Below are 56426 nucleotides of genomic sequence, written 5' to 3' on the forward strand. Positions count from 1 at the left end.
ACAGAAACTGTCCTCCTGGTGTTGACGCCGGATTCAGCCTCCAGTTTAGTCAGTCCCACGGCATAGGATTGTAGGCGTGGGGTCGGAACAGGATAAACAGAAGCTCGAAGCGACCCTCAGGGAGCTCCGTCGAAGCAGCATCCTGCATGTGGACATGGACGCTTTTTTCGTCTCGGTGGAACTCCGCAGCCGTCCGGGCCTGCGCGGAAAGCCGGTGATCGTCGGTTACCCGGCGGAGCGTTCGGTTGTCCTGTCCGCCTCCTATGAAGCCCGGGCCTTCGGGGTGAAGTCCGCGATGCCCATGGCGGTCGCGGCGCGCATGTGCCCCTCGGCAATCATCATCGAACCCCGGCACAAGCTCTACTATGAGGTTTCTGCACAGCTGATGGCGATCTTCGGGTCCATCACGGACCTGGTGGAGCCCCTGAGTGTCGACGAAGCCTTCCTCGACGTCGGCGGAGCCATCCGGCGGCTGGGAAGTCCGCGCGAGATCGGTGAGATTATCCGCCGGCGCGTGCTGGGCGAGCTCGGCATCACCGCATCCGTCGGCATAGCTGCCAGCAAATTTGTGGCCAAAATAGCCTCCACCCGGTGCAAGCCGGACGGACTCCTGCTCATCGCGCCCGATGAGACAGTTGCCTACCTGCACAGTCTTCCGGTCAACGCGCTCTGGGGTGTCGGAGCCAAGACGGTCGAGGTATTGGCGCGCATGGGAATCCGGACTGTGGCGGATGTGGCCGCGACGCCGCCGGCCTCGCTGAAGAAATCGCTGGGGGCCTCCGGCGAGCACGTCTACAGGCTTTCGTGGGGGATAGACCCCCGGCCGGTGACTCCGGTCCGCCTGGAGAAGAGCATCGGTGCCGAGGAAACGTTCGCTGTGGATACGGCCGATGACGTGCTCCTGCACCGGGAGCTGCTGCGTTTGTCGCACCGGACGGCCGAGCGGCTCCGAAGCACAGGAATGGTTGCCAGGACCATCTCCCTCAAACTCCGCTACGCCGATTTCTCCACCATCACACGCAGCAGGACCGTGCACGCCCCGGTTGACAGTGCTCAGCTGATCTATGCCGTCACCGTTCAGCTCCTCGAATCGCTGGGCACGCGGCCCATGACGGTCCGCCTTGTCGGAGTGAGGGCGGAGCAGCTCGATGATGCCGCCCACACTTCACTGCAGCTCAGCCTGGACCGCCGCGATGACAATTGGCGAGCGGCAGAACAGGTCCTGGACAGGGTGGCTGAGAAGTTCGGCGCGAAATCGGTGCTTCCGGCGCGGCTGCTTGACCCGTACAACACCGCCGACTGAGTGCGGTACCCGCCCCCGGAAGGCATTCCGGGCTCCCCGGCGGACAAGGCGCCTGTGCCCCGCCCGGCCCCGCCCGCAGCGTCTTTCAGAACAGGGCACAACAAACTATCCTTAGATATACGTAGATTTCGAACGTCTGGAATTACTGAACGGCCAGCTGCATCAGTCCGTCGTCCGAATGCGTGGAACCCGGGTCCTCCGGTATACGGTGGCCGGGAACCTCCTGCGCATGCCGGACGTTATCGGATTGAGAACCAGAGGCCACGGCACGTCCGGACGTTGGCCGACTTAAGGAGGTCGTGATGCCGCTCTCGGAGCACGAACAGAAGTTGCTCGAGCAGCTGGAGAAGCAGCTGCACGAGGACGATCCGAAGTTTGCCAACTCAATGGGATCGGATCCGGGCCGCAACTGGTCCACGCGCCATATTGTGATGGGCGTATTGGCCACCCTGGCCGGTGTTCTCCTCCTGCTGGTGGGCGTATCACTTCAGAACATTTTTGTTGGTGTCCTCGGTTTCATTGTGATGGGAGCCGGAGTCTATTTCGCAACGATGCGCAGTTCCGCCGCCGGGAAAGCAAAATCGTCCGGCGCCAAGAAAACCGGCAAAGGGCGCAGCTCATTCATGAGCGGCCTTGAGGAACGCTGGGACGAACGCCGCCGCGGCGAACCGTGACAGCCGTTCGCTAACGCTCCACTTCGCACCACCCTGCCTCCGGCAGACCCGCATGAAGACCCGCCCCGGCGGGTCTTTTGCTTTTAAACGCCGACAATCCGGGGCGGCGATCCCGGAGGCCCATCGCGGTGGGTGCGGCCTCCCGCCGTCGTCCTCCCAGGGGACGTCCGCGTGCGCCACTCAACGCCGTAACCCCTCCACTTTCCACCACGCCCCCGGGACCCTGTATTTCCGGGGGATTATTCGTCCAATCCCGGGATGAATCTTTTCGTGTCGCGTTGACTGTGGAGCGATGTGGAGTAAAGTGGAGCGAGTAAGAGGGTAGTGGCAGCACAGGGGACGTGCAGCTCCTGACGACAGACAGGCGGGTGGCCATGTTTCTTGGCACTCACTCGCCGCGTTTGGACGAAAAGGGGCGGATCATCCTCCCAGCGAAGTTCCGTGAGGAACTTGCCAGCGGACTGGTACTCACAAGGGGCCAGGAACGTTGCATATACGTCTTCAGTGAGCGGGAATTCGGACGGATTCACGAGCAAATGCGGGAGGCGCCCATCTCCTCCAAGCAGACTCGTGACTACATCCGGGTTTTCCTCTCTGGAGCCTCGGACGAGGTACCTGACAAGCAGGGGCGCGTGACTATTCCTCCCGCACTCCGGGCATATGCAGGTCTTGGCAGGGAGCTCGCCGTCATTGGCGCCGGCTCCCGGGCGGAGATCTGGGATGCCCAGGCCTGGAATGAGTACCTGGCGGAGAAGGAAACCTCCTTCTCCGAAACCGACGACGCCATCCCGGGAATCTTCTGACGCCCGGAGGCGACGACGGAAGCGTTTCTTGAACGAGATCTCCAGCCGCCCATCCGAACGTTTTCCTGGCTCACTTCCCCGGAGCCAGGCGGGCGCTGGGATAGGCGCGGATGGGGATCTGGCTTAAGAAACACCCCCGAGGCACAACGGCAAGAAAGGACAACGGTATGAGCGATCCCAACCAGCCAAAACCCACGTCCGAACGCCATGTACCGGTCCTCAAGGACCGGTGCATCAATTTGTTGGCCCCGGGTATCGAGGCAGCCCGCCAACGCGGCGACAGCCCCGTGGTCATCGATGCAACCCTCGGGATGGGCGGCCACTCCGAAGCCCTGCTCCAGCGGTTCCCGGACCTCCACCTGATCGGAATCGACCGCGACGAGGAAGCGCTGGCCCTCGCCGGCGAGCGTTTGAAAGCCTTCGCCGGCCGGACTGACCTGGTGCACGCTGTCTACGACGAAATCCCCGATGTTCTCCGGGAGCTTGGCGTCACCGAGGTCCACGGCGTGCTCATGGACCTGGGGGTTTCCTCCCTGCAGCTCGACGAGCGTGAGCGCGGGTTTGCCTACTCTTTTGATGCGCCCCTGGACATGCGCATGGACACGAGCCGGGGACAGACGGCCGCGGACGTGGTGAACAACTACAGCGAAGAGGATCTGGTCCGCATCATCCGCAAATGGGGTGAGGAGAAGTTTGCCGGGAGAATCGCGAACCGCATAGTGGCGGCGCGCGAGGCGAAGCCTTTCGCCACCACGGGCGAACTCGTTGACACCATTCGCGCCGTTGTCCCGTCAGGGGCGGCAAAGACCGGCGGACACCCTGCCAAGCGGACCTTCCAGGCACTGCGGATCGAAGTCAACGAAGAACTCGATGTGCTGGAGCGCGCGGTGCCTGCTGCCGTGGACGCCCTGGCCATGGGAGGCCGCGTGGTGGTCATGTCGTACCACTCGCTGGAAGACAAGATCGTCAAGAAGGTCTTCCAAGCCGGCTCAAAGTCGTCGGCGCCGCTGGGGTTCCCGGTGGAGCTGGAAGAGCACAAGGCCGAACTCAAGACCCTGACCAAGGGCACCGAGGTGCCCACTGCCGACGAAATCGCCGAAAACCCACGCGCAGCGTCCGCCAGGTTGCGCGCAGTTGAACGAATCAGAGCCAGGAGGGCCGCATGAGCACCGCCGCTGCCAAGAACTTCCCAGCCGTGTCCGGCACGGCGGCCCGTGCCCTCACGGGGCTCAAGCCTGGCGGAGGTTCCGAACGGAAGCTGCGGACGCCGCTGTCGGTAGTCCGCTCCACGCCGCGCAAGCGCCGGGCGCCCTTCGTTGTGCTCTGCTTCGCCCTGCTGGCTGTTGCTCTGATGGCTGTCCTGGTCCTGAACATCTCCGTCTCCACTGCCCAGTACCAGTTGGTGCAGTTGCGGAGCGACCAGTCCACGCTGACGAAACAGAACCAGGACCTGACACAGCAGGTCCAGAACTTCGATGCTCCGCAGAACCTGGCTGCCAAGGCCGCAGAATTGGGCATGGTTGCTTCCACCGGCAAGGGCCAGATCGACCTGTCCACGTTGACTGTCAGCGGCACCCCCAAACCGGCGGCCAAGGGTGACAAGCCGGGCGCCGTCATTGCAGCGCCGGCTGTCGCCGGACAGCTCACTGTCGTTCCGCGCGCCACCACCAAGGATCCGCTGGCTGCCCGCAAACCGGCGGAAGCTGAGGCCGCTAAACAGCCCGCACCTGCGGCACCGGCGGCAGCAGCCCCGGCCGCCGCTGCGCCAAAGCCCGCGGTTGATCTCCACGGAGGTTCCGTTCCGGCGCCGAAGCAAAAGACGCCGGGACAGTAACTGACAGGACTCACCACCAGTACGCAACCAGCAAGGACTCATCGTGGCGCAGAGCACGGGCAAGAAGACAACCGCAAAAGTGCCCAACGCCACCAGGAGGCTCCGCCTCGGACTGGGCATGATGCTGGCACTGTTGCTTGTGGTTGGCGGCAAGCTGTTCATGGTCCAGGGGCTGGACATCGGCGGGATGGCTGAGGCCGCACTGAACAACCGCCTGACCCCGATCGAGCTCCCTGCCGAACGTGGCAGCATCCTGGACACGAACGGGACGGTCCTGGCCGACAGCGTGATCCGTTACAACGTGGTGGTGGATCAGCGGGTCAACACCAAGACCGAGTCGTTCAGGCGACTGGACACCGTCGGTGAGAAGGAAGAGCTCGTTACTGTCTCCAGGGACAAGGGCATCGAGGAGCTGGCCGCTGTCCTGGGACAGAATCCCGAGGACATCAAGGACGCCCTGACGGGGGAGAAGCCCTATTACATCGTGGCGAAGGACCTCAAGCCCGACATGGAGGACCGGATCTCCAAGCTGCAGATCCCGGGAATAGTCACCGTCGGCACCAGCAAGCGCGTTTACCCGAACGGCTCAGTGGCCGGCGGGATCGTCGGATTCCTGCAGGACGGAGCCAGCGGCCAGGCGGGACTGGAACAGACCCAGGACGAAGTCCTCAAGGGAACTCCCGGCAAGCGGCTTTTCGAAATTGGCGCCGACGGCCTGCGCATCCCGGTGGGCGTGGACGAGTTGACTCCGGCCGTCAACGGCAAGGACATCAGGCTTACCCTCAATTCGGACCTCCAATACTTCGCGCAGCAGGCCATCCAGAGCCAGTCGGACAAGCTGAGCGCCGAATGGGGCGTCATCATCGTCCAGGACATCAAGACCGGCAACATCATCGCCATGGCGGACACCAACGCCCCGGACCCCAACGACCCGGGCAAGGTGGCTGCCAAGGACCGTGGCGTCCGCTCGGTGACTGCCGCCTACGAGCCCGGCTCGGTGGAGAAGATGATCACGGCGGCCGCCGTGATCGAAGAGGGCAAGTCCAGCCCGCTCGACCATTTCACTATCCCGTCATCCCTTGTAGTGGACGGCCAGGTCTTCACGGACTCCTTCGACCATGGCACCGAGGAACGGACGCTGGCCGGAATCCTTGGCTGGTCCATGAACACCGGAACTGTCATGGCGGGTTCGCGCCTCACCAAGGAACAGCGCCACGACTGGCTGCAGAAGTTCGGCATCGGCGAGGCACCCGACATCGGGCTGCCCGCTGAAGCCGGCGGCATCCTCACCCCGGCCGATCAGTGGGACGGCCGGCAGGAGTACACCGTCCTGTTCGGACAGGGTGTCTCGCAATCCACGCTGCAGACCGTCCGCGCCTACCAGTCCATTGCCAACGGCGGCGTGATGCTCCAGCCGCGCCTCATTGACAGCTACATCAACCCCGATGGAACCGAGGAAAAGGTCCCCGCGAAGGAAAGCCGTCAGGTCGTGTCTCCGGAGACCGCGAAGCAGGTGCGGGACATCCTGGAGAGCGCCGTGACCGAGGGCCAGATCAAGGACGCGGCCATTGACGGGTACCGCGTCGGGGCCAAGACCGGAACGTCCGAATCACCGTGCGACGACGGCAAATCCGGGTACTGCGGGTACACGGCGTCCATGGTGGGGATGGCGCCGATGGACGATCCTCGGTTTATTGTTGAAGTTGTCCTGCAGCGCCCCAAAGGCAGCATCTACGGAATCACCAACGGTCCGGTGTTCCGCTCGGTGATGAGCCAGGTTCTGCGGACTTACAACGTTCCGCCATCAACGGGCGAGCCGGTCAGGCTGCCCCAGTACGTCAAGTAGCACGTCCACAACATCGTACGCATCAGGGGAACTTCCCCTACGCCCGGTGTGATCCACTAGCACCAACGGAGATCCACTTGTCAGAGCACCATGCCCCAGGCAGCACCGACGCGACGAACGGCACGGAGTCCGGATCCGGCTTCCGGCCGACGGCCGTTGCCGCGGTGCCCCTGGGCACCATCGGCGAGTCTGTCGGCGTCGTAGTTCCCGGGGCCTCCAGTTCCATACCCGTCACCGGCATTTCGCTGAACTCGCGAACGGTGCAGCCGGGCGACCTGTACGTCGCGCTGCCCGGCGCAGCCCGGCACGGGGCGGACTTCGTATCCCAGGCCGTCACGGCGGGGGCGGTTGCGGTCGTGACGGACGACGACGGCGCGCGGCTCCTCGCGCTGTCTGCAGACACTCCCGTGCCGGTCCTGGTGGTTGACCAGCCCCGCAGCGCCGTCGGGGGCCTCGCGGCGCTGATCTACCAGAGCCGCCCGGAAACGGGCGCCGCTCCGTCACTGTTCGGCGTCACTGGCACCAACGGCAAGACCACCACCACTTACTTCATCAACGCGCTGCTTCAGGCGCTGGGCCGCAAGACCGGACTGATCGGCACCATCGAGATCGTGGCCGGCGGCCAGCCGATTCCCAGCCTGCTCACAACGCCTGAATCCACGGACATCCACGCCCTGCTGGCGCTCATGCGCGAACGCGGCCTGGACGCTGCCTCCATGGAGGTTTCCTCGCACGCAGTGTCGTTCCACCGGGTGGACGGGGTGCAGTTCGACGTCGCCGGCTTCACCAACCTGACCCAGGACCACCTGGACCTCCACGGCACCATGGACGATTATTTCCAGACCAAGGCGGAGCTGTTCACACCACTCCGCGCCAGGTCAGCGGTCATCACCATCGACGACGAATGGGGCAGGCGCCTCGCGGCCGGCGCAGCCATTCCGGTCACCACCCTGGCAACGGCCGAAGGCACCGACCCGTCAGCATCCGCCGCCGACTGGACCGTCAGTGACACCGCACCGCGGGGGCTTGGCACTGAATTCCGGCTGAGCCACCGTGACGGCACGGAACTGCGTGTCCATACGGGCCTGCCCGGGGGCTTCAACGTCTCCAACGCGGCCCTCGCGACCCTTATGGTGCTGGCCAGCGGAGTCGACGCTGAAACGCTGCAGTCAGTGCTCGACTCGGCCGATCCGTTCACCGTAGCCGTACCCGGACGCATGCAGCTCGTTTCCACGGCGCCGGCCGCCGTCGTCGACTTTGCCCACAACCCGGACGCCCTCCGGCGTGCGCTGGAAGCCGTGCGCTCACCGGAGCCCGGCTCGAGGGTGATCGTGGTCTTCGGGGCCACGGGGCAGCGGGACCAGGGCAAACGGCCGGCCATGGGGGCCATCGCCGCGCGCCTTGCGGACGTAGTCATCGTCAGCGACGACGACCCCCACGACGAGGACGCCGCTGCCATCCGTGCCGACGTCCTGGCCGGCGCCCGGCACGCCCAGGAAACCGAAGGCCTCGGATGCACGATCCTTGAGTCGTACCCGCGCGACGCAGCCATCCGGCAAGCCGTTGACATGGCCGATCAGCGGGACACGATCCTCGTGGCCGGCCGCGGCCACGAGGTCTGGCAGGAAGTCAACGGCGTCAATCTGGCGCTCGACGACAGGGTGGAGCTCCGCGAGGCCTTGACAGCCCGCGGATTCACGGTTCTGAACGACGAGCGGATAGAGTCCTAGACCGAGATGATTGCATTTACTGCGGCGGAAATTGCCGAAATTACAGACGGCCGCCTTGCCGCCCTCCCGACCATCACGCCCGTCGCGGTGGTCACGGATTCCCGGGAGGCCACGGAGGGATCCCTCTATGTGGCCAAGTCCGGCGAGACCGCTGACGGCCACGACTTCATCGGTGCGGCCTTTGAACGCGGCGCCGTCCTTGCCCTGGTGGAACGTGACGTTCACGACGATTCCGGAAACCCGTATCCCGCCATCGTGGTGAAGGACGCTGTCCTCGCCATGGGCGCACTGGCCGCCGAATCCGTCCGCCGGATCCGGGCCCGCCGTGAGGCCGAGGGCTCCGGCTTCACCGTTATCGGCATCACCGGATCCGCCGGCAAGACCACCACCAAGGACCTGCTCGCCGGAATCCTCGCCGCGGAAGGCAACACCGTTTCGCCCCAGGGCTCCTACAACGGCGAGGTGGGTGTACCGCTGACCGTTTTCAAGGCCGGATTCGACACCCGCTACCTGGTGATCGAGATGGGTGCCACCGGGATCGGCCACATCCGCTATCTCGCGGACATGGTCCGGCCCCGGATCGGCGTGGTCCTGGGCATCGGAACCGCCCATGCCGGTGAATTCGGCGGAGTGGACAACATCGCCGTTGCCAAGGGGGAACTGATCGAGGCCCTCCCGGAAAGCGGAACGGCGGTCATCAACCTCGATGACGGCCGCGTTGCCGGAATGACGGGCAGGACCAGCGCCAACGTGCTGGGCTTCTCCGCGCAGGGCGCCGAAGACATCCCGGACGCCGGGCTTCGCGCCACGCACGTGGAAACGAACGCAACCGGAAACCCGGAGTTTGAACTCTTCTTCCCGGTTGAGGCAGCGGGGTATCAGGTCCGCAGCCGCCTCATCGGCGCGCACCACGTGACCAACCTCCTGGCAGCGGCCGGAGCGGCCTATGCGGCGGGGGTCCCAGGGCAGCGGATCGCGGCTTCCCTCAGCGCCCAGTCGGCCGCCAGCCGCTGGCGGATGGAACGCACGGAGCGCGCGGACGGCGTCACCATCATCAATGACGCCTACAACGCCAACCCCGAATCAATGCGGGCCGCCCTGCGGACGCTGGCCGACCTCGGCCGCGGCCGCCGCACCTGGGCGGTGCTCGGGGCCATGCTGGAACTGGGCTCCGATTCCATCCGGGAGCACATGGCCGTCGGCACCCAGGTGGTCAGGCTCAACATCTCCCGCCTCGTCGTGGTCGGCCGCGAGGCGCGTTCACTCTACGTCTCGGCCGTCAACGAAGGCTCCTGGGGAGACGAATGCGTCTTCACCGAGACCGCGGACGAGGCCTTTGACCTCCTCCAAAACGAGCTTGAACCCGGCGACCTGGTCCTCTTCAAGTCCTCCAACAGTGTTGGGCTGAGGCATCTAGGGGATCGGATAGCATTACCTCCACAAACCCAAGCAACCGCCACTGAAGGGAGCGAGTCGCTGTGATTGCACTGCTCATCGGCGCTGGCCTGGCCCTGCTGTTTGCCTTGGTGGGAACCCCGCTGTTTATCCGTCTCCTCGTCCGCAAGAGCTACGGCCAGTTCATCCGCGACGACGGCCCCACGTCGCACCACACCAAGCGCGGCACGCCGACCATGGGCGGCACAGTCGTCGTGTTTGCGGTGCTGCTGAGCTACGCGCTGACGCACCTCATCATGTGGATGATGAACCCGCGGTCACCCGGGCCGTCCGCCTCCGCCCTGCTGCTCCTGTTCCTGATGGTGGGCATGGGGCTGGTGGGGTTCCTGGACGACTTCATCAAGATCTCCAAGCAGCGCAGCCTCGGCCTGGACGCCAAGGCCAAGCTGATACTCCAGGCAGCCGTCGGCATCATTTTCGCGGTGATGGCCCTGAACTTTCCGGATGAGAATGGCCTGACGCCGGCATCCACGCAGATCTCCCTGGTACGGGACATCCCGTGGCTGAACCTCGCCTTCGGCGGGACCGTCCTCGGTGCCATCCTGTTCGTCCTGTGGTCCAACCTGATCGTCACGGCGGCCACCAACGGCGTGAACCTGACAGACGGCCTGGACGGGCTCGCGGCCGGAGCTTCGGTCATGGTGTTCGGCGCGTACACGCTGATGGGAATCTGGCAGAGCAACCAGGCCTGCGGCTCTCCGCGGCAGGCCGGCGGCGGCTGCTACACCGTCCGCGACCCGCTGGACCTCGCACTCCTTGCAGCCATCCTCAGCGCAGCGCTGGTGGGCTTCCTGTGGTGGAACACCTCGCCGGCCAAGATCTTCATGGGCGACACCGGTTCGCTGGCCATCGGCGGCGCGGTCGCCGGTTTCGCGATCCTGTCCCGGACCGAACTGCTGCTCGCCTTCATCGGCGGCCTCTTCGTCCTCATCACGCTGTCGGTGATCATCCAGGTGGGCTACTTCAAGATCACCAAGGGCAAGCGTTTCTTCAAAATGGCTCCGCTACAGCACCACTTTGAACTCAAGGGCTGGGCGGAAGTCACCGTTGTGGTCCGGTTCTGGATCCTCGGCGGCCTCTTCGTCGCCGCGGGCCTCGGTATCTTCTACGCAGAATGGGTGGTCCTGCTGTGAGCAGTCCTATACCTTCGCCGCTGGCAACGTCGCCCCGGCTCGATAACCTGGTGAGCTGGGACTCGGACTGGGCCGGACTCCGGGTCGTCGTGACGGGAATAGGCGTCTCCGGGTTCGCCGCCGCAGACACCCTGATCGAACTCGGTGCCCGGGTTGTGGTGGTTGACGCCGCCACCAGTCCGATCGCCAAGGCCCAGGCGGACACCCTGAAAATCGTCGGTGCCGTGGATGTCCTGCTCGGCGAGGACGCGGTGCACTCCATGCCGAAGATCGACGGCCAGAAACCGGAACTCATTGTGACCTCCCCTGGTTGGCGCCCGGACCAGGCCCTGCTCGCGCTGGCTGCACGGACCCATATCCCCGTCTGGGGCGACGTGGAACTCGCCTGGCGGGTGCGCGAGCGGGAGGGCCGCAAGACCGCGGACTGGCTGACCATCACCGGAACGAACGGGAAGACCACAACCGTTGGCCTGACCGAATCCATGCTGCAGGCCGCCGGGCTCAAAGCCATCGCCGTCGGCAACGTGGGAACGCCCATCCTGGACGCCCTGCGTGACCCGGTGGAGTACGACGTCCTCGCCGTGGAGCTTTCGAGCTTCCAGCTGCACTGGAGCCACTCCGTCTCACCGGTCGCCAGCGTCTGCCTCAACGTCGCTGAGGACCACGTGGACTGGCACGGCTCCTACACTTCGTACCTCGCCGACAAGGCGAAGGTCTACGAACGGACCCAAAAGGCCTGCATCTACAACGCCGAGCAGATCGAAACCGAACGCATGGTGGAAAACGCGGATGTCGTGGAAGGCTGCCGGGCCGTGGGCTTCACCACCGTGACGCCCGCCATCAGCATGCTCGGGGTGGTTGAAGGCCTCCTGGTGGACCGTGCCTTCATCCCCGGGCGCAAGGACAGTGCTGCCGAACTTGCCGCCATGGCGGACCTCGGCCCGGTGGCACCGCGCCACATGGTGGCCAACGCCCTGGCCGCGGCGGCCCTGGTCCGGGCCTACGACGTGGAGCCGCAGGCCGTCCGGCAGGGCCTGAAGAACTACATCCCGGGAGCCCATCGCATCCAGCTGGTCGCCCGCCACAACGATGTGCTGTGGATCAACGACTCCAAAGCCACGAATCCGCACGCCGCGGCGGCGTCGCTGTCCGCTTTCAGCAATGTCATCTGGATCGCGGGCGGGCTCTCCAAGGGTGTGAGCTATGACGAACTTGTCAAGGACCAGGCCCCGCGGCTCAAGGCCGTAGTCCTGATCGGAGCGGACACGACTGCGCTCACGGATGCCCTCAAGCGACACGCACCGGATGTCCCCGTTATCGGACGCGCCAAGGGCGACACTGAAAATGTGCAGTCTGCCGACGCGGCCGGTGCCGGCGCAGTGCCCTCGCCGATCTACGGGGAAACTGTGATGGCCCAGGCCGTTGCCGCAGCCGCACAGCTGGCCTCTCCGGGGGACACTGTGCTCATGGCCCCGGCGGCTGCTTCCATGGATCAGTTCTCTTCCTACGCTCACCGTGGGGACGCCTTCATTGAAGCTGTCCGCGGGCTCGTGGAAGGGCAGGCTCAGACCGGCGAGGAGTAACAATGGTCAGCACGCCCACCCGTGCCCCGGCTGCCAAACAGCGGGGCGCAACGCGGCCCCCGGCGTCGTCGCGGACAGCCAGGACGGCCGGGTCCAAGCCAAAGGTTCAGGCGTCCGGGAGTGCCGGGAAGGGCCATGTGCCCCCGCTGGCGAAACTGCGCAGCGGGTACCGGAGCTTCTGGGCAAAGCTGGAAGGAACCGGAAAGTCACGCAACGGTTCCACTTACTACCTCATCCTTGGCTCCACCCTCGCGCTCACAGCCATCGGCATCATGATGGTGCTTTCCGCGTCCAGCGTTGAAGCCATTGCCGCCGGCGAGTCGCCGTACACGGCCGCGCTCAAGCAGGGCATGTTCGCCGCCATCGGGGTCTTCCTGATGTTCGTTCTTTCGCGCGTCAATGTTGTCTGGCTCAAACGGCTCGCCTGGCCGGGGATCGCCGGGGCTTACGTCCTCCTGGTCCTCGTGCTCCTGATCGGTACGAGCACGAACGGCAACCAGAACTGGATTGAGTTCGGCGGCATCACCTTCCAGCCCTCAGAGGCGGCCAAACTGGCGCTGGCGCTCTGGATGGCCACGGTCCTTGCAGTGAAGGCCAAGCTGCTCCACCGCTGGCAGCACGTGGTGGTCCCGGTCCTTCCCATCGCCGCCGGCATCATCGGCCTGGTCCTGGCAGGAAACGACCTCGGCACAGGCATGATCATCATGATGATCATGGCCGCTGCACTGTTCTTTGCCGGGGTTCCGCTGTACATGTTCGGCATTGCGGCTTTGGTTGCCGTGGCCGGGGCCGGGTTCATGGCCGTCACCAGTTCAAACCGGATGTGCCGCATCACGTCCTGGTGGACCGGAAACTCCTGTGGCGAAGGCATTGATGCCAACTACCAGTCAACCAACGGGCTGTACGGCCTGGCCTCCGGCGGCTGGCTGGGCGTCGGCCTTGGCCAGAGCCGGCAGAAGTACAGCTGGATCCCCGAAGCCCACAACGACTTCATCTTCGCGATCATCGGCGAGGAACTCGGCCTCGTGGGCACCGTCGTCGTGCTCATTCTCTTCGCCATCCTGGGTGCTGCGATCTACCGCGTGGTGGTGGCGCAGGAGGATCTGTTCCACCGGGTCCTTGCCGGGACCATCATGGTGTGGCTCCTGGGCCAGGCCACCGTCAACATGTCCGTGGTCACGGGCCTCGTGCCCGTCATCGGAGTGCCGCTCCCATTCATTTCCTATGGCGGATCGGCCCTGCTGATGTCACTGTGTGCCGTCGGCGTAGTGTTGTCGTTGGCACGGGCACAGATGGCGCCAAGCGTCCAGCCCAAACGGATGCTCAAGTTCCGCACCAAGGGCGGACGCCCACACTCCACACGAAAGCGTAAATAGCACTTAATGAATGCCGAGCCTTTGTCAGTAGTCCTCGCCGGCGGCGGAACGGCGGGGCACATCAGTCCCCTCCTGGCCATAGCGGCCGCGTTGCGGGAAGTGCGCCCGGAGGTCCGCCTCCTGGCCGTGGGAACCCCGAGCGGGATGGAGACCAGGCTGGTTCCTGCGGCCGGCCTGGAACTGGCCACCATCAGCCGCGTGCCGTTTCCGCGCAAGCCATCCCTTGATCTGCTGCGGCTCCCGGGACGGCTGGCCGGTGCTGTCAGGCAGGCCGGAAAAATCCTCGACGACGCTGAAGCCGACGTCCTGGTGGGCGTCGGCGGCTACGTGTGCACACCGCTCTATCTCGCCGCCTGGCGGCGCAACATCCCCATCGTTATCCATGAAGCCAACACCCGGGCCGGCCTGGCCAACAAGGTAGGCGCCCGCTTCAGCCGCCACGTTGCCGTTGCCTTCGCCGGCACGAAACTCCGCGGGGCGAGGCACGTCGGCATGCCGATGCGCAGGGAAGTCGCCGCGCTGGACCGCGCCGCCGCGCGGCAGGCGGCACGTGAGCTGCTGGGGCTGGACCAGGACAGGCCAACGCTCATTGTCACCGGCGGCTCATCCGGTGCGCAGAGCATCAACCGGACGATCTCGGCGTCCGTGGAAGCCCTGGCCGCGGCAGGTGTCCAGACCCTCCATATCACCGGCAAAGGCAAGACAGTCCCCGACGCCGATGGCAAGCCCCTCGCCGCGGACGGCTACCGCCAAGTGGAGTATGTCGACGGCATGGAGAACATTTACGCGGCGGCCGACCTCCTGCTGGGCCGTGCGGGCGCAGCCACGGTCTGCGAGACCGCTGCCGTGGGGGTTCCGGCGGTCTTCGTTCCGCTCCCGATCGGCAACGGCGAGCAGGCCCTGAACGCTGCCGGCCCCGTAGCGGCGGGCGGGGCGCTGGTCGTGGACGACGCAGCGTTCACGCCCGAATGGGTCAGCAAAGTGATCGTCCCCTTGCTGTCCGATCCGGCCCGGCTGGCCACGATGGCGTCGAAGTCCGAAGCCCTGGGTATCCGAAATGCCGATCGCCAAATGGCTGATCTTGTCCTGGAAGCAGTAAGCAAATGACCACATCCACCGCAGGCTCCGGTATGAGGAGCCAGGAATCCCTGGGCCGCGTGCACTTCATCGGCATTGGCGGCGTGGGCATGTCCGCCGTTGCCCGGATCATGGTGGCCCGCGGTATCCCGGTCACCGGCTCCGATGCCAAGGACCTGCCCGTCATGGCCGACCTCGCCGCTGCCGGTGCGGGCATCTTTGTGGGCTATGAGGCCGGAAACCTGGGAACCGCCCAGACGGTAGTGGCCGGCTCTGCCATCCGCGCCGACAACCCTGAGCTCCAGGCCGCGCATGCCGCCGGGCTGCCGGTGCTCCACCGCTCGGAGGCCCTGGCTGCAACCATGGCGGACGACCGCGTGGTCACGGTGGCCGGAACGCACGGCAAATCGACCACGACGTCGATGATCACGGTCCTGCTGCAGGGTGCCGGCCAGGATCCCACTTTTGCCATCGGCGCCAATGTTCCGGCGCTGGGCGTCAACGCCGCCAGCGGCACGTCGGACATCTTTGTTGCCGAGGCTGACGAATCCGACGGATCGTTCCTCAACTACCGTCCGCGGATTGCCGTGGTCACCAATGTGGAACCCGACCACCTGGACTACTACGGCACCGCCGAAGCCGTGTATGCCTCGTTTGACCGCTTTACCGAACTCCTGCCGGCCGACGGCGTCCTGGTGGCCTGCGCCGATGATTCCGGCGCCCGTGCCCTCGCTGAGCGAACCATTGCCCGGGGCAACACCAGGGTGGTGCTCTACGGCACCGCAGAGGATTCGCGGCTGCGGCTGCACGACGGCGGACCCGGTGATGTTTGGGTGTCCACTCCTGCGGGGAAGTTTGCGCTGGAGCTCCAGGTCCCCGGCCGGCACAATGCGCTCAACGCCGCAGCGGCATTCGCCGTGGCGCTGGAGCTCGGCGTCGCGCCAGAAGCGGCATCGGCTGCACTGGCGGGGTTCTCCGGTGCGTCACGCCGTTTTGAGTTCAAGGGTGAGGGGCGGGGCGTGCGGGTCTATGACGATTACGCGCACCACCCTACGGAGGTCCGGGCGGCGCTGGCCGGGGCACGGTCCGTGGCAGGGAACCACAAGGTGCACGTGCTGTTCCAGCCGCACCTGTTTTCCCGCACCCGCGAGTTCGCGGCCGACTTTGCCGAAGCTCTCAACACCGCAGACACCGCCCTGGTCTTGGACATCTATCCGGCCCGGGAAGACCCGATTCCGGGCGTCAGCAGCCAACTGATCGGGGACCGGCTGTCTGGCGGCGGGCGGCTCGTGTCCGCCGAAGACGCAGTCCGTGCCATCGTGGCGGACGCGGCCCCCGGCGACATTGTGCTCACGGCCGGCGCCGGCGACGTCACGGCCTACGGCCCGCTGATTGTGGAGGCCCTGCAGGCAGAGGCGCCCGGTGGCTAGCACCCGCCGGCCGAGCTACAAGACCAGCGGCCCGGCGTCGAAAGGCAAAGCCGATCCGGGCAGCGGACGCGCGGACGTGATCTCCGCGTCCAGGGCCGCGCCCGCCGCCGAAGGCAGCGTCACCAGTGCTCCTCCGGCGCCGGATAACGTCCTGTCCTTTCCGGAGCTCAAAGGCAAACGGATCCGCCGCAACATCATCCTTGCTGCGTGCATCGCAGCGGCGCTGGTCGCGGGCCTGCTCGCAGCGGCCGTCTACTCGCCCGTGTTCGCCGTGCAGACCGTCTCGGTGGACGGCACCAAAATGCTGACGCCCGAGCAGGTGCAGGGGGCGCTGGAACCTCTGCACGGCAAGCCGCTGCCCCAGGTGCACGACGACGAAGTCAGGCAGCTGCTGGAGCCCCTTGTCCAGGTCAAGGAAGTGACCACGGAGGCGCGGCCGCCGTCGGTGCTGGTGGTCCACATCCGCGAACGCACCCCGGTCGCCCTGGTGAAGCAAGGGGAAGTCTTCCAGCTGGTCGACGTCGACGGCGTGCAGCTTGGCACCACCGCGGATCCCGCCAGCATCCAGCTGCCGGTGATCGACGGCGGGGCAGGAGTGATCGGCAAGGACCTCTTCAAGGCCATCACGGGAGTGCTGGCCGCACTGCCTGCCGACGTGCTCGCGAAGCTGTCCGATGCCTCCGCAAAGTCCGTTGACGCCGTCGAACTCAAACTGGTGGACGGACAGACAATTGTCTGGGGAAATGCGGGGGAGAAGGAGCTCAAGGCGAAGGTGCTCGAAGCCCTGCTTAAGGCGCCCGCGGACCCGAAAAACCCCGTGCAGGTCTACGATGTCAGCGTGCCGCGGCATCCCGTGACACGATAGTGGACGAAATCCCGGGATTAGCACCGGGACGAGCATTCACGCGCGCTGTGCAACCAGCCGGCCGGCAGCAGTGGTCCAAGGCGATTTCCGCTCTATTTAGCGGGTATTCCCACGACACGCGGTGCCGGTCATTGAATGTCTCAGGCATAGGAAATAGCGTCACAGCATGAGTTACTTGACATAACTATAACCCTCAAGTCGAAGGTTAAGGTTAGAACTTTCAAGCAGGACTCCATCAGTTTTCGCAATAGGACACGAACAAGGGACACGTAACGTGGCAGCTCCGCAGAATTACTTGGCCGTCATCAAGGTCGTCGGCATCGGCGGCGGTGGCGTGAACGCAGTCAACCGCATGATCGAGGTCGGTCTTCGCGGTGTCGAATTCATCGCAATCAACACCGATGCCCAGGCCCTTCTGATGAGTGACGCAGACGTCAAACTTGACGTCGGACGCGAGCTGACCCGGGGTCTTGGCGCAGGCGCGAACCCCGAAGTGGGCAAGCAGGCGGCAGAAGACCACGCTGACGAGATCGAAGAGGTCATCCGCGGCGCGGACATGGTCTTCGTGACGGCCGGCGAGGGCGGCGGCACCGGCACGGGCGGCGCCCCTGTGGTTGCCCGCATTGCACGCTCGCTCGGCGCCCTCACCATCGGTGTTGTCACACGCCCGTTCACCTTCGAGGGCCGCCGTCGTGCCGGTTCCGCCGAGGCGGGCATCGACGCCCTCCGCGACGAAGTCGACACCCTGATCGTGATCCCCAACGACCGCCTGCTGTCCATCAGCGACCGCAACGTCTCTGTCCTGGATGCATTCCGCTCCGCTGACCAGGTCCTGCTGTCCGGTGTCCAGGGCATCACCGACCTGATCACCACCCCGGGCCTGATCAACCTCGACTTCGCGGACGTCAAGTCCGTGATGCAGGGTGCAGGCTCCGCGCTGATGGGCATCGGCTCGGCGCGGGGAGAGGACCGGGCAGTCAAGGCCGCGGAACTCGCCATCGCGTCGCCCCTCCTTGAAGCATCGATCGACGGCGCCCACGGCGTCCTCCTGTCCATCCAGGGCGGCTCTGACCTCGGCCTCTTCGAGATCAACGAGGCGGCCCGCCTGGTGCAGGAAGTTGCCCACCCGGAGGCCAACATCATCTTCGGCGCCGTCATCGACGACGCCCTCGGCGACGAGGCCCGCGTGACCGTGATCGCAGCGGGCTTCGACGACGTCAAGGCGACGTCGCCCTCCATGGACCAGTCACTGCCGCAGGCCGCCCCCCAGCGTCCCGCCGCGCCCGCCTCCGCGCCTGCCCCCGCGCAGGCGCCGGCACAGCATGTCCAGCCCGTGCACGCCGGCATCGGGGCGTCGGGCCTGAGCAACTGGGGCCAGCAGCGCCCCTCCGCCGTCCCCGCCGACTCGGGATTCGACGTCGACCTTCCGTCCGTCGTGGAGCCGGACCTTTCGGGCAGCCGCTCGGATGACCTGGACGTCCCCGACTTCCTGAAGTAAAAATCGGCTGGACGCTTTGTCAGCTAGTCAGTTAGCGGTGTTTTGATTGTTTTGGTGGCGAACCGAGGTCCGGCCTGGCGTCTGGGTGGCATTCACCGACGCCAAGGCCGGCAACCTCGCCCTGCATGTGGGCGACGATCCGGCTGAAGTGCGTCGCCGGCGGGAACTCCTTGAAGCGGAGGTTGGCCTGACGGCGGGCAGCTTCCAGTACATGAACCAGGTGCACGGCAATGCCGTGGCCTATATTGGCGACGCGGCAGGCAGCACAGCGGCAGGCAGTCCGTCGGCAGGCGGCCCCACTGCGGACGCGATGGTGTCCGCCGGCCGTCCGCTTGCCGTGATGGTGGCGGACTGCGTACCCGTGGTCCTTGCCGGGGAGACATCCGGGGGACGTCCGGTCCTGGGCGTGGCCCATGCGGGCCGGCCGGGTGTTGCCGGCGGCGTGATCCCCGCAACACTGGCGCGCATGCGTGCCGAGGGGGCTGAAGGCATTCGGGCCTGGATCGGTCCGTCGATCTGCGGGTCCTGCTACGAGGTGCCGGAAGGCATGCGTGCGGACGTGGCGGCGGCCGTACCGGCAACCTGGGCCACAACATCATGGGGCACTCCCGGCCTTGACCTTCCGGCGGGGGCACGCAGCCAACTGGAAGCCGACGGCGTCACCATGGAGTACTCCGGGCCGTGCACCCTCGAAAACGAGGAGCTGTTCTCCTATCGCGGCAACCCGGACACCGGACGGTTCGCCGGGCTGGTGTGGACCACATGAGCGAGCACCGCGACGTGACGGCGGCAGACGACCCGCGCCTGCTCGAACTCCAGGGGCGCCTGGCCGCGGTCCGGAACCGAATTTCCGCTGCCACGGAAGCCGCCGGCCGGCACGGCAACCCGCCGGAACTGATCGTAGTGACCAAATTCCACCCCACCGATGACGTGCGGCGGCTGGCAGCCCTGGGTGTCACTGATATGGGGGAGAACAGGGACCAGGAAGCATCGGACAAGGCAGCCCGGCTCAGCGACCTTGGGCTCCGGTGGCATTTTGTCGGCCAGCTGCAGAGCAACAAGGCCAAGTCCGTGGTGCGGTATGCCCACGCCATTCATTCCGTGGACCGGCCGCAGCTGGCAGCAGCGCTCGCCCGGTCCATCGCCACGGAGCAGGACCGGACCGGCCGGGACCCGCTCGAATGCTTCATCCAGGTGAGCCTCGATGACGACGCCGGCAGCCACCGCGGCGGCGCGAGCCGCTTGGACGTGCCGGCACTGGCGGACCAGCTGGCCGGATCGCCGGGGCTTGTACTTGCCGGCCTGATGGCAGTGGCTCCGCTCGGTTCCGATCCGGATGCTGCCTTCGGCAGGCTGGCCGAAATTTCGGCGCAGCTGCTGAAGGACCACCCCTCTGCTTCCGGCATTTCCGCGGGCATGAGCCAGGACCTCGAATCCGCTGTCAGGGCAGGTGCGACACACCTGAGAATTGGCTCGGATATATTGGGTTCGCGTCCTGCGTTGCGGTAGCGTCAAAGCATTGGAAGAGAATGGCGGGGATTCCAATACTGTCAAGTCAACTCAGCGGCCCGCTTACGGACACGATTAGGAGTCGACCATGGCTGGCGCTCTGCGCAAGACAATGATCTATCTTGGGCTCGCCGATGGCGATGAACACTACGAGTCTGAGCACCACACACCGCATAGGGACGAGGACGATTCAATGGAGCATGACCGCGAGGAACGCCGGGCACCGGCGCCCGTCCGCGAGGTCGCCCGGGAAACTCCGAATCCACACGCCGCCGAAGAGGAATATCGCGCACCTGTGACACCTATCAAGCGCGCGGCCTCGAGCCGCGAAGAGACCACCGGACTCCGCCAGATCACCACGATCCACCCGCGGTCCTACAACGATGCCAAGCTGATCGGCGAAAGCTTCCGTGACGGCATCCCCGTCATCATGAACGTCACGGACATGGGCGAGGCCGACGCCAAGCGTTTGGTCGATTTCTCGGCCGGGCTCGTGTTCGGCCTCCGCGGCAGCATCGAGCGGGTCACGAACAAGGTTTTCCTGCTGTCGCCGTCGTACGTAGAGGTCATCGGTGACGACAAGAAGGTCAGCGAGACCCAGGCCAGTTTCTTCAACCAGAGCTAGCACCGGACTTACGCGGATGCCAGGCAGGACACCTGTCTGGCATCTGTGCTGAAATAGATAAGAACGTCAACAGGGCACTTCGGTATCCGGAATGAACATGGAGATATGAGTTAAGTCATGGGAATTGTTTTCGGACTTGTCTATCTCGCTTTGTTATTCGTATTTGTGGCATTGATCATCCGTCTGGTCTTCGACTGGGTGCAGATGTTTGCACGTGAGTGGAGGCCGCGCGGGGCCGCTTTGGTGGCTGCCCACACTGTCTACTCCGTCACAGATCCGCCCCTGAAGGTGCTGAGGCGCCTTATTCCGCCCCTGCGGCTGGGCGGCATTTCGCTGGATCTCGGGTTTTTGCTGTTGTTCATCGCTATCAGCGTGGCTATGGCAATCGTGAGGTCTTTCGCGTAATTTTCATAACAGCTTGCGGCGCAGTAACAGGGCGGGAAACCGTCATCCACAGCATCGCGTAGAAACTCCGGTTTGACACCTCAGTGTTGAATTAGAGGAACCAGACCATATTTAGGTACCGTAGTTTTGACGGCCGGAAGGCCTACTGACTAACTAGACCAACGAGGTGACCAGATGGCTTTGACGCCAGAAGACGTTGTCAACAAGCGCTTTCAGCCGACCAAGTTCCGCGAAGGCTACGACCAGGATGAAGTTGACGACTTCCTGGACGAAATCGTCGTCGAACTGCGCCGCCTGAACCAGGAGAACGACGAGCTTCGCAAGAAGCTTGCCGAGGGTGGCTCCGGCACGCCTGCCAGCTCCGCAGTAGCGGCGCCGGTAGTGGAAAAGGTCCCTGCACCGGTCAAGGCCGAAAAGGACGAGACCCGGGCCAAGGCGGAAGCCGAGGCCAAGGCCGCTGAAGCCAAGAAGAAGGCTCCCGAGCCGGCAACCGCTCTTGCCGCAGTTCCCGCCGCGGCATCCCCTGCTGTGGCTAACCCGACGGCCGAGTCGGCTGCCGGTCTCCTCGCCATGGCACAGCAGATGCACGACAAGCACGTCGCCGACGGCCAGCAGCAGAAGGACAAGATCATCGCCGAGGCGCAGATCGAAGCCAGCAGCCTGGTCAACGACGCGCAGGAGAAGTCCCGCAAGATCCTCGGCGCCCTGGAACAGCAGCGGTCCGTCCTGGAGCGCAAGGTGGAGCAGCTGCGCGGCTTCGAGCGCGACTACCGTTCACGCCTGAAGGCCTACATCGAAGGCCAGCTCCGCGACCTGGACGCCCGCGGCTCCGTAGCGGCCCCTGAGGTCGGCGACGGCAGCCCCGCCGTTTAGCAAGTATTCTGAAAGCCGGTGGCTGAGGACTCCTCGGCCACCGGCTTTTGCCATTAACCGCCACCGGTGCGACCACCGGCCGGCATGAGCACCTTCCTTCCAGTCCCGGGACTGGCTCCTGAATGAAAGCTTTATGACAGACGAAACTGCATCTGCCGCAGCGCAGCCAACACCGACGCAAGCCCGGCCGCGAAAGGCGGCCCTGCTCACGCTCTTCGCCGGCTTCGCTGTTTTCGCCTACGTTTTCGATCAGCTCACCAAACTCTGGGTCACCAGCACCATGGTGGAGGGGGAGCGGATACCGGTGGTGCCCCCGCTGCTGCACTGGTACTACATCCGGAACTCGGGTGCTGCGTTTTCCATCGGCGAGAATGTCACCTGGGTGTTCACCATCATCATGGCCGGCGTTTCGATCGCCATTCTCTTCCAGCTGCGCAAGCTCGGATCCGCCTGGTGGGCCCTGGCCCTCGGCCTGCTCCTTGGCGGCGCGCTGGGAAACCTCACTGACCGGCTGTTCCGCGAACCGTCGTTCGCCATGGGCCATGTGGTGGACTTCATCCAGCTGCCCAATTTCGCGATCTTCAATATTGCCGATTCGGCTGTTGTCTCCGCCGTCGTGATCATCTGCCTGCTGACGCTCCGGGGAATCTCCCTTGACGGTTCACGGCTCCAGAAACCGGCGGAGGACCACAATGCCTGAGAAATTCATTGTTCCTGAAGAGCTGGCCGGCACGCGCGTGGATGCGGGGCTCGCCCGGCTGATGGGCATCTCCCGTTCGCAGGCGGCAACGCTGATCGCTGAAGGAAACGTCAGCTCCGGCGGGAAAGCCGTGGGCAAGTCCCTGAAGCTCGCGTCCGGCACCGTGCTGGATGTTGTTGTTCCCGAACGGCGGGACCCCCTGGAAGTCGTGGAGGAAGTTGTGGAAGGCCTTAAGGTACTGCTGGACGACGAGGACTTCGTGGTCATCGACAAGCCGGTGGGTGTGGCCGCGCATCCGTCCCCGGGCTGGGTGGGACCCACCGTTGTGGGCGGCCTCGCCGGGCTGGGGTACCGGATCTCGACGTCGGGCGCACCGGAACGTGCGGGCATTGTGCACCGACTCGACGTCGGCACGTCCGGGGTCATGGTGGTGGCCAAGTCGGAACGGGCCTATACGGCGCTCAAGCGGGCATTCAAGGACCGTACGGTGGACAAGGTGTACCACGCAGTGGTCCAGGGACTCCCGGATCCCCTCGCGGGCACCATCGATGCACCCATCGGCCGTCATCCCGGCCATGACTGGCGCTTCGCCGTCCTTGAAGACGGCCGCGATTCCGTGACCCACTACGAAGTCATGGAGGCCTTCGGCAAGGCATCGCTCGTGGAAGTCCACCTGGAAACCGGCCGGACCCACCAGATCCGGGTGCACTTCTCCGCCCTGCGGCACCCGTGTGCGGGAGACCTGACGTACGGGGCGGACCCGCGCCTGGCCGCCACGCTGGGACTGACCCGGCAATGGCTGCACGCCAGGCAGCTCGGCTTCGACAGTCCCCGGACCGGGGAACGGGTGACAGTGACCAGCGAATACCCCCAGGACCTGGCCTACGCACTGGAGATTCTTGCCTCCGGGCAGGCCTGAGCCGGAACTGTCGCCGCTCGGCACTAGAATGGTCCGGTGACTTCCAGCAACGACTCGTTTGTCCATCTCCACAACCACACCGAGTACTCGATGCTGGACGGCGCCGCCCGGCTCGGAGAGCTCTTCGATGAAACCGAGCGGCTGGGCATGCCCGCCCTGGCCACCACGGACCATGGCTATCTCTTCGGCGCCTTCGATTTCTGGAAGAGGGCCACGGACAAGGGCATCCGGCCGATCATCGGCGTCGAAGCCTATGTGACTCCCGGAACCGCCCGCGGTGACAAGAGCCGGGTGCGCTGGGGCGAGGAAAGCCAGCGCAAGGACGACGTCTCCGGCGGTGGTTCCTACACCCACATGACCCTGCTGAGCTATAACAACGTGGGCATGCGGAACCTGTTCCGCGCCTCGTCGATCGCGTCATTGGATTCGGTCTTCGGCAAATGGCCCCGGCTGGACCGCGAGCTGCTGAACACATACTCGGAAGGGCTCATCGCCACCACCGGCTGCCCGTCCGGTGAAGTCCAGACCCGGCTGCGGCTCGGCCAGTACCGCGAAGCGCTTGAGGCTGCATCGGAGTTCCGTGACATCTTTGGCGCGGAGAACTACTTCTGCGAGCTCATGGACCACGGCCTGGATATCGAGCGGCGTGTCACCGGCGACCTGCTGCGCCTGGCCAAGGACCTGAACCTGCCGCTGGTGGCCACCAACGACCTGCACTACACGCACGAGCACGATGCGAAGGCGCACGAGGCCCTGCTGGCCATTCAGTCGGGTTCCACCCTCCTGGAGCCGACCTACGACAACGGCGGTTCACGCTTTGCCTTCTCGGGCAGCGGCTACTACCTGAAGTCACCGCAGGAAATGCGCGAACTTTTCCGCGACCACCCGGAGGCGTGCGACAACACGCTCCTGATCGCCGAGCGCTGCGAAGTTTCATTCAACACCGGTGCCAACTACATGCCCCGGTTCCCCTGCCCGGAAGGGGAGGACGAGACGTCCTGGCTGGTCAAGGAAGTGGACAAGGGACTCCAGTACCGCTACCCCCAGGGCATTCCGGACAAGGTCCGCACGCAGGCCGACTATGAGTTGGAAGTCATTACCTCCATGGGCTTCCCTGGCTACTTCCTCGTGGTTGCCGACTTCATCAACTGGGCCAAGAACAACGGCATCCGGGTTGGTCCCGGACGTGGCTCGGGTGCAGGCTCCATGGTGGCGTATGCCATGCGCATCACCGACCTTGATCCGCTGCACCACGGCCTGATCTTCGAGCGGTTCCTCAACCCGGACCGTGTCTCCATGCCTGACTTCGACGTCGACTTCGATGACCGGCGCCGCTCCGAAGTGATCGACTACGTCACGCGCAAATACGGCGACGAACGTGTAGCGATGATCGTCACCTACGGCACCATCAAGACCAAGCAGGCACTCAAGGACTCATCGCGTGTGCTGGGCTACCCCTTCAGCATGGGCGAGACGCTGACCAAGGCGCTGCCGCCGGCCGTGATGGCCAAGGACATCCCGCTGGCCGACATCCAGAACAAGGAAGCCAAGCGGTACAGCGAAGCCGGTGACTTCCGCCAGCTCATCAGCACTGACCCCGAGGCTGCCAAGGTTTTCGAGACGGCACTGGGCATTGAGGGCCTGAAGCGGCAATGGGGCGTCCACGCCGCCGGTGTCATCATGTCTTCGGACCCCATCATCGACGTGATTCCGATCATGCGCCGCTTCCAGGACGGCCAGGTCATCACGCAGTTCGACTATCCGACGTCCGAAGGCCTCGGCCTGATCAAGATGGACTTCCTCGGCCTGCGGAACCTGACGATCATTTCGGATGCCCTGGAAAACATCAAAATGAACCGCGGCATCGACCTGGACCTCGAAACCCTGGAACTTGACGACACCGCGTCCTACGAGCTCCTCGCCCGCGGTGACACCCTGGGCGTGTTCCAGCTCGACGGCGGTCCCATGCGTTCGCTGCTCAAGCTCATGAAGCCTGACAACTTCGAAGACATCTCCGCGGTGCTGGCCCTGTACCGGCCGGGACCCATGGGCGCCAACGCGCACACCGACTACGCGCTGCGCAAGAACAAAATCCAGGAGGTCATCCCGATCCACCCGGAACTCGAGGAACCGCTCTCCGAGATCCTGGGTGGCACCTACGGTCTGATCGTGTACCAGGAGCAGGTCATGGCCGTGGCGCAGAAACTCGCCGGCTATACGCTCGGCCAGGCCGACATCCTGCGACGCGCCATGGGCAAGAAGAAGAAATCCGAGCTGGACAAGCAGTTCGCCGGCTTCTCGCAGGGCATGCAGGACAACGGCTACTCCATGGCCGCGGTCAAGACCCTCTGGGACATCCTGCTCCCGTTCTCCGACTACGCCTTCAACAAGGCGCACTCGGCCGCCTACGGCGTGATCTCCTACTGGACCGCATATCTGAAAGCCCACTATGCGCCGGAGTACATGGCGGCCCTGCTGACCTCGGTGGGCGACGACAAGGACAAGTCGGCGATCTACCTCAACGAATGCCGGCGGATGGGCATCACGGTGCTGCCGCCCGACGTCAACGAGTCAGCCCTCAACTTCACCCCTGTGGGCAATGACATCCGCTTCGGGATGGGCGCCATCCGCAACGTCGGCGTGAACGCCGTCGAAGCGATGGTGGCGGCGCGCGAAAAGGAAGGTGCCTACACCTCCTTCAAGGACTACCTCATGAAGGTACCCGCTGTGGTCTGCAACAAGCGCACGATTGAGTCACTGATCAAAGCAGGGGCGTTCGACTCCCTGAACCACCACAGGCGTGCGTTGGCCATGATCCATGAAGAAGCGATCGACTCCGTCATCACCCTCAAGCGCAACGAGGCGATCGGGCAGTTCGACCTGTTCGCCGGCTTTGACGAAGCCGAATCCGAGGCATCCCTGAGCATCGAGATCCCCGACCTCCCCGAGTGGGAGAAGAAGGACAAGCTCTCGTTTGAACGCGACATGCTCGGGCTCTACGTCTCGGACCATCCACTGCAGGGGCTCGAAGGCCTCCTGAGCCAGCACGCCGACCAGTCCATCACCTCCGTCATCGCGGAGGACGGCCCGCACGACGGCGCCATCATCACCATCGCGGGCATGATCACCTCGCTGAGCCGACGGATCGCAAAGGCCAGCGGCAACGCCTATGCCCGGGCGGAGATCGAAGACCTGGGTGGCTCAATTGAGGTCATGTTCTTCGGCCAGGTGTACGGTCCTATCGCGTCCGTGCTGGCCGAGGACCTGGTCGTCGTGGTCAAGGGCCGGCTGCAGCGCCGCGACGACGGCGCCGTCGCGCTGAACTGCATGGAACTGTCCGTGCCGGACCTCAGCGAAGGCCTGAACGGCCCCGTGGTCATCACCATGCAGACGCACAAGGCCACCGAGGCCGTGGTGACGGAACTCGGTGATGTGCTCCGGACTCACCGCGGCAATTCGGAGGTCAGGCTGCACCTGCAGGGCGACACCCGCGTGGAGGTCATGGCCCTGCCGGTGCACCTGAGGGTCAACCCCAGCCCGTCACTTTTCGGCGACCTGAAGGTGCTCCTCGGCCCGACCTGCCTGGACAACTGATGGTGAGGGAGTTAGCGGGAGGCAGCCGCACCAGTCCGCAGTTCTTCGAACCGGGCTTGTCCCTTCCCTGCCCTCGTAGGGTCTTGCCCTGGTAGGGACCTAGATTTCGTAGTCGAGCGGGACGGGCTGGCTGTAGGAGCCCGAGTGGTAGAGCAGCGGCGAGCCGTCCTCGCCCACCTGGCCCTCCACGACCTCCACCACCACAACGGCGTTGTTCTCAAAGGAGAGGCGCATCTGGATCTTGCCGATCAGCCAGCCGGCTACGTCTTTGAGGATGGGCACTTCGTGCGGTCCGAGCTCCCAGTGGTCACCCTCGAACCGATTCTTGGTGCGGGCGAAGCGGTCGGCGAGTTCCTGGTTCTCCAGCCCGAGCATGTGGACGCCGATGTGGGTGGTGTTGGCCACCGCGGGCCATGAACTGGAGCTGCGGGCCATGTTGAATGTGAAGCGCGGCGGCTGCGCGGACAGTGATGCCACGGAGGTGGCCGTGAAGCCGTACGGGACGCCGTTGTAGTTCACCGTGATAATTGCCACGCCGGCCGCGTGCCGGCGGAACATCTCCTTGAACGTGCCTTCGAAGGCTGCGTTGTCTGAGGTCACTGTGATCTAACTCCCTGCTAAAACTGTTGTTTGTTGCGTCCTGCATGCCAGCGTATGGGCGCGCCCTGAAGTGGCCGTCACTTATTTACCCGCCGCGTCATTTGTTTAACCACGGTGAACGTTTGTTAATGTTTGTTTCATGACACAGCCACCAGGCAACGGCCCGGTTCCACAGAATCCGAAGCATTCCAGGGATGCCGGCAGCCCACCCGCCTATGGTGAACTTTACCGCGCGGAAGGCGATTCGGATTTCGGCGGGAGCGGCCGGACGGCCTGGTCCGGCGAGGACTCCGGCCCTGGAAACGGGGAACCGGCGGCGTGGCGGCGGCCCGCAATCATTGCCGCTGCCGGGCTTCCCGCGGGACTTCTGTGGTGGCTGCTGGCGCCGGGCGGCCTGAACCTCTTGACCCGCGACCCCGCCCTGGCCACCGGCACGAATGCCGAAGGATGGCTGCCGCGGGATCTGGTGCTGGCCGGCCTGTTCCTGCTGGCCGGCTGCCTGACGGGATTCCTCCTCAACGGGAAACGAACCGGCGCTCCGGCGCCCGGAACCGTGGTTCTCGCCGTGATCGGAGGGGCGCTTGGCGCCGTTATCGCCTGGCAGGCCGGCGTGCTGGCAGGGCAATGGTGGGGCCCGGCCGAGGATACTGCCCCGAACGCCAGCATCGCCTTCTCACTCCGTTCTTACGCCGTCCTGGCAGTATGGCCCGCAGCCGTGGCCATCTCAGTGTTTGTGGTGAACCTGCTCAGCCTCCTGGGCAAACCGCCGGTACAGGACAACTAGCCCGCCCGCTGGCGGGGGAGGCCGCCCGTTAGGAGCCTGACCCACGCGGACTTAACACTGAACAAAGCTCTCCCCGCGGCACGTAAAATGGGCTGGTGACCACTTCCCCGGACAGCCCCGCACAGACCACCACGACGGCCATCAGCTACCGCACCATTGATTTGCGCGGCCAGCGGCTCTCCCTGGCCGGGCTCCGCGCTGCTGTTCCCCGCGCCCGGCTCCAGACCATGGCGGACGCCGAGCAGAAGGTCACGGACATCATCACCGCGGTCCGCGCCCGGGGCTTCGCTGCGTTGAGCGAGCTCGCGAAGGCGTTCGACGGCGTCGAGCAGGAACACCCCAGGGTGCCCGCCGCCGCGCTGCGCGCGGCACTGGAGAACCTCGACCCCGCAGTCCGGGCCGCCCTGGAAGAATCCATCAACCGCGCGCGCAGGTTCGCCGACAGCCAGCGGCCGGCAAACATCGACGTCGAACTGGGCGAAGGCGCCGTCGTCAGCCAGAACTGGGTGCCGGTGGGCCGCGTGGGGCTTTACGTCCCCGGCGGCCTGGCGGTCTACCCGTCGTCGGTCATTATGAACGTAGTTCCCGCGCTGGCGGCCGGCGTTGCATCCATTGCCTTGGCGTCGCCGCCCCAGAAGGACTTCGGCGGACTCCCGCACCCCACCATCCTGGCCGCTGCTGCGCTGCTTGGCATCGAGGAGGTGTACGCCATCGGAGGCGCCCAGGCCATCGCGGCGTTCGCCTACGGTGTTCCCGCGGAGGACCCGGAGGCAGCCCTGGATCCGGTGGATGTGGTGACCGGGCCGGGTAACATTTTCGTGGCGACGGCCAAGCGGCTCGTCAAGGGTGTGGTCGGCATCGATTCCGAGGCAGGTACCACGGAAATCGCCATCCTGGCGGACAGCGGGGCCCGTCCGTCGCTGGTTGCGGCCGACCTTATTAGCCAGGCTGAACACGACCCGAACGCGGCGTCGGTCCTCATTACCGATTCCGAAGCCCTCGCCGAGGCCGTTCGCGCGGAACTCGAGGTGCAGGCGGGACTCACCAAGCACTCCGACCGGGTGCGGGAGGCTTTGTCGGGCCCGCAATCGGGCGTGGTGCTGGTGGACGACCTGGAACAGGGAATCGCCGCCTGTGATGCCTACGCCGCGGAGCACCTCGAGATTATGACGGCGGATGCACCGGCCGTTGCGGCACGCATCCGCAACGCGGGAGCGATCTTCGTGGGGGACTACAGCCCCGTGAGCCTGGGGGATTACTGCGCCGGTTCCAACCACGTGCTGCCCACCAGCGGCACGGCTGCTTTCTCCTCCGGCCTGAACGTCACCACGTTCCTTCGCGCCATCCAGGTGGTCAACTACAGCAAGTCGGCCCTCGAAAAGGTCAGCGGGCACATCGTCAGCCTCTCCGGGGCAGAGGACCTTCCGGCCCACGGCGAGGCCGTGACGGCACGGTTCGCCGGCGACGCCTAACCACTACATGTAGTAATTACAGGCTTGTTATTCAGCTACATCTAGTCGTAAACTGAGGTTGGAAGAATGTATTCCGGCCAATCGAAGTTCGGCAGGGGAAGGAAACAACGTGTATTGTCCGTTTTGCCGCAACCCTGATTCCCGCGTCGTGGACAGCCGGATGGCCGACGACGGTTCCGCCATTCGCCGCCGCCGGCAGTGCCCGGAATGCGGCCGCCGGTTCACTACTGTGGAAACCACCAGCCTCACCGTCATCAAGCGCTCCGGCGTCGGCGAACCATTTAGCCGGAGCAAGGTGATCAACGGGGTCCGGAAAGCGTGCCAAGGCCGGCCCGTGACCGAAGACGACCTCGCCATGCTGGCGCAGGAGGTCGAGGAAACCATCCGGGCCTCGGGCGCCGCCGAAATCGACGCCCACGAGGTGGGCCTGGCCATACTCAGCCCGCTCCAGAAACTGGACGAAGTCGCGTACCTCCGCTTTGCGAGTGTGTACCAGGCATTCGAATCCCTGGAGGACTTTGAGACGGCCATCTCCATCCTTCGCCATGAAGCGGAAGTTGAAGCGAAGGCCAAGGGCCAGAACTCAGAGAAGAGCCCGCTCTAGACTCCGGTGGTGGCAGCGGAGGGGAAGCCGACGCCACCACCGGCACCACCCCCCAGAGGGGGAACGGCCGCGGTCAGCGGCCGCCGGCAACAGGCAGTACGGCTCCCGTAACGTAGCCGGCTTCGCCTGACAACAGCCACATCACCGCCGCCGCCACCTCATCAGGCTCAGCGGCACGGCCCATGGGGATCGTCGGATTCAGGCGTTCCACCCGGTCAGGCATTCCCGCCGCCGCGTGCAGCCCGGTGTTGGTGCTTCCGGGCGCGACGCTGTTGACGCGGATTCCCTGCGCGGCGACCTCCGAGGCCAGACCGACGGTCAGCACATCCACGGCTCCCTTGGACGCGGCGTAGTGCGCCCAGGTGCCCGGGGACCCGGCCTTTGTGGCAGTGGATGAGATGTTCACGATGGACCCGCCGGGCCCGCCCGCGCCGGTGCTGAGTCTTCGCACGGCTTCCTGGCAGACGTAGATGAGGCCGGAGACGTTGACGTCCATGACGCGGCGGACTGTGGCCGCCGGCACGTCCGCGAGATTGCCGATCAGGTTGCCCGTGATACCGGCATTATTAATGACGGCGGTAACGGGGCCCAAACCGGCTGCCCGGTCAAACATCGATCCAACGGCAGCCGGATCGCTGACATCTGCCTGGTGGGCCAGCGCATCCCCGCCGCACACACGGATTTCCCGCACCACTGACGCGGCACCGGCGGCGTCGGCGGAGTAGTTGACCAGCACGGCGTATCCGGCTTCCGCCGCGCGGAGGGCGATCGCGGCGCCGATTCCCCGGCTTGCCCCGGTGACAATGGCAACACCCCTGCCTGCGGCAGCCACGGAATCGGCGCCCGGCCTATTTGGCCAGTTTGTGCGTCAGTGCGACCTCGATCGCGGCGCCGACAATCCCGGCGTCGTTCTTGAGTTCGGCCGGCACAATCGGCGTACGCAGTTTCATGTGCGGCAGGTACTCGTCGGCGCGCTTGGAAATGCCGCCGCCGACGATGAACAGTTCAGGGGAGAAGAGGAACTCGACGTGGGAGAAGTAGCGCTGCAGGAGCACGCTGTATTCGGTCCAGCTCAGGCCGTCCCGCTCACGGGCCACGGCGGACGCCTTGCTCTCCGCGTCAAAACCGTCAATTTCGAGGTGTCCGAGTTCGGCGTTCGGGACCAGCTTGCCGTTGAAGATGAAGGCGGAGCCGATGCCTGTTCCGAGCGTAATCACGAGGACCGTGCCCGAGACGCCCTCTCCGGCGCCGTAGCGGGCCTCGGCGAGGCCGGCGGCGTCGGCGTCGTTGATGACCTCGACCGGGCGGCCCAGGCGCTTCGTCAGCAGGGCGTCAATGTCCGTGTTGAGCCAGGACTTGTCCACGTTGGCTGCAGAGTGAACCACACCGTGCTGGATGATGCCCGGGAAGGTCACGCCGATCGGGGAATCCAGGGCAGGAGCGTCCGGCCGTGCGTTGAGCTCCTCGACGACCGTGGCCACCGTTTCGGCAACGGACTCCGGCGTGGCCGGCTGCGGCGTAGGAACGCGGAAGCGGTCCCCTACGAGCTTGCCCTTCTTGAGGTCGACAATGCCGCCCTTGATTCCGGTGCCGCCGATGTCAATGCCGATCAGCGGGGCGTTCTTGGTTGACTTGTCGTCCTTCTTGGCCAATGTGATTCCGTTCGTGGCTGGTGTCGGGCAATGGGCGTAGCGGGTAAAGGTGCCGGCGGGGCCGGCCGGGAAATCAGGGCAGAGTGAGGATCTCAGCGCCCGACTCGGTGACGAGCAGGGTGTGCTCGAACTGGGCCGTGCGCTTGCGGTCCCGGGTCACCACGGTCCAGTCGTCAGCCCACATGTCCCACTCGACCGTTCCCAGCGTCAGCATCGGTTCAATGGTGAACACCATGCCCGCTTCCATGACCGTGTTGTACGCGGGAGCTGCGTCGTAATGCGGAATGATCAGGCCGGTATGAAACGCCTCGCCAACACCGTGGCCGGTGAAATCCCGGACAACACCGTAGCCGAAACGTTTGGCGTAGGACTGGATGGCGCGGCCGATGACGTTTATTTCGCGTCCTGGAGCAACAGCTTTGATGGCGCGGTTGAGCGATTCCTGGGTGCGCTCCACGAGGAGCCGCGATTCTTCGTCGACGTCGCCAACCAGGAAGGTGAAGTTGGTGTCGCCATGGACCCCGCCGATGAAGGCGGTGATGTCGATGTTCAGGATGTCGCCGTCCTGGACCACCGTGCTGTCAGGTATGCCGTGGCAGATCACTTCGTTCAGTGACGAGCACAGCGATTTGGGGAAGCCCCGGTAGCCCAGCGTCGAGGGATACGCATGGTGGTCGAGCAGGAACTCATGGCCGATCCTGTCCAGCTGGTCCGTCGTAACGCCGGGCCGGATGTGTTTGCCAACCTCCACGATGGCCTGGGCCGCGATCCGGCTGGCGACCCTGATCTTCTCGATGGTCTCGGCGGACTTTACTTCCGAGCCGGTGAACTTCTCCGGACCAGGCTTGCCCACGTACTCGGGGCGGGGAATTGATGCCGGGACCGGCAGCTGCGGGCTGACGGTTCCGGGGACCAGAGTGCCGGTGGGTGCAGTCGAGGCAAGAGAAGGCATAGATTGATCATATAAGGCGGCATGGAAGCCCATGTAACGGAAAGTCCCATCGGAACCCGACGGAGCTTTACGTTACGTGGATCACTCTCGGCGGGCAGGGAGCCTGCAGAATGCGAGGAGCAGCGATGACCGAGTACTGGTACAACGTCAAAACCCACGAGGTGGAAGAAGACGCCATGTCCGACTGGACCCAGCTGATCGGACCGTACAAGACGCGCGCGGAAGCCGAGCATGCCCTGGAGAAAGTCAAGGCACGCAATGAAGCCTGGGAAAAGGGCGACGAGGATTAGGCTGCGCTAGCAGCCCGCACCTCGAAACGCCGGCCCCCGTACGGGTGGAGGGGCCGGAGGCTGGCTAGAACGAGTGCTCGGGGCCGGGGAACTGGCCCGTCCGGACGTCGTCGCCATACGCCTTCGCCGCGTTGCTCAGCGACGTGCGCAGGTCGGCATACTGCTTGACGAACTTGGCCATCTTGCCGCCGCGAAGCCCGGCCATGTCCTGCCAGACCAACACCTGGCCCGTGGTGGTGTTGCCGGCGCCGATGCCGACGGTCGGAACGGAAATTGCAGCGTCGACGGCGGCGGCGGTGGCGGCCGGAACCATCTCCATCAGCACGCTGAAGGCACCGGCGTCAGCGAGGGCCACGGCGTCGTCGATAAGCCGCTGTGCATCGTCGCCGCGGCCCTGGACCCGGTAACCGCCCAGGGAATGCTCGCTCTGCGGCGTGAAACCGATGTGCGCCATGACCGGAATGCCGGCCTGGACCATGGCCCGGACGGTGCCCGCATAAAACTTGCCGCCTTCAATCTTCACGGCATGCGCGAGGCCTTCCTTCAGGAAGCGGACGCCGGTGGCGACTGCCTGCTCGGCTGACACCTCGTAGCTTCCAAAGGGAAGGTCCGCGACCACCAGGGCCCGTTTGGCCGACCGTGCAACGGCCCGGCATAGCGGCAGCAGTTCGTCCACTGTGACCGGGAGGCTGGTTTCGTTGCCGAAGACGTTGTTGGAGGCGGAGTCGCCGACCAGGAGCACCTCGATGCCCGCTTCGTCGAAGATCTCGGCCGTGTACTGCTCGTAGGCCGTGAGCATCGCAAAATGCTCACCGTCTTCCTTGGCCTGCTGCAGGTGGTGGGTCCGGATTCGGGCCGCCGGCTTCCTGCCGGTGGCCGGCGTCGTTGCGGCTGGCTGGGCGGGGCCGTTGCCGTAGGGAGCAGGTACTTCAGCGGACATGCTGGAATCGGAACTGTTGCTTGTGGCCATGGCTAGAGCGTAATGCGGTACTGTGCGTCCTAGCTACCGGGCGGCCTGCCGTTGCCGGTGAATCGCGTCACAAAATGGTGTCCTGACGGCTGCCTGGCGCCGTCCTGAGGGGGCCGCCGCGGGGCAATTGCCCGGTGCTGCGGGGCACGGTGCGTGTTAACGCTGTGTTACGCGGACCTCCGGCTCCAACATTCGGCGGGAATGCTTAGTAAAGTGAATCGTGAGCTGCCGCCGGCTCTAAGGAATACGGACCCGGGGCTTCAAAAAGTTGATCCGGAGAAGAGGCCATAATGGACCGCCAGCAAGAGTTTGTCCTGCGGACGATCGAAGAGCGCGACGTGCGGTTCGTGCGTCTGTGGTTCACGGATGTCGTGGGTTCACTCAAGTCTGTTGCGCTTGCCCCTGCCGAAGTCGAGGGTGCCTTCGAAGAGGGCCTGGGCTTTGACGGCTCCGCGATTGAGGGCCTGGCCCGCGTGTTCGAATCGGACATGCTGGCACAGCCGGATCCCTCGACGTTCCAGATCCTGCCGTGGCGCGGGGAAACGGAACAGACCTCGCGTATGTACTGCGACATTCTGACGCCCGACGGCGAGCCCTCGGCCGCCGACCCCCGCAACGTGCTCAAGCGCACCCTGGCAAAAGCCGCGGACATGGGCTTTACCTGCTACACGCATCCGGAGATCGAGTTCTACCTGCTGAAGTCGCAGGAGCCCGGTCCGGACGGTTCGCCCATCCCCGTGGACGAGGGCGGCTACTTCGACCACGTCCCGGGCGGGGTCGCGCAGGATTTCCGGCGCACCGCAGTCACCATGCTGGAGTCCGTGGGCATCTCCGTGGAGTTCAGCCACCACGAAGCCGGGCCCGGCCAGAACGAGATCGACCTCCGTTACGCTGACGCCCTCCAGACCGCGGACAACATCATGACGTTCCGCACCGTCATCAAGGAAGTGGCCCTGCAGCAGGGCACGTACGCCACCTTCATGCCCAAGCCGTTCACGGCCCACCCGGGCTCCGGCATGCACACGCACTTCTCGCTCTTCGAAGGCGACACCAACGCCTTCTACGAAGCCGGCGCGGAGTTCCAGCTGTCCAAGACGGCCAAGCAGTTCATCGCGGGCATCCTCAAGCACGCCCCCGAATTCACGGCCGTGACCAACCAGTTCGTGAACTCCTACAAGCGGCTCTGGGGCGGCGGCGAAGCTCCGAGTTACCTGAGCTGGGGCCACAACAACCGCTCCGCACTGGTGCGCGTCCCGCTGTACAAGCCGGGCAAGGGCCAGTCCGCCCGCATCGAGTACCGCGGCATCGACTCGGCAGCCAACCCCTACCTCGCCTACGCCGTGCTGCTTGGCGCCGGACTTAAGGGCATCGAAGAAGGCTACGAGATCCCCGCCGCAGCCGAAGACGACATCTGGTCGCTGAGCTCGGCCGAGCGCCGCGCCATGGGCCACGATCCGCTGCCCGCCAGCCTGCACGACGCCATCCGGGCCATGGAGGATTCCGAGCTCATGCCGCAGATCCTCGGTGAGCAGGTCTTTGAGTACTTCCTGCGCAACAAGCGCGCCGAATGGCAGGACTACCGTCTCCAGGTCACGCCCTACGAGCTGCAGCGTAATCTCGGCATCCTCTAGGCGGCAGCGGTGAGCCTTGCCCGTCGCCTCATCTCCGCCGGTTTCAGTGACCTGGAAAAGGGGGAGCGGTTCCTCGCTGCCCGCGAACTGGAAGGAATCGACCAGGAGGCACTGTTCGCGGGCTTCCACCTGGCCGCCAGCCCGGACACTGCGTTGCAGTCCCTGGTGCGTCTGATCGAAAAGCATCCCGACTTACGGAAGCTCGCGGCGGCGGACATCGATACGAGCGAGCCGCTGTACCGAGTGCTGGGGGCCTCTGAGGCCCTGGGTGAATTCCTGATCCGCCATCCGGAACACCTGGACGCCTTCGACGTAGTGGCAAGCCCGGAGCCCGTCCCTGCCGACACCGGGGAACTCCGCGCGCGCCTCCTGAAGTCCGTGCAGGCCGACCCGAAGGCGCGCAGGCCGGTGGCCGAGCTGTCCGGTCCGGACGCCTATGTGGCGCTGCGGACCGCATACCGGCGCGGGGTGGTGGACCTGGCCGTCAAGGACCTGTGTGCCGCTGATCCCCTGGATTTCATGCCCGCGGCGGGTGCCGAACTGGCGGACCTCGCCGGAGCGGCGATCGAGGCGGCGCTGGCCGTCTCCCGGGCCGAAGCCGGGGAGCAGTTCTCGGCGTCGGAGGTCGCCGACGTCGGCCTGGCCGTCATCGGCATGGGCAAGTGCGGTGCCCGCGAACTTAACTACATTTCCGACGTCGACGTCATCTACGTGATCGAAGCGGACGAGTTGGATGATGCCCGCGCCAACACTATCGGCACAGCCCTCGCCACCGGTATCTCCAGGGCCATCATGTCCATCGGCCGGGAACCCGGTCTGTGGGAAGTGGATGCGAACCTGCGGCCCGAAGGCAAGTCCGGACCGCTGGTGCGGACCCTGGCGTCCCATCAGAGCTACTACGCACGGTGGGCTGAAAGCTGGGAGTTCCAGGCACTCCTGAAGGCCCGGACCATCGCCGGGGACGCAGACCTGGGCGCCCAGTACGAGGCCGCTGTCCTGCCCCTGATCTGGGGTTCGGCAAACCGGGAAGGATTCGTGGAATCGGTGCAGGCCATGCGCCGCCGGGTCACGGACAACATTCCCGCGGACGAGGAACAGCGACAGCTCAAGCTGGGCCGCGGCGGCCTGCGGGACGTCGAATTCACCGTGCAGCTGTTGCAGCTGGTGCACGGAAAGGCCGACGAATCCCTGCGCCACCGCGACACCACCTCGGCGATTGCCGCACTCTCAGCCGGCGGCTACATCGGCCGGACGGACGCCGCGGAATTCGACCATGCCTACCGGTACCTGCGGCTCCTGGAGCACAGGATCCAGCTCTTCCAGCTGCGGCGCACGCACCTCATGCCGGTCCGGGACGAGGCCCTGCGTGCCCTCGCGAAGGCCGTGCTGGGCCCGTTCGCGCGTGAACGGCCGCACCCCGATGCGCTGCTGGCAGCATGGCAGAAGACAAAGCGGTCCGTCCGTGAACTGCACGAGCGCATTTTTTACCGGCCGCTGCTGAACACCGCTGCAAAGCTAAGCAGCGAAGATGCGCGCCTGACACCGGAGGCCGCCCAGGGCCGCCTGGCCGCCCTGGGCTACCTGGATCCGCAGGGAGCCATGCGGCACATCGAGGCGCTCACCGCCGGAGTGAGCCGGCGGGCGGCGCTGCAGCGCCAGCTCCTTCCCATCCTGCTGGGGTGGCTCGCCGACGGGGTTGACCCCGACGCCGGCCTCCTGGGTTTCCGCCGCGTCAGCGAGGCGCTCGGAACAACACACTGGTATCTGGGAATGCTGCGGGACTCGACGGCCGCCGCCGAGCGGCTTTGCCATGTGCTCTCCAACTCCCGGCTGATCGCCGACCTCCTTGAGGTCTCCCCGGAATCCGTGGCCTGGCTGGGGACGGACAAGGAACTGGCCCCGCTGGAGTTTGAGGCGCAGTGGCTGGAAATCACCTCGAAAATGTCGCGGCACGAGAACCCGGAGAGCGCCATGCGCCTCATCCGGCTGATCCGGCGGCGGGAAATCCTCAGGGTCGCCATTGCGGACAGTGCCGGCCTGCTGGACCAGGACCAGGTGGGGGCAGCCCTCGCAGACACGGACCGCGCAGCTGTCCTGGGCGCCCTGCGCGTAGCCGAAGGAATCGTGGCCGCATCGGGCCCGCTGAAGACGAGCGTCCTCGTGGTTGCCATGGGCCGGCAGGGCGGCCGCGAGATCGGCTACGGCTCGGATGCGGACGTGATGTACGTGTACCGCGGCCTGCCCGGCGTTCCCGACGAAGAGGCACAGAACCAGGCCGCCCAGATCGTGGGCCACATTTCGAACCTGCTGACCCAGCCGCTGAAGCCGGCCATTCTCGCCGAGCGTGTACTGATGGTGGACGCCGATCTGCGCCCCGAAGGCAAAAGCGGCGCCATGGTCCGCTCCCTGAATTCGTACGCGGAGTACTACCGCAGATGGTCGCTCGTCTGGGAAGCGCAGGCACTGCTGCGTGCACTGCCCATCGCAGGGGACGACGAGCTGGCTGACGATTTCGTGGAGCTGATCGATCCGATCCGATATCCGGCGGAACTGTCAGAGAAGGACGTCCGGGAGATACGGCGAGTCAAGGCCAGGGTCGAATCCGAGCGGCTGCCGCGGGGAGCGGACTCCGCACGGCACCTCAAGCTGGGCCGCGGCGGCCTGAGCGACGTCGAGTGGCTCGTTCAGCTGTTGCAGCTGCAGCATGCGGGAAAGCACCCGGAACTGCGGACAACATCCACCGTGCCGGCTCTGGAAGCAGCAGCGTCACTGGGCTTCCTGGAGCCGGACGAGGCCGCGCTGCTGCTGCAGGCCTGGCGGCTGGCGAGCCGCATCAGGTCGGCCAATGTCATCTGGACGGGCCGCGCCTCCGACGTCCTGCCGTCCTCCCGCCGGGACCTGGAAGCCGTCGCCCGCTGGTGCGGCTACCAACCGGGCAACGCGGCAGCACTCGAAGAGGACTACCTGCGGCTCAGCAGGCGGACCCGCGCGGTTTTCGAACGGGTTTTTTACGGCCAGTAGCCGGCCCTCGAGACGCGTTGCGCCGGGGTGCCGGGGGCTGACAGGTAACGGGCGCCGATGTTAGTTTGAGCGCGTGGCCTCGCAACTCTTTCTGAATCTTCCCGTCAAAGACCTGAACAGGTCGGTCGAGTTCTTCACTGCGCTCGGCTTTTCCTTCAACCCCGATTTCACCGACGAAAACGCCACCTGCATGATCGTTAATGACGGCGCCTACGTCATGCTGCTGGTGGAAGGCTATTTCAAGACGTTCATTTCCAAGGGCATAGCGGACACCGGCGGCACCGCCGAAGCAATCGTGGCATTCTCCGTTGACAGCCGCGAAGCCGTTGACGACACGATCCGGAAGGCCCTGACCTCTGGAGGCACCCCTGCGCAGGAAGCCCAGGACTACGGGTTTATGTACAATCACAGCTTCCAGGACCCGGACGGCCATCTCTGGGAGGTCTTCTGGATGGACCCTGCCGGACCGCCTGCCGACGCCCAGGCGCCGTAACCCCTGCACGCCAACCACCGGACTACCGGACCAAAGCGCGACGCCGGCTGTCACCTTCCCAGGTGACGGCCGGCGTCGTGGTTTCTGGGTAGGCTCAGCCCATGCCTGATTCCGTGTGGCTCATCGCCCTGAAGAGCCTCGACGACGACGCCAAAGCAATCAAATTGGGCGAAGTCGCCGAACTGGGACTCGCGGAAGGCCAGCAGGACTTCGCGGGGGATCCGCTGCGCATGATGCTCATAGCGCTGGAAGAGGACTCCCGGTTTCCCTATGTGGTGGACTCCGGCGGAGAAGCCGTCGGTGTGTTCACGCTTCAACGCGGTGCGGCGTCGCTGGCCGGGTGGGACGATGACGACTCAGTCTGGCTGCTGCGGGGCTTCCTCATCGACCGCACCCGCCAGGGCCGGGGGCTTGGCACCCAGGCGGCTGCGGCTGCCGTCCGTGAAGCGGCCAGACTCACCGTCCGGCTGGGCGGGGGAGAGACCGGCGTCGTGCTGTCCGTGAATGAACGCAACCCGGCCGGACAGGCCGCTTACCGGAAGGCCGGTTTCGAGGACCACGGTCAGTACCTCGGCGGCGACGCCGGACCGCAGCGGACCATGTACCGGGCGTTCTGAGCGCGGATTTCCGTTCCGTCGGCCGGCAGCCTGATTCCTTTCCCCCTCGCATACGGGTGTGCTCCATGGGGTTGCTGTGACTGGAGGGGCACATGCTATCTTTAGTGCATCCTGAATGCATCTGTGATATGGGGAGCGGTAAATGTCACGCGCACAAAATAGCGGAGCGGGCCCATCAGTTGACTCCTCCACGCGCGTTTCACCCCATCGATTCGCAATCGCCTTCGTGATATTCGGCACAGTCGGCACGATCAGCGCCCGGAGTGACACATACCCTTCCCGCTTCCGGTTCGCCACCATGCGGGGCGCCGGCACCTAGCCTCCACGGGTCCGTCAATCCAGCTGCTTCGGCGCGCTGGCAATGCCGAAACGATTCCGGGATTTCGGCAGGTGCACGGACGGCACCGGAAATGGGAGACCTCCTGCAGGGCGGTCCTCCCAGGTCGCCCAAGCCCTTCATCACGAAAGTCACCATGCCTCTCTTTCAGCGATCCGCGGCCCTCGTTGCTGCCTTGCTTCTTTCGTCGGCCGTGCTGGCGTACCTGCCGGCTTCACCAACCATGGCCGCCACTGCCCCTTCACCCGGGAACGTCACTGTCGAGGAGGTCGAAGGCACTCCGCACGCCGCCCACGCTTCGGAAACGGCCGTTGCCCCACTGCCGAAGGGCCAGGAACTCGGCACCGAGGCCCTGGAACTCCAAGGTGCCGCCGGCCTCACCAGGACCGGGGACATCAAGGTGGCCCTGGTAACGGTTCAGTTGGCGGACAAGAGCGCCGCGGACACCAGCGGGATTTCCCTGGATGCGGCCAAAAACGGCATCACAGCCTCGAGCAACTATTGGAAGGCCATGTCCAACAACAGGCTTTCCATGTCAGTGGCCTCCGTTCGGACGGGCTTCAAATCCTCGGCGACCTCCAGCCAGGACTACTACACGATCACCAACACGGTGACCCGCGAACTGGGCTGGGTCAGCAGTCCCTACACCGCTTTGGTGATCTACGTCCCGGTGCCCACCCTTTCGTGGGGCGCCCTGGGCTTCGGAGCCAGCAGTGACGGCACGAGCGGGCGTATTCTGATGCCCCTGCCCAGCAAGTTCACCAACAACGTGGTGGCCCATGAATTCGGACACGTTCTCGGCCTCATGCACGCCGACAGCCTCCAATGCGGCAGCGGCATCGCCGACGTCGGCCCCAGTCTCACCGGGGGATTTGCCGACACGTCCTGCAGTATCCGTGAGTATGGCGATACGACCGATCTGATGGGTGCGGCGCAGTACAGCATTCCGGCCATCAGCTCCAGCTTCTGGGACCGCGGGGGATTCGGCCGAGGTGATGAGATCCTCAACGCCGGCCTGGTTTCGGGAATCACGAAATACACGCTGAAGGCCTGGGCCGGAAGCGACGCCAACCGCGCAGTGAAGTTCACCGATCCGAAGAGCAAGGAGGTCTACTACCTGGAACTGCGCCTGCCTGTCGGCTACGACACATCGACTGCCGTCAACGGCAACCGGGGCATCAAGATTGTCCAGTCAGGAGGAGCCACCGCCGCCAGTTCACTGATTCTCATGCCATCTACCCTCCCTTTCTCGGGCTACTACGCGCCCAACCAGACTTGGCAGGCCGGCCAGACCTTCACCACCTATACAGGCACGAGGGTGACGGTCGACTACGTGACGAGCACGTCAGCGGGCGTCACCATCAACGCCTCGCCGTTCGTTGACGCGTATCAGTCCGCATTCCAGACCCAGATCGACTGGATGTACTACCAAAAGTTGTCCACCGGCTGGGCCGACGGTACCTTCCGGCCGTTCACTACGATGTCCCGGGAGGCAATGGCTGCGTTCATGTACCGGCTTGCGGGTAGCCCGGACTTCACGCCGCCGGCCGTGTCACCGTTTGACGACGTTCCGACCTCCCACGGTTTCTACCGTCAGATTGCGTGGATGAAATTCACCGAACTTTCCACTGGTTGGGCGGACAGGACCTACCGGCCTTATGAATCGATCACCCGCGAGGCGATGTCAGCCTTCCTCAACCGCTACGCGGGGAAGCTCTGCCGCATTTCAGACGCGGACGTCGCTGCGCCCGCCGTTTCCCCCTTCGTCGACATGGCGCCCGCGAGCGGCTTCTACAGGGAGATTTCCTGGATGAAGTCCGCCCAAATCTCAACCGGCTGGGCCGACGGGACCTACCGGCCGGCCGACGCCGTTACCCGTGAGCAGATGGCCGCTTTCATTTACCGACTCGACAGTTACGTGGCAGCCAAGGGCGGCTGCGTGGCCTGACCCGACCCGTCATAGCCGGAAGGGAACTGGGAAGGCGGTCACAGGTGCACACCTGTGACCGCCTTCGCCATTGCCGGCCGGGGCGGCCTGCACCTGTGACACAGAAAAGCCCGCATCTGCTGCCGAAGCAGCAGATGCGGGCTTTCTGCGGACTAAACGCGGTTTAGGCCTGGGGTCTGACTAGACGCCGTAGTAGAGCTCGAACTAAACAAGGGTGATTGGCGGGTGCTGGCTGGGCTCGAATCCCGCTAGATTCCGCGGTTTTCATGGTTGGTTATTACTGCCCGAGTTGGGCCTTTTGCGGACCTCTTGCGGACTTTCTGCGGACTGGAGTGCCAGACTGGCCGCATGACTGAATGGACGGACTACCAGCACGCCAACTGCTGCCCATGCCACACGACGCGGAAGATTGCTTACACCGTCGATGAGGCCGCAGCCAGAGTCGGACTAAGCACGCGCACCCTGAGGGATCAGATCGCGGACAATTACCTGCTGGCCCGCTACTTCAACACGAAAGCACTCATCACGCATGAGGACCTAGTTACCTGGCTCAACAGCCTGCCAACGGAGCCCAAATAGCACTGCCGGCAGGCGTCGGCATGAACTCATAGTCAGGTTCCACCTCCTCATAGGGTGAGCGCACTATCGGCGCTAGAAGCTCATCCAACATCTTGCCCACTGCCTCAACATCTATCTTCACCATGGGGCAGACAGTAGTGTCTGGGTAAGACAAATCATTTGGGGGAAACATGAAAAAGGTTCTTGGCGCGGTTGCGCTTGCAGCGGTCCTACTAACTGGTTGCAGCAGTACGGGAACACAGCCAACCGCGGCATCTCCGACGGCGTCATCTCCGTCTCCTAGTTCGACCCCGAGTAAAACGCCGTCCGCCAGTAAAGCCGACTACGGGAGAGTGTTACTTAAGGTTCAAGCAGGCGTTGATGAGTACGTCAGCGACTGGAAAAAATACACCTGCTCCAGTGGCTCTGTCGCCCAAGGTGATCCTCTGTGCTTCGCCATTGCCATGAGGGCAGAATCCGTGGCGAGCCTGGTTGGCATAAGCCTGAAAGGCGCGCAGCAGCCGAAGTCGCCCAGCTATATCGGTGCGCCGCCGAGTGAGCTAACAAAGGTCGTCCAAACGACGGTTGCGGCTTCGGATGAGGCAGTCAACGCTGCCAAGGAATGGCGTGCCGCCAACTGCCCCAAAGATTACGCCTGCACCAACAAAACTCTGATGTTGGACATGGCAATGACCGACCTACAGACCGAGATGAAGGCCTGGGAACTGTATCTGAAGTAGTCCATGCGAAACTGAAGCAACGATTTAGCACAGCCGTGCTGTTTCCTGGTCCAAACACAAAAACGGCCCCGAACCTCCTAAGAGATCCGGGGCCGTTCCATGGCCTGGGCTACGCCTTGGCTAGATCAGCCTGTAGTGCGTCAAACAGTCGGCTGGTGGCGCCACGCTTGAGGCCGGAAGAGGGCGGGCCAACAACCGTAGGAGCCATGCCCTCGTAAGCTGCCGTGAACGAAACGTAATCGTCCCCCTCTGCATCGTCGTTTCCGAAGTATTCGACTTGATGCAGCGTGAGGCTGCGGATAGCCGACCGTGGAACTATCACCACGTTGGCCAGGAGATTCCACGCAGTCTGCCGCTCGTTTGTTGCGAGCAACTCCCCATGAATCACCAAATCAGCCGTGAAAATAGTGGCGGCAAATTGCGTTCCTCCGTCGGCGTCGGTTACGGAAGCGATGCAGAACTCTACGTCCCGCTTACCGACGGCCCGCGCTAGCCGCTTTTCCAGGATCCCGGCGCGGCCCTCCGCCGTCGACCATGGCGACCGCGGCCAGTTGTTGTTAGCGTCCGATAGAACCTCATGCATGGAATCAACTAGCTGCACAGTCACGTTTTTACCTGCCCCAATTCAGACGCCGGCCCGTTGCCAACGATGGAATCAGGCTACAGGCTGGCGGTTGGCCAGATGACATTTCAGATGCCGCGAACTGCGAGGGTGCTCACCGGCGGTGGGGATTTGGGGCGCCTTGGGTTAAGGTCCCCACGCGCCCCCTCAAAAAATCCCCGAAACCCGTACAGATCAAAAAATCCATCCCCGGCGGTACTGTCGGTTCGGTGCCCGAGGGGGTGGGTGCCAGGGGGTGGGGTGCCCAGCCTCGCCGGTTGGTTGGAGGCTGGGCACCGGGTTCACGCGCTGGTTCTGCTGTGCGCCACACCTTGCAGTGCGGCCATCGCCTCAGTGACGTTGACTGACTGCCAACCGCACCGGCAATGGGCCACGTACTGTGTCAGGCGTGTAAGTCCGCGGGGTCCAACCACGCTGGGGAGTGGGAGAACCCATGTGGCGTGGTCAGGCATTGGTGTCTTCGATGGGTTCGGCTTTGATGAAGTTGCCGAGGTCGTCGTAGGTGTAGGTGTAGCTGGTGATCCGGCGGCCTTGGGCGTCAACTGTGGGGCGGGGAGTGCTTGCGATGCGGCGCTTCATGCGGGCTTCGGGACTGAGGTTGTTCTCGTTCATGGTTAGTTCTCCTGGGTGAGTGCGGTGTAGAGGTTGGCGAGCACGGTTGTGCCGGCTGTCTGGTCGGGGATGACGCCGCGGGTGAGGTCGTTGAGGATATCCGCGGGTGTGACGAGGTTACGCAGCGGGAGCATGGGTGTTGCTGTCTCGATCCATGCATCTCGGGCTTCGGACTCAAGGAATGCCAGGTAGGTGGCATGTGCCCTGTCGAGGTCTGCACGGAGTTTGTCTTTGAGTTTCGCGGTTTCAGTACCGAAGCCCCGGGCCTCTGCCGCTGCTTTGCGCGCTTCTTCAATCTCCGTGATGGCGTCACGGACGATGCCCGGGTATGCGGCGGCGTCGCGGGCCGCCTGTGCCCTGTCGGCCGCGAGCTGGGTTTCGTGGTCTCGTGCGGGCGCCGGCTTTCCCGTTTTGACTGCCGCGGTCGCGGCCTCATCGTCTGCCTTGGTTGCTTCAGTGTCGCGGGCCGGGTCTGTGATGTGGTTGAGCGTCTGCGTTGCGGTGCTCTGCCGTTCCCTCCACATGTCTGCCTTGACGAACAACGCGGCGAACTCTTTCGGAAGCTGTTCGGGCTTGGGGCGGCTCATGAATTCGGTGGACCTGTCGGGGCCGTTGTTGTTGCGGCTGATCTGGGGGCGGGTCATGGGGATTCCTTCTGTTCGGTGGTGATGATTGCGTCTGCGATTTCGTGTGCCAGCCGCCATGCTTGAAATGGCGGCAGGTAGTAGAGGGTCTTGTTGTCCAGGGTGATGGCGACGGCGCCGCGTTCCCGGTCTGCTGATGCGAGGATCCCGGGTGTGGCTCTGAGGTTGGCCGCTTTGTATTTTTCGGCGGCGTAGAACGCGGGGTCGGATCTAGGGATCGTCACGTTGCTGCTTTTCCGTGAGGTCCACGAGCTGGTCAGCGAGTTTCAGTGCCTCGTCGTTCGTGAGGTGGATTATGAGCTTGGCGCCTTTGTATGCGCCGATGCCGGGGACTTCCCGGCCGTTTGTGTCCCGCCATGTGTATCGGCGGAATGTTGCGTAGGGGCGGCTCATGATTCGTCGTCCTCCATTCAGTTCTCCTTTTCGGCGGTGGGGGCTGGAAGTGGTTCGCGGCCTTCCAGTGTCCGTAGGCGGTTCTCCTGGTCCCTGACGACTTCCAGAAGTGCCACGGCTAGGAGGTCATAGCGGACGCCGTCTATCTCGCCCTCGAATTTGGTCACGATTTCCGGGAGATGCTGGGCGACTTCCTCAGCGATCAGCCCGAACTCTCCCTTGGCGCCGGGGAACTCTTGCGCGGGGCCGCTGGGCTTTCGGTCGTATCGGACGGGGCGGAGGTTCAGCACGGCGGACGGGGCCACTGCTGCGTCTGTGACGTTCTCCTTGTACTTGATGGAGGAGACGTTCCGGCCGAGGTGGAAGCCGCCGTCGTTGCCCACCCATAGTGCGTAGAAGGATGTTCCGGCGACGTTGTTAGTCCAGCCGTATTCCGAGCCGTCAGCGTCGAGCGCGTGGGCGGCCTCTTGAGCGTTCACGGCGTCGGTTGCGTCGGCGACGGCGGAGGTCACGAGCGGTGCGAAGTCTGCCGGCTTGCCTGCGATGAGATCCCACGTAACCGCCTGGGCTCCGAGTTGCACCCATGTGGAGCCGACGAGGACTTCCACGCCATACTCGCCGGGAGCCGATTCGAGCGGCCCGAACCGAGCGACGGGGCTTGTCCCGTCTTCCGAGTAGACGATGAACACGCCGTCATCATCCATCGCTACGCCTTTAGTGCCGTCCGTGCGCAGGGAGTTGATGAATCCGGTGACGTCGATCCCGCCGGGCTTCGCGCTGATTCCGGCCGTCCGCAGGATGTTTGCGGCCGCAAACTGCTGCATCTGCCGTTCGAGGTCTTTCACGCGGCGGATTAGTGCGTCTTCGCCAGGGAACTGCGATCCCGGCATTCCTGGCTGTGCCATTACTTGGTGTCCTTTTCGTTGGTGAGGTCGAGGATGTAGCCGCGGGCCTTCGCGCCGGGGCTGGTGCGTTGCTTTGCGCCTATGGATTCGCAGAGCCGGTGGGCGGTGGTCATGCTCGGGAGGCTCGCACCAACTAGCGCCGTGACGCCTTGGCGGCGGCATAGTTCCGCGGTCGTCTTGAGCATGGCTTTGCCGACTCCTCGGCCCTGATGGGTTATGGAGACGGCCAGCCGGGATACTTCCGCCTGTCCGGGCCGAGCGAGGCGCCCGTAGTAGCTACCGGCCGGTGCAAGCGTGAGCGTCCCGGCTATGACGCCGCGGTCTTCCATCACGATCACGAGGGCGTTCTGGTGGCGTTCCTTCACCGTGTCGGCCGTCTCGGTTAGGTTCACGCCGGCCGAGAGGTAGGCGAGATTTAGGAGGCTGGCCACTGCCGGGAAGTCCGCAGGAACGGCGGGCCGAAAAGTGCGGGTAGCGGGGCTCATGCGTTCACCGCTTCCAGCAGGGCGGGAATGCTGTCCTGGGGGAAGACTAGCTGTGTGAGGGCGCCGCTGGTGAGCGTTTCCATTCCGGCGATTTTCCCGGCTGCCGTGATGAATGCTTGTTCCGCGCCGTTGTCGTTGCGAAGCCGGATGAATGCGGCCTTTCGGCGGAGCACTGTCTCGTAGTTCATCGTTTTGCGGTCGTGGCCATTTATGATTTCCCCGTAAGATCCGGGGGCTAGGGCCGTGATGGTTTCGTGCATGTTGATGCAGGAGTCAGTAGTGCGGATCCCGGTGGCCGCGAGTGCTGATAGGAGGGGGTGCATTTCTGCATCGACTTCCACGGTCAGATTCTCTGCCGTGGTCAGCGTTAGAGCCGGGTGCACTTCCGCGTGACGCTGGCAGACTTGGCAAGCACAATCCCGGACGCTGGGCATGATGGCTTGGGCGGTCCTAAGGATCACGTCTGCCAGACGTTCGGAAAACTGCCACGCGCCCGATGCGGGGTCTACGACGTCGTGCGGATCCAAGATGTCGTCCTTGTTGATGTGCTCGGAGAACCGGAGTTCCGGGCCGAGTTCGCCCAGGCGGCGGGCCGAGTAGAAGAGGATCGCCTTTTTCGACATTCCAAGCGGCCGTTGCCGGTGGTATTCCTCGTAGCTAGGAGCGGCGTCCGCGAGGTCCAGTTCGCGCTCCACCATGGCAACCATTCCGGCGCACTCAATCCGCGAACCGACGTCCGCGGGCTTGTGGAAACCGGCCTCTTTCACAGTCTCGTCAAAGGGGAGTAGGTCTGAGTCCCACATGTGGCAACCGAACATGCCGCCGTCCTGCGAGACGTTGCGCCAGAGCCTGGCAAATTCGCCGTCCGTGTACATGATCCCTAGCGGGTGCTCCCGGTTCCGGTTCGCTTTCCGGAAGGGGCACTCTTGGCAGTTCTTGAGCCGGGCCGGTTCCATGCCGCGCTCTGAGACATGGGTGGTGTTGCAAATGTTCTCGGTCATGACTGCTCCTGATTCGTGGGGGTACTGGCGGGCTCGTCGCCCGGTTCGTAGATAGCGAGGCGGCTCTCGGCCTCTAGTGCGCGGCTGGCCCATGAGCGGGCGTTGTGGTGCGCCTCCTGGGCTTTGTCGCGGAGGGTGTCGCAGAGCTCGATGTACTGGGCTTTTGAGAGCTTCATAGCGGCTACTGATGGCTGGGGCGTGGTGGTCAATTTCTGCTCCTTTCGCTGAGTGTGTCCCACTGTGTCCCGACCGTGTCCGGGGCACGGTGAGTGTGTGTGTCCCCGTTCGTTTCTTTAGAACGGGACACACTCACACTGCTTTCAGGCCGGTGAGTGTGTCCCCGGCAGGGTAGGGGTGGATGAGGTGGTGGAGGTGGGCGTTTCGGGGGCCTTGTTCGATCCGCACATGTCCGCGCTGTTCCAATTCGGTGATGGCCTTCTCGATGGTTTCCCTCTTGCCTCTAACGCAAGCGTTGATGCTCCGGAATGAGAGGGCCATACCCGAGTCTTGGAGGGCTTTGGATATCTGCTCCATGAGGGCGGTGGGCTGCCATGAATCGCCGGTCCCTTCGTCGCTGCCGCGGGGAGCCTCCAGCCGGTAGTGGATCTTGCCCGGTTCGGTGGAGTCGAAGACTGCCACGGCTATCTCTTGGGTTCGATCTGACTTGCGCCAGGTGCCGGCGTTGGGTCTTACCTGTCCCGGCCGGTCTTTGCCGATGCGGAGGGCTATGCGCCCGATCATGCCGACGCCGCCGGGTTCTATGACCTCTAGTCCGTAAGCCGCTCCGGTGAGGTAGGAAAGTTTCGCCTGAGCACCGATGGCAAACCGTCCCCGGCCCTCCTCTGACTTGGTGACGTGGTCGATGAGGAAGACAGCGGCTCCGGTATGGTCGGCGATCCTACGGGGGATCTCCCTGCCCCAGCGGGTTACCTCGTCGTTGTCTATGCTCTTGACTCCGAAGATGGCGAACGCTTCCGTGATGCCGTCGATGATGGCGAGCCCGTATGCGCGTTGCAGTAGGCCGCGGAAGGCTAGGCGCTCCTGCTCTGTGCCTCCGGGGTGCATCTGCGGGCGTACGTAGTGGAAGTAGTCTCTGATCTGCTCCGGCCGCGCTCCGAGCATCAGCAGCCTGTTGATTACGGCACCCTGGTCTGACTCGCAGTCGATATAGAGCACGTCGATGCCCTCGTTGACGCTCCGGGCCGATTCGGCTTGGGCAACCATGGATTTCATGGATTCGGATTCGCCATTCAGTGCGTGGACCAAGGCCGGATATCCAAGGCAGACGCCGTCTTCCCGTTCCATATAGGTCGGCTGCGGGGCCTGGTGGGTGCCGTTTAGGACGCTGGTCAGGTCAATCGGCGCCCACGTTGCAAAGTCCCCAGGGAGGTAGTCCTCTGAAGTTTCGCTCTGCTGAGCCTTGCGGTTGCGCTGGTACTCGTCCTCGGAGATGTCGAACTCTTCCATTGCCGTGATGACGTCCACTAGGCACCGTCCCCGGCGCTGAAATATCCAAAGAGGCCGGGGGTCTCGGTTTCGAGCAGATATTGACGGATCTCCCACCACTGGTAGGCGGCTATCGTGATGAACTGGGCCCCGGTTACAGACCCCAGACGGGGGCGGCGTGATTGGTACTGGACGATGACCTTCTCCGTTCGTGGTCTAGGCGGCCTCAGGCCAGGGCTTGGACGGTCTTGGCTACGGCGGTGAGGTCAGCGGCGAGCTGGAGTGCCTCATCCGGTGTGAGGTTCGCGTAGCTGGGCGGCTCGTGACTCGCGGCCCATAGTTCGATGGAATGGGTGTTGGTGGACGCGTTCCAAGCCGGGGTGATAATCCAGCCGCGGTTGAATGTCTCCGGCCCGGTCCAGCGATCCCCGCTACGGCGCGCCAGGGTGTAACCGGCGGGCGGCATGGGGATGGGGCCGAGCATTTCCAGCAGCTCCGACGCCTTCATGCCTAGCTTTTCGGCCATATCTCCGAGCTCTCGCACCGTGGCCGGGTACTTGGTAGTGTTCATGGTGAATCTCCTAGGAATGGGTTGGTTCTAAGGCCGTGACGGACTTTGGCGAGACGTCGCGGTCTTTCTCTGTCTTGAGGGCAACCTTGCACGCCTTGGCCGGCGTGATCCCCTCAGCCCTATGCGGGTTCTTAGCGGCAACCGCAGCGTCGTTCAGCGTTCCCTCGTGGCTGGTGCCGTGCCAGTAGCCGGACTCCCACGCTGCGGCGAGATCCGCCGCTGTGTAGGTCGCGGCCATTAGGATGCCTCTGCCTCGAATGCAGCGTTGATGTAGGCCTCGACGTCGGCCGCCCGGAACATCCTGCGGCCGCCGATCTTGGCGGACTTCGGTGCGGTGCCGGCGTGGATCATCCAGCGCAACTGCGCCTCAGACTTACGCAGTTGCTCGGCCGTTTCAGCCAGGGTCAACAGCGTGGCGATTGCTAGTGCCATGATGTTCCTATTCGCTAGGGGACTTTCTGAAATAGTCCCGATGTGACAACTATCGCTGATGGTTGGGACTGGTGTCAAGCTGCTGTGGAATGTAGTCTTTATTCCCATGGAGACTTTTGAGAATGTAGCCGATTTGGCAAGACGCACTTTTGGGGAATCGGTGAGAAAGTACCGCCTCGCCAACGAGTGGACGCAAGAGGGACTGGCTAAAGCAGTGACGGCGAACGGCGTAAACGCTACGCAGACGATGATTGCGAAAATCGAGCGCGGGGACCGGCCCACCTCCATCAGTGAGGCGGCAGTTATCGCCGCAACATTCAGTGTCCCCGTGCAGGCACTCTTGCCTTTGGACAGGGAGTCGGCCACTCAATCCCACTTGGGAGCCCTTCTGTCTAACTTCAATAGCCGGATGGATCGGTATCACAAGCTCCTAGGCGACCTAATGGAGGCAGAGGAGTCCATGGAGGGCCTACTGGACGAGTGGGACGAGTATGTGCGCGATTTGAGCACGGCGGATCGTGAGTACTTGGCGAAAATTGAGATCGATGCCCGACCTAGCACCGAAAATGGAATGAGGGAAAGGCTCCATGGCGAGCATTCAGAAGAGGGATAACGGCTCGTGGCGGGCCCGTTACCGTGACGACGCAGGTAAGGAACACGCCAGGCATTTCGCACGCCAGAAGGACGCCAAGGTCTGGCTTGATGAGGTCACAGCCTCCGTGGTGTCAGGCACCTATGTTGACCCTAAGACGGCGCTCACTACCGTGCAGGAGTGGTCTGTTATCTGGCTGAAGGGCTACGAGAATAACCGTGCGTCAACTGTGCGTCAGGCGAAGACTCATCTAGTGCGGATCAATGCGGCATTCGGGCATCGTGCGCTCAAAAGTGTGCGGCCGTCAGAGGTCAAAGCGTGGACGGCGAAACTCAGTGATGAGGGCTTGGCTGATTCCACCATCTACGCGCTGCATTCGCGACTGGGGCAACTCTTCAGCGATGCCGTTCACGATGGGCTCTTGCCTAAGTCTCCGCTGAGCCGTCGTACGGCGCCGAAGGCAGGGGAGCAGCGGCCCTACGTCGCCACGACGGAACAAGTCTGGGCACTGCACGACGCAATGCCAGCCGGACTACAGCCGGCCATTCTTCTGGCATCCTTCGCCGGGCTGCGTGTTGCTGAGGCTGTGGCGCTGCGTGTTTCTGACGTGGACTTCATGCGGGGCATTGTCGCGCCCGCCGTGCAATATCCGGGCGTGGAACTCAAGACCAAGGAATCCAGGACGCCCATCCCCATTCCTCAGAATCTCTGCCTTGAGCTGTCGGTGAATCACACGCGCTGGGGGAGTGAAACGCTCGTCACGAACGAATGGGGGCGGCCGCTGTCCCCTCACCGGCTTGAGCACTATTTCCGGGAAGCACGCGCTGTGGTCAAAGACCTGCCGGAAGGGTTTCGGTTCCATGACCTGCGGCACTACTTCGCGTCTTTGTTGATCGCCCAAGGCCTTGATGTGAAGGTGGTTCAGAAGAGCCTTCGGCACTCGTCAGCTAAGACGACGCTGGACACGTATGGGCATATGTGGCCGGACAAGGAAGAGTCAGCGCGGGCGGCCGTGGCTCAGGTGCTGGGGGAGCGGCTGACCTCGCGGACTGAGAAGCACGGCTGAGACTATCCGGGCATAAGAAAAGGCCGGCCCTTGGTGGTGAACCAGGGACCGGCCTTTCCTGTAGCCGAATTCTCGCGGACTGTGTGCGGACTATGCCCGTTCCAGCCGCGTGATCTAGCTAGACGCCGTAGTAGAGCTCGAACTCGTAGGGGTTCGGGCGCAGCGAGAGCGGCTTGATCTCGTTCTCGTACTTGTACTCGATCCAGGTGTCGATCAGGTCCTGGGTGAACACGCCGCCGGCCTGCAGGAACTCGTTGTCCTCGGCCAGTGCGTCCAGGGCCTCTTCGAGCGTGCCCGGAGCCTTGGGGATGTCCTTGGCTTCCTCGGCGGGGAGCTCGTAGAGGTCCTTGTCGATGGGAGCCGGCGGTTCGATGCGGTTGCGGATGCCGTCAATGCCGGCCATCAGCTGGGCAGCGAATGCCAGGTACGGGTTCGAGGAGGGGTCCGGAGCGCGGAACTCGATGCGCTTGGCCTTCGGGTTGGAACCCGTGATGGGGATACGGATACCGGCGGAGCGGTTGCCCTGCGAGTAAACCATGTTGACCGGAGCTTCGAAGCCCTTGACCAGGCGGCGGTAGGAGTTAACCGTCGGGTTGGTGAACGCGAGCACGGCGGAGGAGTGCTTCAGCAGGCCGCCGATGTACCAGCGGGCCATATCGGACAGGCCGGCGTAACCCTTCTCGTCGTAGAACAGCGGCTCGCCGCCGTTCCACAGCGACTGGTGGCAGTGCATGCCGGAGCCGTTGTCGCCGAAGACGGGCTTCGGCATGAAGGTGACCGACTTGCCCCAGGCGTCAGCGGTGTTCTTGATGACGTACTTGAACTTCTGCAGGTCATCAGCAGCGTGGGTCAGCGTGGTGAACTTGTAGTTGATTTCAGCCTGGCCGGCGGAACCGACCTCGTGGTGGCTGCGTTCAACCTCAAGGCCGGCCTCGTCCAGTGCAACACACATGGCGTCGCGCAGGTCGGCTTGCTTGTCCGTGGGGGAAACCGGGAAGTAGCCGCCCTTGACGGGGGTCTTGTAGCCGAGGTTTCCGCCTTCTTCTTCGCGGCCGGTGTTCCAGTGCGCTTCTTCCGAGTCGATCTTGTAGAAGCTGCCCTGCGGGGAGGACTGGTACTGGACGTTGTCGAACACGAAGAACTCGGCCTCGGGTGCGAAGAATGCGGTGTCCGCAATGCCGGTGGACGCGAGGTAGGCTTCGGCCTTCTCGGCCACGCCGCGGGGGTCGCGGTGGTACGGGTCGCCCGTGCGGGGGTTCACGATGGAGAAGTTCAGCGCGAGGGTCTTCTCCATGCGGAACGTGTCCAGGAACGCCGTGGTGACATCCGGGATGAGCTGCATGTCGGACTCAGCGATGCCCTGGAAACCGCGGATGGAGGAACCGTCGAAGAGCTGGCCATTGATGAAGAAGTCTGCATCAACGCTCTTCGCCGGCACATTGAAGTGCTGCTGCACGCCAGGGAGATCGGTGAAGCGGATATCGACGAATTTAATATCTTCGTCCTTGATGAACTTGAGGACTTCGTCCGCAGTCTTGAACATCTATGCTCCTTACGCATATGTAATAACTGGCTTGAAAGCCATATGGTCCAGCGCAATCCGACGGCGCGAAAACACAAAAGTGCCCCCGCTCCCAGCTCGCTAGCAACTGTTACCACCCTAGGGACACGGGGTTTCCCGTCCGTGTCCGCTTTGTTTCCGGCAGGTTACATAACCGCCTGATATGTAAACGCTATACGGTGTCCACACTGTGGTCTATCCGCATCCATAGTGTGAACTTCAGCCGGAACTTCACAGTGGCCTTCCTATAGCGGATAGTCTTGATCCGTGGTTGATCGCAAAGACATAGGCTCGTGGCTCAGTGGGCCGGACACGTCCGGCATTTCCAAATATCCCGGGGAGCGACTCGGCCTGCCCGAGGCGGGACCGGGCTCCATCGCCCGGGCGGGGCGCCGGATCCTTGCCATCTGCATCGACTGGGGCCTGGCGCTCCTGATCAGCAATTTCGCCTTCGGCGGCGACCCATGGGCAACGCTGGCCGTGTTTGCGGCCGAACAGATCCTGCTCATCGGAACCCTGGGCTACAGCATCGGCCACCGCCTCGCTGGAATCCATATTGTCCGCCTGGGCGGCGCTCCGGCAGGGCCGCTGGCCGCGCTGGTCCGCACCGTGCTCCTGTGCCTGGTCATCCCGGCGGTCATCTTTGACCCGGATCACCGTGGCCTGCACGACAAGGCGATGAACACCATCCTCATCCGGCTGTAGTCAGGACCGGATCCAGCCCCAGTCCGGCTGTCGCCGGGCTGTAAGCCCAGACCCGCTGTAGCCTGGCCGCGTAGACCGCAGCGGGTCAGACGTTCGCGGTCTCGCGCTCTCGGGCTGCGGAGTGTCCGCTGCCGGCCGCGGTCAGGTACCCGCGCTTGCCCGCCCAGCGTTCGAACAGGACGGTGGCGAACGGGAACACTGCGGAGAGCCCGGCAAAGAACGCCACCAGGAACGGCCACCGCTGCAGCCGCCAGAGAGCCAATGCCGCCACTCCGTAGGCGATGAACAGGGCCCCGTGAACCGGTCCGGCAATCTCCACGCCCAGCACCGAGGTCCGGGCCACCCACTTGAAGTACATTCCGGTCAGGAGGGCTGCCCAGCTGAACGCTTCGGCTATGGCGAGTATCCGGAAGAGGCGGATGACGGCTGATTTCGAGGGCAGTTTCACGGTTCTCCGTTTTTCGCTCGTGACATTGGTCGGCTGGTGATGGCTGTCCCAAAGCAAACGCCCCGGTTGCCGGCCGGATGGCCGGACGCCGGGGCGTTGACGGTGCTGTTAGCGGCCGCGGGCTGCTTTGCGGTCCGGCCGGGCTTTGTAGGGGTCGATTCCCTTGGGGATGGGGAGGCGGTTTCCCAGCGAGGAGATGCGCTTGGACACTGCGCTCACTTCGAGCTTGGTGAGTTCCTTGTCCAGCTTGTTCATCTTCTTGGCGACCTGGCTGAGGGGAACCTGGCCTTCGCCGCGGCCCGTTTCGATGACGTGCACGGTGACGTTGGGCAGGATGCGCGCCAGACGCTTGCGTTCCGCATCGACCAGCGGCCTGACGCGGTGCGTGGGGCCTTCACTGACCAGGACGACGCCGGGACGGCCGATGGCGCGGAAGACGGCGTCCTGGGTGCGGGGATTGACGGCGACGGGCTGGTCTTCGGTGATCCAGCCGCGCTTCAGCGTGCCGAGGGCTGCGCCGGATGCACCGGGCTGGTTCTCGATCTGGGCAAAGGCGGCGCGCTCTGCCCGGCGGGAGAGGATCAGGGTGGCGGCAAGAAGACCCAGCGGGATACCGATGATCAGGCCCGTGATCCAGTTTTCGAGCAGGTAGCCCACCAGGAAGCTGACAGCCACGACGCCCAGGAAGGACAGCAGCATGAGCCAGACCACCATGGGATCATGGCGGCGGGTCATCTGGAAGACTTCGTTGATCTGCTTCAGCCTGCTGGGCTTTTTGACCTTGGCTTCCTTCGGCTTGCGAGAGAAGAGGCCACGCTTCGGAGCGTCGGAGGCTGCCGGAGTCGGATTGCTGGAATCAGGGGAATTCGCCATAGTGCCTTAATTCTACGTGATTTATGCCTGAGGGCCGGACGCCGGAGTGCTCCGGTTCCGGCCCTCGGGCACGTTTGTTACGAAAGGCCCTAGGAGTGCGCTGCGATCAGGGAGCTGGCTTCCTGGCGGGTGGTGCCTGAGCTTTCGATGTGGGCGAGTTCTGCGGGGA

General features: G+C 64.3%; 59 protein-coding genes (1 of these 59 only partly in view). 37 read left to right on the plus strand and 22 right to left on the minus strand.

Translation table 11 applies throughout. The features are described 5' to 3' along the window. Nucleotides 1-2, minus strand: a 2-nt sliver of a protein-coding gene (locus tag CXQ91_RS19165; RefSeq protein WP_104175475.1) for a hypothetical protein. The gene continues 529 nt to the left of window position 1, outside the view; a 2-nt sliver of its 531-nt coding sequence is all that appears in the window; the start codon is cut by the window's left edge — 2 of its three bases fall inside, at nt 1-2; its stop codon lies off the left edge, out of view. A 74-nt stretch (nt 3-76) separates the two neighbouring features. On the opposite strand from CXQ91_RS19165, the gene dinB reads away from it, so the two are divergent. The 23 genes from dinB to dnaE all read left to right on the plus strand — a co-directional run bounded on the left by dinB (nt 77) and on the right by dnaE (nt 27232). Beyond that, nucleotides 77-1303 (plus strand): DNA polymerase IV, encoded by a 1227-nt coding sequence (dinB, locus tag CXQ91_RS19170; protein ID WP_104175476.1) that lies wholly within the window; start codon nt 77-79, stop codon nt 1301-1303. A 302-nt stretch (nt 1304-1605) separates the two neighbouring features. Next, nucleotides 1606-1977 (plus strand): DUF3040 domain-containing protein, encoded by a 372-nt coding sequence (locus CXQ91_RS19175; RefSeq protein ID WP_104175477.1) that lies wholly within the window; start codon nt 1606-1608, stop codon nt 1975-1977. 374 nt (nt 1978-2351) lie between these two features. Then, a complete protein-coding gene (mraZ, locus tag CXQ91_RS19180; RefSeq protein WP_011691421.1) occupies nt 2352-2780 on the plus strand; it encodes a division/cell wall cluster transcriptional repressor MraZ in 429 nt (142 codons plus the stop codon). A gap of 167 nt (nt 2781-2947) precedes the next feature. Further along, entirely contained in the window at nt 2948-3946 is a 999-nt protein-coding gene (gene rsmH / locus CXQ91_RS19185) for a 16S rRNA (cytosine(1402)-N(4))-methyltransferase RsmH (RefSeq protein WP_104175478.1), read from the plus strand. Further along, nucleotides 3943-4614, plus strand: coding sequence for a hypothetical protein (locus CXQ91_RS19190; RefSeq protein ID WP_104175479.1), 672 nt, complete (start codon nt 3943-3945; stop codon nt 4612-4614). Before rsmH ends, CXQ91_RS19190 begins: the two co-directional genes overlap by 4 nt. Nucleotides 4615-4657: 43 nt before the next feature. Continuing rightward, a complete protein-coding gene (locus CXQ91_RS19195; RefSeq protein ID WP_104175480.1) occupies nt 4658-6460 on the plus strand; it encodes a penicillin-binding protein 2 in 1803 nt (600 codons plus the stop codon). A 77-nt stretch (nt 6461-6537) separates the two neighbouring features. Further along, on the plus strand, nt 6538-8190 hold the full coding sequence (locus CXQ91_RS19200; protein ID WP_104175481.1) for a UDP-N-acetylmuramoyl-L-alanyl-D-glutamate--2,6-diaminopimelate ligase: 1653 nt from the start codon (nt 6538-6540) through the stop codon (nt 8188-8190). Nucleotides 8191-8196: 6 nt separating this feature from the next. Then, complete coding sequence (gene murF, locus CXQ91_RS19205; RefSeq protein WP_104175482.1) at nt 8197-9672, plus strand: UDP-N-acetylmuramoyl-tripeptide--D-alanyl-D-alanine ligase; 1476 nt, start codon at nt 8197-8199, stop codon at nt 9670-9672. Further along, nucleotides 9669-10778, plus strand: coding sequence for a phospho-N-acetylmuramoyl-pentapeptide-transferase (gene mraY / locus CXQ91_RS19210; RefSeq protein ID WP_104175483.1), 1110 nt, complete (start codon nt 9669-9671; stop codon nt 10776-10778). Before murF ends, mraY begins: the two co-directional genes overlap by 4 nt. Continuing rightward, complete coding sequence (gene murD / locus CXQ91_RS19215; protein ID WP_104175484.1) at nt 10760-12361, plus strand: UDP-N-acetylmuramoyl-L-alanine--D-glutamate ligase; 1602 nt, start codon at nt 10760-10762, stop codon at nt 12359-12361. The genes mraY and murD overlap by 19 nt, the downstream gene beginning before the upstream one ends. A gap of 2 nt (nt 12362-12363) precedes the next feature. Continuing rightward, entirely contained in the window at nt 12364-13737 is a 1374-nt protein-coding gene (gene ftsW / locus CXQ91_RS19220) for a putative lipid II flippase FtsW (protein ID WP_104175485.1), read from the plus strand. Nucleotides 13738-13743: 6 nt separating this feature from the next. After that, a complete protein-coding gene (murG, locus tag CXQ91_RS19225; RefSeq protein WP_104175486.1) occupies nt 13744-14844 on the plus strand; it encodes an undecaprenyldiphospho-muramoylpentapeptide beta-N-acetylglucosaminyltransferase in 1101 nt (366 codons plus the stop codon). After that, complete coding sequence (murC, locus tag CXQ91_RS19230; protein ID WP_104175487.1) at nt 14841-16244, plus strand: UDP-N-acetylmuramate--L-alanine ligase; 1404 nt, start codon at nt 14841-14843, stop codon at nt 16242-16244. Before murG ends, murC begins: the two co-directional genes overlap by 4 nt. Next, nucleotides 16237-17109 carry a cell division protein FtsQ/DivIB gene (locus CXQ91_RS19235; protein ID WP_104175488.1) on the plus strand — a complete coding sequence of 291 codons (873 nt, stop codon included), beginning with the start codon at nt 16237-16239 and terminating at the stop codon, nt 17107-17109. The genes murC and CXQ91_RS19235 overlap by 8 nt, the downstream gene beginning before the upstream one ends. A 274-nt stretch (nt 17110-17383) precedes the next feature. After that, the gene (ftsZ, locus tag CXQ91_RS19240) at nt 17384-18607 is read left to right on the plus strand and encodes a cell division protein FtsZ (protein ID WP_104175489.1); all 1224 of its coding nucleotides are present in this window, start codon (nt 17384-17386) and stop codon (nt 18605-18607) included. 46 nt (nt 18608-18653) lie between these two features. Beyond that, the gene (locus CXQ91_RS19245; protein ID WP_104175490.1) at nt 18654-19373 is read left to right on the plus strand and encodes a polyphenol oxidase family protein; all 720 of its coding nucleotides are present in this window, start codon (nt 18654-18656) and stop codon (nt 19371-19373) included. Then, nucleotides 19370-20116: a YggS family pyridoxal phosphate-dependent enzyme gene (locus CXQ91_RS19250; protein ID WP_104175491.1), complete on the plus strand. Its 747-nt coding sequence runs from the start codon at nt 19370-19372 to the stop codon at nt 20114-20116. The genes CXQ91_RS19245 and CXQ91_RS19250 overlap by 4 nt, the downstream gene beginning before the upstream one ends. An 88-nt stretch (nt 20117-20204) precedes the next feature. After that, nucleotides 20205-20741 carry a cell division protein SepF gene (locus CXQ91_RS19255; RefSeq protein ID WP_104175492.1) on the plus strand — a complete coding sequence of 179 codons (537 nt, stop codon included), beginning with the start codon at nt 20205-20207 and terminating at the stop codon, nt 20739-20741. A gap of 117 nt (nt 20742-20858) precedes the next feature. Next, nucleotides 20859-21146, plus strand: a complete 288-nt coding sequence (locus CXQ91_RS19260) for a YggT family protein (protein WP_104175493.1) — start codon at nt 20859-20861, stop codon at nt 21144-21146. A 174-nt stretch (nt 21147-21320) separates the two neighbouring features. Then, nucleotides 21321-22019 (plus strand): DivIVA domain-containing protein, encoded by a 699-nt coding sequence (locus tag CXQ91_RS19265; protein ID WP_104175494.1) that lies wholly within the window; start codon nt 21321-21323, stop codon nt 22017-22019. A gap of 133 nt (nt 22020-22152) precedes the next feature. Next, nucleotides 22153-22719 carry a signal peptidase II gene (lspA, locus tag CXQ91_RS19270; RefSeq protein ID WP_104175495.1) on the plus strand — a complete coding sequence of 189 codons (567 nt, stop codon included), beginning with the start codon at nt 22153-22155 and terminating at the stop codon, nt 22717-22719. Next, the gene (locus CXQ91_RS19275; RefSeq protein ID WP_104175496.1) at nt 22712-23638 is read left to right on the plus strand and encodes an RluA family pseudouridine synthase; all 927 of its coding nucleotides are present in this window, start codon (nt 22712-22714) and stop codon (nt 23636-23638) included. Before lspA ends, CXQ91_RS19275 begins: the two co-directional genes overlap by 8 nt. A 36-nt stretch (nt 23639-23674) precedes the next feature. Next, nucleotides 23675-27232: a DNA polymerase III subunit alpha gene (dnaE, locus tag CXQ91_RS19280; protein ID WP_104175497.1), complete on the plus strand. Its 3558-nt coding sequence runs from the start codon at nt 23675-23677 to the stop codon at nt 27230-27232. Nucleotides 27233-27331: 99 nt separating this feature from the next. Here the strand turns inward: dnaE and CXQ91_RS19285 are convergent, their stop codons facing one another. Further along, nucleotides 27332-27790 carry a flavin reductase family protein gene (locus CXQ91_RS19285; RefSeq protein WP_251042894.1) on the minus strand — a complete coding sequence of 153 codons (459 nt, stop codon included), beginning with the start codon at nt 27788-27790 and terminating at the stop codon, nt 27332-27334. 181 nt (nt 27791-27971) lie between these two features. Between CXQ91_RS19285 and CXQ91_RS19290 the strand changes: the two genes are divergently transcribed. The 3 genes from CXQ91_RS19290 to nrdR all read left to right on the plus strand — a co-directional run bounded on the left by CXQ91_RS19290 (nt 27972) and on the right by nrdR (nt 30692). Further along, nucleotides 27972-28616 carry a hypothetical protein gene (locus CXQ91_RS19290; RefSeq protein ID WP_104175499.1) on the plus strand — a complete coding sequence of 215 codons (645 nt, stop codon included), beginning with the start codon at nt 27972-27974 and terminating at the stop codon, nt 28614-28616. Nucleotides 28617-28711: 95 nt separating this feature from the next. Beyond that, the gene (gene hisD / locus CXQ91_RS19295) at nt 28712-30088 is read left to right on the plus strand and encodes a histidinol dehydrogenase (protein ID WP_104175500.1); all 1377 of its coding nucleotides are present in this window, start codon (nt 28712-28714) and stop codon (nt 30086-30088) included. 109 nt (nt 30089-30197) lie between these two features. Further along, complete coding sequence (gene nrdR / locus CXQ91_RS19300; protein ID WP_104175501.1) at nt 30198-30692, plus strand: transcriptional regulator NrdR; 495 nt, start codon at nt 30198-30200, stop codon at nt 30690-30692. A 73-nt stretch (nt 30693-30765) separates the two neighbouring features. On the opposite strand, the gene CXQ91_RS19305 is transcribed toward nrdR, so the two are convergent. The 3 genes from CXQ91_RS19305 to map form a co-directional block, all read right to left on the minus strand. After that, nucleotides 30766-31524 carry an SDR family oxidoreductase gene (locus tag CXQ91_RS19305; protein ID WP_104175502.1) on the minus strand — a complete coding sequence of 253 codons (759 nt, stop codon included), beginning with the start codon at nt 31522-31524 and terminating at the stop codon, nt 30766-30768. Nucleotides 31525-31540: 16 nt separating this feature from the next. Further along, nucleotides 31541-32344 carry a polyphosphate--glucose phosphotransferase gene (gene ppgK / locus CXQ91_RS19310; protein WP_104175503.1) on the minus strand — a complete coding sequence of 268 codons (804 nt, stop codon included), beginning with the start codon at nt 32342-32344 and terminating at the stop codon, nt 31541-31543. A 73-nt stretch (nt 32345-32417) separates the two neighbouring features. Further along, nucleotides 32418-33296 carry a type I methionyl aminopeptidase gene (gene map / locus CXQ91_RS19315; protein WP_104175504.1) on the minus strand — a complete coding sequence of 293 codons (879 nt, stop codon included), beginning with the start codon at nt 33294-33296 and terminating at the stop codon, nt 32418-32420. Between the two features lie 125 nt (nt 33297-33421). Between map and CXQ91_RS24565 the strand changes: the two genes are divergently transcribed. After that, nucleotides 33422-33586, plus strand: coding sequence for an SPOR domain-containing protein (locus tag CXQ91_RS24565; protein WP_146072382.1), 165 nt, complete (start codon nt 33422-33424; stop codon nt 33584-33586). 64 nt (nt 33587-33650) lie between these two features. On the opposite strand, the gene panB is transcribed toward CXQ91_RS24565, so the two are convergent. Beyond that, nucleotides 33651-34556 (minus strand): 3-methyl-2-oxobutanoate hydroxymethyltransferase, encoded by a 906-nt coding sequence (gene panB, locus CXQ91_RS19320; RefSeq protein WP_104175505.1) that lies wholly within the window; start codon nt 34554-34556, stop codon nt 33651-33653. A gap of 290 nt (nt 34557-34846) precedes the next feature. On the opposite strand from panB, the gene glnA (CXQ91_RS19325) reads away from it, so the two are divergent. The 7 genes from glnA (CXQ91_RS19325) to CXQ91_RS19355 all read left to right on the plus strand — a co-directional run bounded on the left by glnA (CXQ91_RS19325) (nt 34847) and on the right by CXQ91_RS19355 (nt 43901). Then, a complete protein-coding gene (gene glnA, locus CXQ91_RS19325) occupies nt 34847-36187 on the plus strand; it encodes a type I glutamate--ammonia ligase (protein ID WP_104175506.1) in 1341 nt (446 codons plus the stop codon). Between the two features lie 9 nt (nt 36188-36196). Continuing rightward, a complete protein-coding gene (locus tag CXQ91_RS19330) occupies nt 36197-39208 on the plus strand; it encodes a bifunctional [glutamine synthetase] adenylyltransferase/[glutamine synthetase]-adenylyl-L-tyrosine phosphorylase (RefSeq protein WP_104175507.1) in 3012 nt (1003 codons plus the stop codon). A 73-nt stretch (nt 39209-39281) separates the two neighbouring features. Further along, entirely contained in the window at nt 39282-39701 is a 420-nt protein-coding gene (locus CXQ91_RS19335) for a VOC family protein (RefSeq protein ID WP_104175508.1), read from the plus strand. Nucleotides 39702-39802: 101 nt separating this feature from the next. Then, on the plus strand, nt 39803-40318 hold the full coding sequence (locus CXQ91_RS19340; protein WP_104175509.1) for a GNAT family N-acetyltransferase: 516 nt from the start codon (nt 39803-39805) through the stop codon (nt 40316-40318). A 473-nt stretch (nt 40319-40791) separates the two neighbouring features. Then, a complete protein-coding gene (locus CXQ91_RS19345; protein WP_104175535.1) occupies nt 40792-42603 on the plus strand; it encodes an S-layer homology domain-containing protein in 1812 nt (603 codons plus the stop codon). Between the two features lie 348 nt (nt 42604-42951). Next, nucleotides 42952-43182, plus strand: coding sequence for a helix-turn-helix domain-containing protein (locus CXQ91_RS19350; RefSeq protein ID WP_104175510.1), 231 nt, complete (start codon nt 42952-42954; stop codon nt 43180-43182). Between the two features lie 332 nt (nt 43183-43514). Continuing rightward, nucleotides 43515-43901 carry a hypothetical protein gene (locus CXQ91_RS19355; protein WP_104175511.1) on the plus strand — a complete coding sequence of 129 codons (387 nt, stop codon included), beginning with the start codon at nt 43515-43517 and terminating at the stop codon, nt 43899-43901. A gap of 109 nt (nt 43902-44010) precedes the next feature. Here the strand turns inward: CXQ91_RS19355 and CXQ91_RS19360 are convergent, their stop codons facing one another. From CXQ91_RS19360 to CXQ91_RS19415, 13 genes are all read right to left on the minus strand, one after another. After that, nucleotides 44011-44508 carry a hypothetical protein gene (locus CXQ91_RS19360; RefSeq protein WP_146072383.1) on the minus strand — a complete coding sequence of 166 codons (498 nt, stop codon included), beginning with the start codon at nt 44506-44508 and terminating at the stop codon, nt 44011-44013. Between the two features lie 459 nt (nt 44509-44967). Next, on the minus strand, nt 44968-45135 hold the full coding sequence (locus CXQ91_RS24835) for a hypothetical protein (RefSeq protein ID WP_181038957.1): 168 nt from the start codon (nt 45133-45135) through the stop codon (nt 44968-44970). Nucleotides 45136-45137: 2 nt separating this feature from the next. Beyond that, complete coding sequence (locus tag CXQ91_RS19365; RefSeq protein WP_104175513.1) at nt 45138-45779, minus strand: hypothetical protein; 642 nt, start codon at nt 45777-45779, stop codon at nt 45138-45140. Then, on the minus strand, nt 45776-46003 hold the full coding sequence (locus CXQ91_RS19370) for a hypothetical protein (protein WP_104175514.1): 228 nt from the start codon (nt 46001-46003) through the stop codon (nt 45776-45778). Before CXQ91_RS19370 ends, CXQ91_RS19365 begins: the two co-directional genes overlap by 4 nt. Beyond that, nucleotides 45990-46172, minus strand: coding sequence for a hypothetical protein (locus CXQ91_RS19375; protein ID WP_104175515.1), 183 nt, complete (start codon nt 46170-46172; stop codon nt 45990-45992). The genes CXQ91_RS19370 and CXQ91_RS19375 overlap by 14 nt, the downstream gene beginning before the upstream one ends. Nucleotides 46173-46189: 17 nt before the next feature. Then, nucleotides 46190-47077, minus strand: a complete 888-nt coding sequence (locus CXQ91_RS19380; protein ID WP_181038958.1) for a tail fiber domain-containing protein — start codon at nt 47075-47077, stop codon at nt 46190-46192. After that, nucleotides 47077-47562, minus strand: a complete 486-nt coding sequence (locus CXQ91_RS19385) for a GNAT family N-acetyltransferase (RefSeq protein ID WP_104175517.1) — start codon at nt 47560-47562, stop codon at nt 47077-47079. The genes CXQ91_RS19380 and CXQ91_RS19385 overlap by 1 nt, the downstream gene beginning before the upstream one ends. Further along, nucleotides 47559-48563, minus strand: a complete 1005-nt coding sequence (locus tag CXQ91_RS19390; protein ID WP_104175518.1) for a hypothetical protein — start codon at nt 48561-48563, stop codon at nt 47559-47561. Before CXQ91_RS19390 ends, CXQ91_RS19385 begins: the two co-directional genes overlap by 4 nt. Then, complete coding sequence (locus tag CXQ91_RS19395) at nt 48560-48772, minus strand: hypothetical protein (protein ID WP_146072384.1); 213 nt, start codon at nt 48770-48772, stop codon at nt 48560-48562. The genes CXQ91_RS19390 and CXQ91_RS19395 overlap by 4 nt, the downstream gene beginning before the upstream one ends. A gap of 100 nt (nt 48773-48872) precedes the next feature. Continuing rightward, nucleotides 48873-50048 (minus strand): AAA family ATPase, encoded by a 1176-nt coding sequence (locus tag CXQ91_RS19400; protein ID WP_104175520.1) that lies wholly within the window; start codon nt 50046-50048, stop codon nt 48873-48875. Between the two features lie 187 nt (nt 50049-50235). Then, nucleotides 50236-50580 carry a hypothetical protein gene (locus CXQ91_RS19405; protein WP_104175521.1) on the minus strand — a complete coding sequence of 115 codons (345 nt, stop codon included), beginning with the start codon at nt 50578-50580 and terminating at the stop codon, nt 50236-50238. A 10-nt stretch (nt 50581-50590) separates the two neighbouring features. Next, on the minus strand, nt 50591-50818 hold the full coding sequence (locus CXQ91_RS19410; protein WP_104175522.1) for a hypothetical protein: 228 nt from the start codon (nt 50816-50818) through the stop codon (nt 50591-50593). Beyond that, nucleotides 50818-51012, minus strand: a complete 195-nt coding sequence (locus CXQ91_RS19415) for an AlpA family transcriptional regulator (protein WP_104175523.1) — start codon at nt 51010-51012, stop codon at nt 50818-50820. The genes CXQ91_RS19410 and CXQ91_RS19415 overlap by 1 nt, the downstream gene beginning before the upstream one ends. 106 nt (nt 51013-51118) lie before the next feature. Here CXQ91_RS19415 and CXQ91_RS19420 point away from each other — a divergent pair, with 106 nt between their 5' ends. Together CXQ91_RS19420 and CXQ91_RS19425 are read left to right on the plus strand one after the other, a co-directional pair. Continuing rightward, nucleotides 51119-51625 carry a helix-turn-helix transcriptional regulator gene (locus CXQ91_RS19420; protein ID WP_181038959.1) on the plus strand — a complete coding sequence of 169 codons (507 nt, stop codon included), beginning with the start codon at nt 51119-51121 and terminating at the stop codon, nt 51623-51625. Further along, nucleotides 51600-52670, plus strand: coding sequence for a site-specific integrase (locus CXQ91_RS19425; protein ID WP_104175525.1), 1071 nt, complete (start codon nt 51600-51602; stop codon nt 52668-52670). The genes CXQ91_RS19420 and CXQ91_RS19425 overlap by 26 nt, the downstream gene beginning before the upstream one ends. A gap of 118 nt (nt 52671-52788) precedes the next feature. On the opposite strand, the gene glnA (CXQ91_RS19430) is transcribed toward CXQ91_RS19425, so the two are convergent. Then, nucleotides 52789-54213: a type I glutamate--ammonia ligase gene (glnA, locus tag CXQ91_RS19430; protein ID WP_104175526.1), complete on the minus strand. Its 1425-nt coding sequence runs from the start codon at nt 54211-54213 to the stop codon at nt 52789-52791. A gap of 285 nt (nt 54214-54498) precedes the next feature. Between glnA (CXQ91_RS19430) and CXQ91_RS19435 the strand changes: the two genes are divergently transcribed. Further along, a complete protein-coding gene (locus tag CXQ91_RS19435) occupies nt 54499-54936 on the plus strand; it encodes an RDD family protein (protein ID WP_104175527.1) in 438 nt (145 codons plus the stop codon). Nucleotides 54937-55021: 85 nt separating this feature from the next. Here the strand turns inward: CXQ91_RS19435 and CXQ91_RS19440 are convergent, their stop codons facing one another. Both CXQ91_RS19440 and CXQ91_RS19445 read right to left on the minus strand, forming a co-directional pair. Continuing rightward, a complete protein-coding gene (locus tag CXQ91_RS19440) occupies nt 55022-55378 on the minus strand; it encodes a DUF3817 domain-containing protein (protein WP_104175536.1) in 357 nt (118 codons plus the stop codon). Between the two features lie 114 nt (nt 55379-55492). Next, nucleotides 55493-56257 (minus strand): DUF4191 domain-containing protein, encoded by a 765-nt coding sequence (locus CXQ91_RS19445; protein ID WP_104175528.1) that lies wholly within the window; start codon nt 56255-56257, stop codon nt 55493-55495. Nucleotides 56258-56426 lie beyond the last annotated feature (169 nt).

It is taken from the genome of Arthrobacter sp. Y81, assembly GCF_002929335.1.
Lineage (GTDB): Bacteria > Actinomycetota > Actinomycetes > Actinomycetales > Micrococcaceae > Arthrobacter.

Bases quoted from the DNA above. Each gene is read 5' to 3' on its own strand.
- rsmH (WP_104175478.1), top strand. From the start codon at position 2,948: ATGAGCGATCCCAACCAGCCAAAACCCACGTCCGAACGCCATGTACCG.
- CXQ91_RS19420 (WP_181038959.1), top strand. From the start codon at position 51,119: ATGGAGACTTTTGAGAATGTAGCCGATTTGGCAAGACGCACTTTTGGG.
- murC (WP_104175487.1), top strand. From the start codon at position 14,841: ATGACCACATCCACCGCAGGCTCCGGTATGAGGAGCCAGGAATCCCTG.
- glnA (WP_104175526.1), bottom strand. From the start codon at position 54,213: ATGTTCAAGACTGCGGACGAAGTCCTCAAGTTCATCAAGGACGAAGAT.
- CXQ91_RS19350 (WP_104175510.1), top strand. From the start codon at position 42,952: ATGACTGAATGGACGGACTACCAGCACGCCAACTGCTGCCCATGCCAC.
- CXQ91_RS19260 (WP_104175493.1), top strand. From the start codon at position 20,859: ATGGGAATTGTTTTCGGACTTGTCTATCTCGCTTTGTTATTCGTATTT.
- CXQ91_RS19415 (WP_104175523.1), bottom strand. From the start codon at position 51,012: ATGGCACTAGCAATCGCCACGCTGTTGACCCTGGCTGAAACGGCCGAG.
- murF (WP_104175482.1), top strand. From the start codon at position 8,197: ATGATTGCATTTACTGCGGCGGAAATTGCCGAAATTACAGACGGCCGC.
- CXQ91_RS19265 (WP_104175494.1), top strand. From the start codon at position 21,321: ATGGCTTTGACGCCAGAAGACGTTGTCAACAAGCGCTTTCAGCCGACC.
- CXQ91_RS19250 (WP_104175491.1), top strand. From the start codon at position 19,370: ATGAGCGAGCACCGCGACGTGACGGCGGCAGACGACCCGCGCCTGCTC.
- CXQ91_RS19410 (WP_104175522.1), bottom strand. From the start codon at position 50,818: ATGGCCGCGACCTACACAGCGGCGGATCTCGCCGCAGCGTGGGAGTCC.
- CXQ91_RS19375 (WP_104175515.1), bottom strand. From the start codon at position 46,172: ATGAGCCGCCCCTACGCAACATTCCGCCGATACACATGGCGGGACACA.
- CXQ91_RS19365 (WP_104175513.1), bottom strand. From the start codon at position 45,779: ATGACCCGCCCCCAGATCAGCCGCAACAACAACGGCCCCGACAGGTCC.
- ftsW (WP_104175485.1), top strand. From the start codon at position 12,364: ATGGTCAGCACGCCCACCCGTGCCCCGGCTGCCAAACAGCGGGGCGCA.
- panB (WP_104175505.1), bottom strand. From the start codon at position 34,556: ATGGCCACAAGCAACAGTTCCGATTCCAGCATGTCCGCTGAAGTACCT.
- CXQ91_RS24565 (WP_146072382.1), top strand. From the start codon at position 33,422: ATGACCGAGTACTGGTACAACGTCAAAACCCACGAGGTGGAAGAAGAC.
- CXQ91_RS19275 (WP_104175496.1), top strand. From the start codon at position 22,712: ATGCCTGAGAAATTCATTGTTCCTGAAGAGCTGGCCGGCACGCGCGTG.
- CXQ91_RS19175 (WP_104175477.1), top strand. From the start codon at position 1,606: ATGCCGCTCTCGGAGCACGAACAGAAGTTGCTCGAGCAGCTGGAGAAG.
- lspA (WP_104175495.1), top strand. From the start codon at position 22,153: ATGACAGACGAAACTGCATCTGCCGCAGCGCAGCCAACACCGACGCAA.
- CXQ91_RS24835 (WP_181038957.1), bottom strand. From the start codon at position 45,135: ATGAACGAGAACAACCTCAGTCCCGAAGCCCGCATGAAGCGCCGCATC.
- CXQ91_RS19390 (WP_104175518.1), bottom strand. From the start codon at position 48,563: ATGACCGAGAACATTTGCAACACCACCCATGTCTCAGAGCGCGGCATG.
- CXQ91_RS19285 (WP_251042894.1), bottom strand. From the start codon at position 27,790: ATGTTCCGCCGGCACGCGGCCGGCGTGGCAATTATCACGGTGAACTAC.
- CXQ91_RS19190 (WP_104175479.1), top strand. From the start codon at position 3,943: ATGAGCACCGCCGCTGCCAAGAACTTCCCAGCCGTGTCCGGCACGGCG.
- CXQ91_RS19425 (WP_104175525.1), top strand. From the start codon at position 51,600: ATGGCGAGCATTCAGAAGAGGGATAACGGCTCGTGGCGGGCCCGTTAC.
- CXQ91_RS19445 (WP_104175528.1), bottom strand. From the start codon at position 56,257: ATGGCGAATTCCCCTGATTCCAGCAATCCGACTCCGGCAGCCTCCGAC.
- CXQ91_RS19255 (WP_104175492.1), top strand. From the start codon at position 20,205: ATGGCTGGCGCTCTGCGCAAGACAATGATCTATCTTGGGCTCGCCGAT.
- CXQ91_RS19385 (WP_104175517.1), bottom strand. From the start codon at position 47,562: ATGAGCCCCGCTACCCGCACTTTTCGGCCCGCCGTTCCTGCGGACTTC.
- CXQ91_RS19345 (WP_104175535.1), top strand. From the start codon at position 40,792: ATGCCTCTCTTTCAGCGATCCGCGGCCCTCGTTGCTGCCTTGCTTCTT.
- murG (WP_104175486.1), top strand. From the start codon at position 13,744: ATGAATGCCGAGCCTTTGTCAGTAGTCCTCGCCGGCGGCGGAACGGCG.
- CXQ91_RS19340 (WP_104175509.1), top strand. From the start codon at position 39,803: ATGCCTGATTCCGTGTGGCTCATCGCCCTGAAGAGCCTCGACGACGAC.
- mraZ (WP_011691421.1), top strand. From the start codon at position 2,352: ATGTTTCTTGGCACTCACTCGCCGCGTTTGGACGAAAAGGGGCGGATC.
- CXQ91_RS19380 (WP_181038958.1), bottom strand. From the start codon at position 47,077: ATGGCACAGCCAGGAATGCCGGGATCGCAGTTCCCTGGCGAAGACGCA.
- map (WP_104175504.1), bottom strand. From the start codon at position 33,296: ATGCCTTCTCTTGCCTCGACTGCACCCACCGGCACTCTGGTCCCCGGA.
- murD (WP_104175484.1), top strand. From the start codon at position 10,760: ATGGGTGGTCCTGCTGTGAGCAGTCCTATACCTTCGCCGCTGGCAACG.
- CXQ91_RS19290 (WP_104175499.1), top strand. From the start codon at position 27,972: ATGACACAGCCACCAGGCAACGGCCCGGTTCCACAGAATCCGAAGCAT.
- glnA (WP_104175506.1), top strand. From the start codon at position 34,847: ATGGACCGCCAGCAAGAGTTTGTCCTGCGGACGATCGAAGAGCGCGAC.
- CXQ91_RS19405 (WP_104175521.1), bottom strand. From the start codon at position 50,580: ATGAACACTACCAAGTACCCGGCCACGGTGCGAGAGCTCGGAGATATG.